48 protein-coding genes (2 of these 48 running past the window's edge) are annotated in these 57,671 nt (G+C 47.0%); 27 read left to right on the top strand and 21 right to left on the bottom strand.

From position 1 onward, the window contains the following. Window positions 1-206, bottom strand: partial view of a polysaccharide deacetylase family protein gene (locus QT996_RS01325; protein WP_333044090.1) — the start only. The gene continues 427 nt to the left of window position 1, outside the view; the window shows 206 of its 633 coding nt (coding positions 1-206); the start codon lies at window positions 204-206; its stop codon lies beyond the left edge, outside the window. A gap of 133 nt (window positions 207-339) precedes the next feature. On the opposite strand from QT996_RS01325, the gene QT996_RS01320 reads away from it, so the two are divergent. Continuing rightward, window positions 340-576 (top strand): hypothetical protein, encoded by a 237-nt coding sequence (locus tag QT996_RS01320; RefSeq protein ID WP_333044089.1) that lies wholly within the window; start codon window positions 340-342, stop codon window positions 574-576. A gap of 223 nt (window positions 577-799) precedes the next feature. On the opposite strand, the gene QT996_RS01315 is transcribed toward QT996_RS01320, so the two are convergent. From QT996_RS01315 to QT996_RS01305, 3 genes are all read right to left on the bottom strand, one after another. Next, window positions 800-982: an NfeD family protein gene (locus QT996_RS01315; RefSeq protein WP_333044088.1), complete on the bottom strand. Its 183-nt coding sequence runs from the start codon at window positions 980-982 to the stop codon at window positions 800-802. 79 nt (window positions 983-1,061) lie between these two features. Continuing rightward, complete coding sequence (locus QT996_RS01310; protein ID WP_333044087.1) at window positions 1,062-1,250, bottom strand: NfeD family protein; 189 nt, start codon at window positions 1,248-1,250, stop codon at window positions 1,062-1,064. 29 nt (window positions 1,251-1,279) lie between these two features. Next, the gene (locus QT996_RS01305; RefSeq protein ID WP_333044086.1) at window positions 1,280-1,486 is read right to left on the bottom strand and encodes an NfeD family protein; all 207 of its coding nucleotides are present in this window, start codon (window positions 1,484-1,486) and stop codon (window positions 1,280-1,282) included. A 214-nt stretch (window positions 1,487-1,700) separates the two neighbouring features. Between QT996_RS01305 and QT996_RS01300 the strand changes: the two genes are divergently transcribed. The 3 genes from QT996_RS01300 to rodA all read left to right on the top strand — a co-directional run bounded on the left by QT996_RS01300 (window position 1,701) and on the right by rodA (window position 6,115). Further along, window positions 1,701-4,112, top strand: coding sequence for a tetratricopeptide repeat protein (locus QT996_RS01300; RefSeq protein ID WP_333044085.1), 2,412 nt, complete (start codon window positions 1,701-1,703; stop codon window positions 4,110-4,112). A 61-nt stretch (window positions 4,113-4,173) separates the two neighbouring features. Next, window positions 4,174-4,521: a VOC family protein gene (locus tag QT996_RS01295; protein WP_333044084.1), complete on the top strand. Its 348-nt coding sequence runs from the start codon at window positions 4,174-4,176 to the stop codon at window positions 4,519-4,521. Between the two features lie 334 nt (window positions 4,522-4,855). Continuing rightward, window positions 4,856-6,115: a rod shape-determining protein RodA gene (gene rodA / locus QT996_RS01290; protein ID WP_333044083.1), complete on the top strand. Its 1,260-nt coding sequence runs from the start codon at window positions 4,856-4,858 to the stop codon at window positions 6,113-6,115. Window positions 6,116-6,539: 424 nt separating this feature from the next. Here rodA and QT996_RS01285 read toward each other — a convergent pair whose 3' ends face one another. Then, window positions 6,540-7,910 (bottom strand): proton extrusion protein PcxA, encoded by a 1,371-nt coding sequence (locus QT996_RS01285; protein ID WP_333044082.1) that lies wholly within the window; start codon window positions 7,908-7,910, stop codon window positions 6,540-6,542. A gap of 52 nt (window positions 7,911-7,962) precedes the next feature. Here QT996_RS01285 and QT996_RS01280 point away from each other — a divergent pair, with 52 nt between their 5' ends. The 3 genes from QT996_RS01280 (at window position 7,963) to QT996_RS01270 (ending at window position 16,986) form a co-directional block, all read left to right on the top strand. Further along, on the top strand, window positions 7,963-10,173 hold the full coding sequence (locus QT996_RS01280) for a recombinase family protein (RefSeq protein ID WP_333044081.1): 2,211 nt from the start codon (window positions 7,963-7,965) through the stop codon (window positions 10,171-10,173). A 380-nt stretch (window positions 10,174-10,553) separates the two neighbouring features. Next, the gene (locus tag QT996_RS01275; protein ID WP_333044080.1) at window positions 10,554-13,826 is read left to right on the top strand and encodes an Ig-like domain-containing protein; all 3,273 of its coding nucleotides are present in this window, start codon (window positions 10,554-10,556) and stop codon (window positions 13,824-13,826) included. A 34-nt stretch (window positions 13,827-13,860) separates the two neighbouring features. Next, a complete protein-coding gene (locus QT996_RS01270) occupies window positions 13,861-16,986 on the top strand; it encodes an Ig-like domain-containing protein (protein ID WP_333044079.1) in 3,126 nt (1,041 codons plus the stop codon). A 261-nt stretch (window positions 16,987-17,247) separates the two neighbouring features. Here QT996_RS01270 and QT996_RS01265 read toward each other — a convergent pair whose 3' ends face one another. The 3 genes from QT996_RS01265 to QT996_RS01255 form a co-directional block, all read right to left on the bottom strand. Beyond that, window positions 17,248-17,952 (bottom strand): rhomboid family intramembrane serine protease, encoded by a 705-nt coding sequence (locus QT996_RS01265; RefSeq protein WP_333044078.1) that lies wholly within the window; start codon window positions 17,950-17,952, stop codon window positions 17,248-17,250. Window positions 17,953-18,420: 468 nt separating this feature from the next. Beyond that, window positions 18,421-19,518, bottom strand: a complete 1,098-nt coding sequence (locus tag QT996_RS01260; RefSeq protein WP_333044077.1) for a DJ-1/PfpI/YhbO family deglycase/protease — start codon at window positions 19,516-19,518, stop codon at window positions 18,421-18,423. A 136-nt stretch (window positions 19,519-19,654) separates the two neighbouring features. Next, a complete protein-coding gene (locus tag QT996_RS01255; protein ID WP_333044076.1) occupies window positions 19,655-20,413 on the bottom strand; it encodes an SDR family oxidoreductase in 759 nt (252 codons plus the stop codon). Between the two features lie 163 nt (window positions 20,414-20,576). Between QT996_RS01255 and QT996_RS01250 the strand changes: the two genes are divergently transcribed. Continuing rightward, window positions 20,577-20,738: a hypothetical protein gene (locus QT996_RS01250; protein ID WP_333044075.1), complete on the top strand. Its 162-nt coding sequence runs from the start codon at window positions 20,577-20,579 to the stop codon at window positions 20,736-20,738. A gap of 24 nt (window positions 20,739-20,762) precedes the next feature. Here the strand turns inward: QT996_RS01250 and QT996_RS01245 are convergent, their stop codons facing one another. Beyond that, entirely contained in the window at window positions 20,763-24,623 is a 3,861-nt protein-coding gene (locus QT996_RS01245; protein WP_333044074.1) for a PAS domain S-box protein, read from the bottom strand. A 245-nt stretch (window positions 24,624-24,868) separates the two neighbouring features. Here QT996_RS01245 and QT996_RS01240 point away from each other — a divergent pair, with 245 nt between their 5' ends. From QT996_RS01240 to tatC, 3 genes are all read left to right on the top strand, one after another. Continuing rightward, the gene (locus tag QT996_RS01240; protein ID WP_333044073.1) at window positions 24,869-27,043 is read left to right on the top strand and encodes an EAL domain-containing protein; all 2,175 of its coding nucleotides are present in this window, start codon (window positions 24,869-24,871) and stop codon (window positions 27,041-27,043) included. Between the two features lie 177 nt (window positions 27,044-27,220). Beyond that, window positions 27,221-28,165 (top strand): NAD(P)-dependent alcohol dehydrogenase, encoded by a 945-nt coding sequence (locus tag QT996_RS01235; RefSeq protein WP_333044072.1) that lies wholly within the window; start codon window positions 27,221-27,223, stop codon window positions 28,163-28,165. Window positions 28,166-28,365: 200 nt separating this feature from the next. Continuing rightward, on the top strand, window positions 28,366-29,211 hold the full coding sequence (gene tatC, locus QT996_RS01230) for a twin-arginine translocase subunit TatC (RefSeq protein ID WP_333044071.1): 846 nt from the start codon (window positions 28,366-28,368) through the stop codon (window positions 29,209-29,211). 117 nt (window positions 29,212-29,328) lie between these two features. On the opposite strand, the gene QT996_RS01225 is transcribed toward tatC, so the two are convergent. Beyond that, window positions 29,329-29,637, bottom strand: coding sequence for a carbon dioxide-concentrating mechanism protein CcmK (locus QT996_RS01225; protein ID WP_333044070.1), 309 nt, complete (start codon window positions 29,635-29,637; stop codon window positions 29,329-29,331). A 46-nt stretch (window positions 29,638-29,683) separates the two neighbouring features. Between QT996_RS01225 and QT996_RS01220 the strand changes: the two genes are divergently transcribed. Further along, window positions 29,684-29,863: a hypothetical protein gene (locus tag QT996_RS01220; RefSeq protein ID WP_333044069.1), complete on the top strand. Its 180-nt coding sequence runs from the start codon at window positions 29,684-29,686 to the stop codon at window positions 29,861-29,863. Window positions 29,864-30,050: 187 nt separating this feature from the next. On the opposite strand, the gene QT996_RS01215 is transcribed toward QT996_RS01220, so the two are convergent. Beyond that, on the bottom strand, window positions 30,051-30,368 hold the full coding sequence (locus QT996_RS01215; protein WP_190661639.1) for a DUF3067 family protein: 318 nt from the start codon (window positions 30,366-30,368) through the stop codon (window positions 30,051-30,053). A gap of 214 nt (window positions 30,369-30,582) precedes the next feature. Between QT996_RS01215 and petC the strand changes: the two genes are divergently transcribed. The 6 genes from petC to QT996_RS01185 all read left to right on the top strand — a co-directional run bounded on the left by petC (window position 30,583) and on the right by QT996_RS01185 (window position 35,521). Next, on the top strand, window positions 30,583-31,125 hold the full coding sequence (gene petC / locus QT996_RS01210; RefSeq protein WP_333044068.1) for a cytochrome b6-f complex iron-sulfur subunit: 543 nt from the start codon (window positions 30,583-30,585) through the stop codon (window positions 31,123-31,125). A 165-nt stretch (window positions 31,126-31,290) separates the two neighbouring features. Further along, complete coding sequence (gene petA / locus QT996_RS01205) at window positions 31,291-32,280, top strand: cytochrome f (protein WP_333044067.1); 990 nt, start codon at window positions 31,291-31,293, stop codon at window positions 32,278-32,280. Between the two features lie 105 nt (window positions 32,281-32,385). Continuing rightward, window positions 32,386-33,237, top strand: a complete 852-nt coding sequence (locus tag QT996_RS01200; protein WP_333044066.1) for an alpha/beta fold hydrolase — start codon at window positions 32,386-32,388, stop codon at window positions 33,235-33,237. A gap of 111 nt (window positions 33,238-33,348) precedes the next feature. Next, on the top strand, window positions 33,349-33,792 hold the full coding sequence (gene psbQ, locus QT996_RS01195) for a photosystem II protein PsbQ (RefSeq protein WP_333044065.1): 444 nt from the start codon (window positions 33,349-33,351) through the stop codon (window positions 33,790-33,792). 142 nt (window positions 33,793-33,934) lie between these two features. Continuing rightward, the gene (locus tag QT996_RS01190; RefSeq protein ID WP_333044064.1) at window positions 33,935-34,987 is read left to right on the top strand and encodes an FAD-dependent oxidoreductase; all 1,053 of its coding nucleotides are present in this window, start codon (window positions 33,935-33,937) and stop codon (window positions 34,985-34,987) included. Window positions 34,988-35,038: 51 nt separating this feature from the next. Further along, complete coding sequence (locus QT996_RS01185; RefSeq protein WP_333044063.1) at window positions 35,039-35,521, top strand: hypothetical protein; 483 nt, start codon at window positions 35,039-35,041, stop codon at window positions 35,519-35,521. A gap of 191 nt (window positions 35,522-35,712) precedes the next feature. Here QT996_RS01185 and QT996_RS01180 read toward each other — a convergent pair whose 3' ends face one another. Next, window positions 35,713-36,129 (bottom strand): NUDIX hydrolase, encoded by a 417-nt coding sequence (locus QT996_RS01180; RefSeq protein ID WP_333044062.1) that lies wholly within the window; start codon window positions 36,127-36,129, stop codon window positions 35,713-35,715. A gap of 288 nt (window positions 36,130-36,417) precedes the next feature. Continuing rightward, window positions 36,418-39,048, bottom strand: a complete 2,631-nt coding sequence (locus QT996_RS01175; RefSeq protein WP_333044061.1) for a M1 family metallopeptidase — start codon at window positions 39,046-39,048, stop codon at window positions 36,418-36,420. A 224-nt stretch (window positions 39,049-39,272) separates the two neighbouring features. Between QT996_RS01175 and QT996_RS01170 the strand changes: the two genes are divergently transcribed. Both QT996_RS01170 and cas6 read left to right on the top strand, forming a co-directional pair. Next, entirely contained in the window at window positions 39,273-40,355 is a 1,083-nt protein-coding gene (locus QT996_RS01170; protein ID WP_333044060.1) for a class I fructose-bisphosphate aldolase, read from the top strand. Between the two features lie 191 nt (window positions 40,356-40,546). Next, window positions 40,547-41,428 carry a CRISPR-associated endoribonuclease Cas6 gene (gene cas6 / locus QT996_RS01165; protein ID WP_333044059.1) on the top strand — a complete coding sequence of 294 codons (882 nt, stop codon included), beginning with the start codon at window positions 40,547-40,549 and terminating at the stop codon, window positions 41,426-41,428. Here cas6 and QT996_RS01160 read toward each other — a convergent pair whose 3' ends face one another. Further along, on the bottom strand, window positions 41,429-41,755 hold the full coding sequence (locus QT996_RS01160) for an antibiotic biosynthesis monooxygenase (protein ID WP_190661662.1): 327 nt from the start codon (window positions 41,753-41,755) through the stop codon (window positions 41,429-41,431). 428 nt (window positions 41,756-42,183) lie between these two features. Here QT996_RS01160 and QT996_RS01155 point away from each other — a divergent pair, with 428 nt between their 5' ends. Together QT996_RS01155 and QT996_RS01150 are read left to right on the top strand one after the other, a co-directional pair. Then, on the top strand, window positions 42,184-42,651 hold the full coding sequence (locus QT996_RS01155; protein WP_333044058.1) for a response regulator: 468 nt from the start codon (window positions 42,184-42,186) through the stop codon (window positions 42,649-42,651). Between the two features lie 100 nt (window positions 42,652-42,751). Next, window positions 42,752-43,045 carry a DUF2103 domain-containing protein gene (locus tag QT996_RS01150; protein ID WP_333044057.1) on the top strand — a complete coding sequence of 98 codons (294 nt, stop codon included), beginning with the start codon at window positions 42,752-42,754 and terminating at the stop codon, window positions 43,043-43,045. Here QT996_RS01150 and QT996_RS01145 read toward each other — a convergent pair. The 7 genes from QT996_RS01145 to QT996_RS01115 form a co-directional block, all read right to left on the bottom strand. Then, complete coding sequence (locus QT996_RS01145) at window positions 43,034-43,660, bottom strand: HEAT repeat domain-containing protein (RefSeq protein WP_333044056.1); 627 nt, start codon at window positions 43,658-43,660, stop codon at window positions 43,034-43,036. The two genes, QT996_RS01150 and QT996_RS01145, sit on opposite strands and share 12 nt — an antisense overlap. Window positions 43,661-43,910: 250 nt before the next feature. Next, complete coding sequence (locus QT996_RS01140) at window positions 43,911-44,750, bottom strand: HEAT repeat domain-containing protein (RefSeq protein WP_333044055.1); 840 nt, start codon at window positions 44,748-44,750, stop codon at window positions 43,911-43,913. A 261-nt stretch (window positions 44,751-45,011) separates the two neighbouring features. Further along, a complete protein-coding gene (locus QT996_RS01135) occupies window positions 45,012-45,308 on the bottom strand; it encodes a phycobilisome linker polypeptide (RefSeq protein WP_333044054.1) in 297 nt (98 codons plus the stop codon). 115 nt (window positions 45,309-45,423) lie between these two features. Next, window positions 45,424-46,293: a phycobilisome linker polypeptide gene (locus QT996_RS01130; RefSeq protein WP_333044053.1), complete on the bottom strand. Its 870-nt coding sequence runs from the start codon at window positions 46,291-46,293 to the stop codon at window positions 45,424-45,426. Between the two features lie 191 nt (window positions 46,294-46,484). Continuing rightward, the gene (locus QT996_RS01125) at window positions 46,485-47,300 is read right to left on the bottom strand and encodes a phycobilisome linker polypeptide (RefSeq protein WP_333044052.1); all 816 of its coding nucleotides are present in this window, start codon (window positions 47,298-47,300) and stop codon (window positions 46,485-46,487) included. A 149-nt stretch (window positions 47,301-47,449) separates the two neighbouring features. After that, entirely contained in the window at window positions 47,450-47,938 is a 489-nt protein-coding gene (gene cpcA / locus QT996_RS01120) for a phycocyanin subunit alpha (RefSeq protein WP_172185445.1), read from the bottom strand. A 103-nt stretch (window positions 47,939-48,041) separates the two neighbouring features. Further along, complete coding sequence (locus tag QT996_RS01115; protein ID WP_333037001.1) at window positions 48,042-48,560, bottom strand: phycocyanin subunit beta; 519 nt, start codon at window positions 48,558-48,560, stop codon at window positions 48,042-48,044. A 1,186-nt stretch (window positions 48,561-49,746) separates the two neighbouring features. Here QT996_RS01115 and QT996_RS01110 point away from each other — a divergent pair. The 5 genes from QT996_RS01110 to QT996_RS01090 form a co-directional block, all read left to right on the top strand. Next, the gene (locus QT996_RS01110) at window positions 49,747-52,569 is read left to right on the top strand and encodes a cation-transporting P-type ATPase (protein ID WP_333044051.1); all 2,823 of its coding nucleotides are present in this window, start codon (window positions 49,747-49,749) and stop codon (window positions 52,567-52,569) included. A 286-nt stretch (window positions 52,570-52,855) separates the two neighbouring features. Then, on the top strand, window positions 52,856-54,088 hold the full coding sequence (locus tag QT996_RS01105) for an AAA family ATPase (RefSeq protein WP_333044050.1): 1,233 nt from the start codon (window positions 52,856-52,858) through the stop codon (window positions 54,086-54,088). Window positions 54,089-54,235: 147 nt separating this feature from the next. Then, window positions 54,236-54,634, top strand: a complete 399-nt coding sequence (psb27, locus tag QT996_RS01100) for a photosystem II protein Psb27 (RefSeq protein WP_006631261.1) — start codon at window positions 54,236-54,238, stop codon at window positions 54,632-54,634. Between the two features lie 474 nt (window positions 54,635-55,108). Continuing rightward, window positions 55,109-56,752, top strand: coding sequence for a family 10 glycosylhydrolase (locus QT996_RS01095; protein WP_333044049.1), 1,644 nt, complete (start codon window positions 55,109-55,111; stop codon window positions 56,750-56,752). 262 nt (window positions 56,753-57,014) lie between these two features. After that, window positions 57,015-57,671 carry the 5' portion of a polysaccharide deacetylase family protein gene (locus tag QT996_RS01090; protein ID WP_333044048.1) on the top strand. Its footprint extends 261 nt past the window's final position, so only the first 657 of its 918 coding nucleotides appear in the window; its start codon is at window positions 57,015-57,017; the stop codon falls past the right edge of the window.

Below are 57,671 nucleotides of genomic sequence, written 5' to 3'. Positions count from 1 at the left end.
ATCATTTTCACGATTTCTGGGTGTTTCTCAATATTGCTGCCGATTTCAAAAAAAGTTGCTTTAACTTGATAGCGGTCTAAGATATCTAAAAGCTGATTTGTATAGGGAGGATAGGGCCCGTCGTCGTAGGTGAGGGCCACAACTTTCACTTCGGTATCGGCGCGGTTGATGCCGAAATAATTGTGAAATTTAGTAACTTTAATCAACAGCGATACTGCGAAAAAGAACGCTATTGTGAAAAGCAGAAACTTTTGTAAATTTTTACTTATTCGCATAGCGGGACAAGGCTCCATCGAGCATGAAAGTGGATTGCTGTCAGATTACCACAATTTGTAGCGGATGGCACTAATATCGATCGCGCTTTTCCCGCCAAAAAATGCGGGCAATACGGCAGGCGGCAAGTTTTTGTTGAGGTTTCACGCTATAATACCGAACTCAATAGAGGAGAGAAGAGCGATCGCGCCTGTGAAGATATTTGAAGAGAAAGCCGCCGAAATGGCAGCGCGATCGCAAATTCCGACATTTCAAGCCGTACCCTCCAGCAGCAAGGTAATCATGTCAATTCCCACCACATAAACCAGATCCCCCGGTTTAAAAGTTATACCTTTATCGCACCGGAACAGGGTACCAACTGCTTTGGAAGCGGACGGAGCCGCATTTGTCAGACCGAATTTCTTCATCTACAATCGCTTTTTCCAAATAGCTGATACTCATGATTTTTGGCTCCTAATTCCAAGTTTGCCGGAATTTTGAGATGCGAGCAACTTATAGCTCGACTCGCTAACTCCTTACTCCCCAACTACGCTTCAACTATCAGAGTAATGTTTTCCAGTCTCACGACGCGAACAACTTCACCGGGTTGCAAAGTTATTTCTCGAACGCATTTGGCAGGCCACCAACTGCTTTGAAATCGCACACTGCCGCACTGATTTGGTTTAATTTCTTCTTCAACGATCGCTCTTTCCAAATGGCTGACAGTCATGATTACTTTCTCCTGCTTCTAGGTTGGCCTGAACGTTGGGATGCTATAAACATATAGCTCGACTCCCTAACCCATTGATTTATAACGACGCTTCAACTATTAAAGTAATATTGTCAATTCCGACTACGCGCACCACGTCACCAGGCTCAAAAGTCAGATCTAGATCGCACTTCGCCGGCCACCAACTGTTTTGGAAACGAACGCGACCGGACTCATTAGGTCGAATTTCTTCATCCACGATCGCTTTTTCGGAATTGTCAAAATTCATGATTGCTTACTCCCGATTGTAGATTTCCCTTAACTTCCAGAATTGATCGCAAACGACGCTGCAACGATCAAAGTAATATTTTCAATTCCGACTACGCGAACCACCTCACCGGGTTCAAAAGTCATGTCTCCATCGCACTTCGCCGGCCACCAACTGTTTTGGAAACGAACCCGGCCGCATTCTTGAGGGCGAATTGGTTCATCTACGATCGCGGTTTCAACATCGTTAATAGACATGGCTGCTTGCTCCTGAATATAAACTCGACTCGCTCTGTGTGGAAGTTAGAAGCTTGTCTGTCAACTTCCCCTCCACACTCAACAGTATCCCCGGCCAGCCTCGGCCGTGTCAGTCGGGAAAAGTCTATACAAGTCCACTGTTTGAGCGTGTAAGCGAGTCGGAAAAAGTCTGTTAAAGTTGTGTCAGATGGGTAACGCTAAACCTGGTGACTAAATGGAAGCCGATCGTGCACTGGATTTTACCAACTCGTTACTTGTGGCTCGAAACCTGAAAACTCTCGATAACCTTGACAGCGCGATCTTTCGCGAAGCTTGGCAAGGCGTGCAAGGCAGGACGTACCAACAGGTTGCAGATAGTGAAGGGTATGGAGTAGGGACTGTTAAGGATGCTGCTTCTAATTTGTGGAAGCGACTTTCAGCGCTGTTTGGAGAAGGCGAAAAAGTCAAAAGAGACAACCTTCAAGCGGTTGTAGAGCGGTATTGGCGCAGCTACTCGAAACTAGAACCGCAGTCGGGACAAACTGTTCCGGCCCAAGTATCTCTCGGACTTGATGCTGATTTGGAAATCGAAAACCCGAATTTTTTGGGTCGCTTCGGGGCGATCGAAGATCTCAATACTCTTGTCGCCCAAGGTGCAAAAGTGATTGTCATCCAAAGTGCCGGCGGTATCGGCAAAACAACTTTGGCCAGACAGTATCTCAAATCTCAAGGGTTCGATCGAACCATTGAACTGTTGATGGCAAAAGAGACAGAGAATATCACCGCCTTGGAAAGTGCGATCGAAGAATGGCTCAAGCAAGACTTTCAGGAAGAACCCGGGCCAGACTTTGGCGTCACCTTGGGGCGGTTGAAGCGGCAGCTTCAGACTCACAAAGTCGGCGTATTGATTGACAATTTGGAAGCAGCACTCGACGGACAAGGTAAGTTTATTGAACCCCACCGGCTTTACGTGGAACTGTTGCGAGTTTTGGCTGACGCAGCGGTGCAGTCGGTAACGCTGATTACCAGTCGCGATCGACTTTGCGATTCTGATGTCACCGTCGAACACTACCTGCTTCCGGGATTGGAAGTTGAAGTTTGGCAGCAATTTTTTAGCTGCCGCAACATCAATATAGATGATGTCGCCCTCAAGGAAATGCACAAAGTTTACGGCGGTAATGCCAAAGCAATGGGCATTATTTGCGGCACGATCCGAGAAGATTTTGACGGAGATATGGCGGCTTACTGGCTGGAAAACAGTGAAGATCCGCTCGTTGAAACTGACTTAAAAAATTTAGTCACCAGTCAATTTAACCGCCTCCTGGAACTCGATCCTGAAGCCTATCAACTCCTCTGTCGCTTGGGCTGTTATCGGTATCAAGACGTGCCGACAGTCCCTACTGACGGACTTTTGTGTTTGCTGTGGGACGTGCCCGAAGCCGGACGCCGACAAATCATTAAATCGCTGTTGCACCGATCGCTAGTCGAGTCTCAGAAGGGCGAATACTGGCTGCATCCAGCAATTCGCGAAGAAGCGGTCGATCGGCTCTCGCCCGGAGACTGGGAGACTGCCAACCGCAAAGCAGCCGAGTTCTGGACAGAGAGTGTCGAGATTATTGAAACTGTAGAAGATGCGCTGAAAGCTTTTGAAGCTTACTATCATTATGTGGCAATTAGCTGTTTCGATCAGGCCGCTAGCGTCATCCTCAAAAAAATAAATATCCAGTTTGCCAAAGATTACAAGCTCGGTCAAGCGCTCTACAAATTAGGTTTCTTGCAGCCAATAATTTCAGCAACTACTCGCATCGTCAACAATGTGACTTCTGATTATTATTTGAGCGGTCTATACAGTATTTTAGGAATTTGTTACCGGATTTTAGGCGAAATAAATCAAGCCATAGAATGCCATCAAATATCCGAAATAAAAGCCACTAAATCTTTGCAAATTATAGCGAGAAGTAGCGAACCGGACAACGGTAAACAAGCTGATCTAGAATTTTGGAAAGTTAACGCTGCAATTAATATAGGTTTTTGTCAAATAGAAATGTGGGAGTTAGAACCAGCTAGGGAGATATTTGTCAAGCTGAAAAATTCACGAGACGAAATCGGCGTTAACAGCTATTCGATCGATGTCGGGTTAGCATTCCTCAATTCCTGTGTCGGACCTAAAAAAGAGGCGAATGAACTCGCCGAAAAACTGTATGCCGATCGGGAAAACAGTCAGTTGGTGGGTACGGGATACAAGTTAGTTTTTCTCGCCGCCACCTATCAAAACCTGGGAGAGACAGAGAAAGCTTTGAGCTTGTACCGCCAAGCGATCGCCCAAACCGACCAAAACCATTACAGCACCATCAAAGCCAAAGCTCTCAGCGGTATCGCCGAACTGTACCGAGAACAGGGAGAATTTGACCAAGCCCTGCAGCACCATGCAGAGGCAATAGAAATACTCGATCGAGCTACCGCCAAATTAGACCGAGCCGAAGCTTGCTATCAACTAGCACTAACAGAACAAAAACTTGGTAACATCGAGAAAAGTCAAGAAAATTTTGAGCGCGCCATTCAACTGTTCAGCGAAATGGACGCTAGCAAAAAAGTAGAAAAAGTACAGTTAGCAACCACAAAAAAAATAGAAAAAATACCTAATTAATCGAGCAAAAAATCAGAAAATAGATACAATAAACGAAAGAACAACCATAAACTTTGTAGATATGAAACTAAAACGATTGGGACACGTAGCCGTCTGCGTGCAAGACATAGAGAAATCTGCTGAGTTCTACCTAAACTTGGGCATGGAGTTAGTCTGGAAAGATGCAGACTGGGCTTATTTGAAAGCAGGAGAGGACGGATTGGCGCTGTTGAGTCCGAGTTACGACCAAGCAGGGCCGCATTTTGGGTTTGTATTTGACGATCGTACCGAAATGGAATCCGCCTACGAACAACTCAAAGCCGATGGTGTTTCCGTCACCCACATCCACGAACACCGCGACGGTACTGCATCCTTCTACGGCAGAGATCCAGATGGGAACGGCTTCGAGTACCTTTACGAACCGGCCTGACGATTCTAGGGCTTACGAATCAAAACCCAAGAAACCGGGTTTTTAGCGGTTTCTGCGCGTTGTAACGCCTCTTCTCGACAAAAACCCGGTTTCTGACCACGTGCGATTGCAAACTAAATTAAGTAAGCGCAGAGAAAAAAATAGAATACCCAGATACCCGGCGCAAGCGTTCCTTCTTCCGTTCCCGGAACATCCCTACAACTCCCCGAATAATGTGAGGTACTCACACCGACGCTTCTAAAGTAAGGTGCAGACTCTGAATCCGAAATATATCCACAACTTCCGAAAATCGGCTCGATAATCTAAAATCTAAAATCTAAAATCTAAAATCCTCATGTTGCAGAGAATACAAGTCAGAAACCGCTGGAAATCAATCTTCAAACCCTGGGAAGAAGCAGACCCTTGGCTGTTCGCCGCTTGCATCGCCCTCACCCTCTTCGGCGGAATCATGATCCGCAGCGTCGAAATTAACCAGGGGCTGATCGACTGGTGGCGACACTGGGTAACTGGCGGAGTCGGTTTGTTCCTCGCCATCATCATTTCCCGCTGCCGCTACCAAATACTGCTTGAGTGGAAATGGCCGATTTACATATTAATCAATTTGTCGCTGATCGCAGTGCGGTTTATTGGTACTACAGGGCTCGGTGCCCAGCGGTGGATCAACATCGGCGGCTTCTACCTGCAACCGTCAGAATTTGCCAAAGTAGGCATGATTGTCACTTTAGCAGCTCTCCTGCACGACAAGACTGTCCCCACGGTGGGTAATATGTTGAGGATGCTGGCGATTATGGCTGTACCCTGGGGATTGATCTTTGCCGAACCAAATTTAGGTACTTCCTTGGTGTTCGGCGCGATCACAATGGGGATGTTTTACTGGGGTAATGTCAATCCCGGCTGGCTAATATTGCTATTCTCTCCTCTAATCTCAGTTCTCCTCAATAACCTCTCTACGCCGATTTGGATAGCCTGGGTAGTTATTGCGGGTATTATCGCTTGGCGATCGCTACCTTGGCCCTGGTTGGGGACTTTCGGTGCTGTGTTGGTGAACGTTGTTTCTGGACACGTCGGACATATTTTTTGGAATGTGCTTCAGGATTATCAAAAAATGCGTCTGACAGGGTTTTTAAACCCCGAGAAAGACCCTTTAGGCAGCGGATATCACTTGATTCAATCTCGGATTGCGATTGGGGCTGGGGAACTCAAAGGCAGAGGTTTGTTTCACGGAACGCAAACTCAGCTTAACTTTATTCCCGAACAGCATACGGACTTTATCTTTTCAGCTATTGGCGAAGAATTGGGCTTTATTGGCTGCATTTGCGTGCTGTTTGTGTTCTGGTTAATTTGTTTCCGGTTGGTGACGATCGCTCAAACTGCTAACGATAATTTTGGTTCTTTGCTGGCGATCGGCGTACTGTCAATGTTGATTTTTCAGGTGTTCGTAAATATTGGGATGAACATTGGCTTGGCTCCGGTTACGGGCATTCCGCTGCCTTTCCTGAGTTACGGGAATGCGTCGCTGCTGAGTAATTTTCTCGGCCTGGGACTGGTGGAGGCGGTGGCAAGCCAGCGACAGCGCAAGAAGCGTTGGAATTAGGTCATTGATAATTGGTAATGAGTTTTGGGAATGCGATCGCGCTTTTGATTTATTTCGAGAGATTCTGCGGGCGATCGCATTTTTTTGGATCGGCCTAGGCGCATCTAAATTTTACCCTTCCTGAGCGGAGCCTTTAGGACAGTCAAGTTTGATAAAATTATTATGGGGTGCGCCCGAGAACCCGCCCCTAAATAAAATTTAGAGATCCAACAGCTTAAGTTTATCTACTTAATTAAACCCCTCCTGACGCAAACAATAAATGGTTTTCTGCGCTATGAGTAAGCCACTCAGTTTGCGGCAGTGGACCCCCTAAAGAGGAAGTTATCAATACCTGAAGCCCTTGCCATTATTACATCTTTTTTTGTTCTTCCTTCTTCCTTCTTCCTTCTTCCTTCTTCCTTCTTCCTTCTTCCTTCGCCTCTGATTACTCGTTCATATTCTTGTACGTAGCAACAGCCGAAGGCGAACTCCGGTTTAAATAACGGAATATCCAATACTTAAATACCGTATCCAATATCACTGGAAACGTTGCAATGAACAAAAATATGAACTGCCTATTTTCTGGCAGTCCCAAATGCCTCGATACACCTTCGAGAACTACTTCCCAACCATGAGGCGAGTGGAATCCCACAAACACATCTGTAAACAAAATAATTACGAAAGCTTTCGCACTGTCGCTGAGGCCGTAAATCACATCGTCCATGAAAGACTTTAAAATCTCAATCTCTTTCTTGTTAGTGACGATAATCGCGGCAAAGGCCATGCAGGAAATCAAATCGGCAAAAATATTTTTAATAGCTCCACCACTTTCACCGCGGTATTCCTCCGCTAGCTCAACTGCTTTCTCGGCAATTTTCTTTTCCGTTTCCTCTAAAGAAAGCGACGGAGCAATGCCTATTAACTTTTCAAATTTGAGGTGTTGCTCAAATCTCTCCAGTTCTTGCAATGCTTCTTCTTCCAGGTTAATATTTAGGAAAACTGGGGCATTTTCTTGACCTCTAAAATGGTCAACTATCGGTCCGACTAGAAAGTTTTTGGAAATTTGATTCGTCAACAGCGGAACTAAAATCAAAAGTAAAATAAATCTCAGAGAAATAATTGTTTTTACTTTGGAATTGCGGAAATTTTTAACTACTTCTTTTTCCGCTTCCGGGTCTAAATCTTTAGTAATTCGATTCAAAGTTCCCAAAAGTGATCGCGGTAATAAATTCACTTCTTCATAGTTAGTGTCAACCTCACCATCGTGAATTTGAACCGACGAATTAGCTGAACCTTTATTTTTGGGGTCAGGTGGAGAACTGCTATTTGTTGTAGATTTTGCCTGCAGATTTACTGAACTGACAACCGGAACAATGGCCGTTGATCTACTATTATTAATATACTTGTCGATGACTCCATCAATAAACTCTAGCTTCTCAAATACAAGGGAGGCTCGATCTTTATTGTTTAGATGTAATCCGTGCTGGTGAGGCTCAGCGCTGGGCCCCGTTTTCGGTTTGGCCCCCACTCGCTCCGGCAGTTCCAAAAAAGAACGGCTAGCATTAAACTCAACGATTCTGGTTTGGATGACCTTGAGGTATTTTTGCAGTTCGGATTTAAAGTAAGACAGGGTGCTTTGTCCGTAATCTCCCGATCGCTCAGAGATTCCTTGACCGCCAAAATGCTCGTCTTCGATCGCCTTAATGGCTAACGCAGCATCGTAGGCCTGTTCTAGGGCCCTCTCAGGCGTTTCTCGATACCATTGGTTAGCGCTGTAGAGATATTTTACAATCCTGTGCCACGGAGAAGTATTCATAGCTAAAGCTTGTTAGTTGGCTGTAGACATTAGTGATTAAAGTATTCACAGTATGGTAACAAATTTACATAAATTGGGAACCGAGGTGTCGGATTCAATTTGGATTGTCGGATCTGCCCGCAGTGGCAAAACCACTCGGTTAGTCGAGCAGTTCTGCATTTGGAGCAAAACTGTCAAGCCTTTGCCCACAAAAGTTTCAGGGCCATCGAGTTCCGGGCGGCGGCGGGCTGGACAAACTGCCCCAGCCATTTTAGTCTTAGCGGCTAACGGAGACAACCGGCTAGAATTGGCCGATCGCATCGCCGTCGCTACCGAAGGAAAATATACCTTTCACTCCACAACGCCCTTCGGTTTTTTTGAGCAGGAGGTATTGCTATTTTGGCCCCTGCTAGTTCAGTCGCTGCATTTGAAGGCTCAATTTCCCCTACGGCTGCAACCTGAAACAGAACTGGAACTTGCCGCCAGACTCTGGCGTCGCGAACTAGACGAAGGCATTTTGCAACAAACAGGGGTAAGTCCAAACCGAATGGTGCGTCGAACACTAGACTTATTACAACTTGCTGCTGTCAGCGGTACGCCCAGAGAAGAGATTCCCAGCATTCTGGAACAGGGATTTGCTATCTCAGGCGGCTCGACCAACCTGTGGACTAGCATGGGAGAGTTGCTGGAAAGGTGGCGGGAATGGTGCTTGACGCGGGGGTTCCTGACTTACGGGATTGTTTGCGAACTCTACTGGCGCTATTTGTTGCCGGATGTCAGTTACCAGAAGCATTTGGCCTCTAGATACCAAGCTGTGATCGCAGACGATCTTGACGATTATCCCGCGATCAGCGGCCATTTGTTTGATCGAATGCTCGACCAAGGTGCAGTGGGGGCGTTTTCCTACAATCGGGATGGAGGAGTGCGTTTGGGCTTGGGGGCTGACACGGAATACCTAGCGCGACTCGAAAACCGCTGTCAAAGCGTGGAAAATTTGGACGCAAACGCCGGTTTAGCCCCAGAGATTGGAGATTTAGCGGTAAGTTTAGCAGTTAATTCTGAGGGTTTTTATCCTTTAGGCTTGAGTTTGCCCGGTAAAGTTCGATCACTCCAAACCACTTCCCGGGCTCAACTGCTGCGAGAAACAGCCGAAATCATCGTGGATGCGGTGAAGTCACAAGCCGTGGAACCGCAGGAAATCGCCGTAATTGCCCCTGGGATGGATGCGATCGCCCGTTACAGTTTAACGGAAATTCTGGCGCGAGATGGTATCGCCGCCGTATCTCTCAACGATCAGCGTCCCCTCTCGACTACCCCAGAGATTCGAGCTTTACTCACTTTGTTAGCCTTAGTTTATCCGGGACTCGGCCGTTTAGTTGATCGAGACGGCGCCGCCGAAATGCTGGTAGTGTTGGGCAGCCAGAAACACCGTTCATTGGAAACAGAAGATTCCAACTCGACTTTCAATCTAACATCTCAAATTCACAATCAAAAATCGATCGACCAAGTGAGAGCAGGTTTAATCGCCGATCACTGTTTTTGTCCAGATATCGATCGACCTCAATTGCTGCCAATTACAGCCTTTCCCCGGTGGGACAGACTGGGACACCGAGCAGCCCGGGCCTACGAGCAGATTGTCGAGTGGATCGAACAACAGCGGTCGCAACAGCAGGAGCGGCTGTTGCCGAGTCCAATTGCGCTGCTCGATCGAGCCATCCAGAAATTTCTCATGAACGATAGATACCTCCCCTACGATCGGCTAGCAGCCCTGCGTGAGTTAATGGAAACAGCCAGCCACTACTGGGAAATCAACGGGCGAATGCAGCGCGTAGAACCAACAAACGGCGGCGACTCAGAAACGATCGCGCGGTTCATCCAGTTGTTGCGCCAAGGAACCGTCACCGCCAACCCCTTTCCAGTCCGTCCAGAAGGCCCAGCAGCCAGAGCCGTCACCCTCGCCAACATCTTCCAGTACCGCAGCAGCCGCCGCGCCCACAAATGGCACTTTTGGCTGGATGCCGGATCGCCCCTGTGGCTGAGCGGCGGTGCGGCGACATTGTTTGGCGCCCCCTTATTTTTGCGATCCCAACAGGGGCGTCCCTGGGAAACCGAAGAGGAAACAGCGGCTGACCAACAGCGACTGCGGCGAATTCTGCTAGATTTGTTAAGTCGCTGTTCCCTGCTTTACCTTTGCCACAGCGAACTATCCGTCAGTGGACAAGAACAAACCGGGCCACTTCTGCCCCTAATTAACAGCTCTGTTTCTTGTCAGCAGTCAGCATAAGGCATTCACTTCTGCAGGCGAGAGGCACATCTGTATTCAGCATTCGACATTCGGAAAGAACCAATTATGACTGCAAAGATTTTTATTTTTTCTGGTTTTGGATAAATACACCAGGCTGACTCGAAGCCAGACTTCTAGACTGGATAAAAATGCACCGATATTAAAGTATACCCAAGATAGGCAGCAAAACGTGCAATCATTAATATTTTGATCTCAAAATATGCCCGGCTTAAAAAATATCTATAGCCGTTGCATTTCTGATTTAGTATGTTAGAAATGATCGGGATTATTAATCAATTTTAAGCCCTATTTGTGGCAACAAACTGATACTAATCAGTTTTTAAAGTTAATCGGGATCGTCGTTTAAAGGAGCCAAAATAATGCCCAGTGCAGTGCCAGTAGTAGTTATACCAACACCAACACCAGAACCAACACCAGAACCAACACCAGAACCAACACCAACTCCCACACCAACTCCCACTCCGACGCCGACGGGAACTCCAACTCCCTCCGGGGACGACACATTTGGCGGCATAGACGACACATTGCGCGGAGGCGGAAGTACCTCGCCCGCAGTCATCGGTGGCGTACTCCGCGGCACAGAAACCAACGACTCCTTAGTTGCAAGTCCCGGCCCCGACGTGATTTCCGGGCTGCAAGGCAACGACAACCTGCAAGGAGCCGACGGCGACGATTTAGTATTCGGGGGCGATGATGACGACGTGCTGTTCGGCGGGCCCGGCAACGACGTTCTCGATGGCGGTTTAGGACTCGATACCCTGTACGGAGGTAAAGGCAACGACTCCCTCGACGGGGGAAATAACCCCGACCTGCTGTATGGCAATGACGGCAACGACACGGTAATCGGAGGCGAAGGCAGAGACACGGCTTACGGCGGAAAAGGCAGCGACAGCTTGCGCGGGGGTTCTGGCGACGATAGCTTTTTGGGCGATCGAGGCGACGACATCCTCTGGGGCGACCAAGGTAACGACTCGCTCTTCGGCGGCGATGGCGAAGACTTGGTATTTGGCAACGAAGGAGGCGACTGGCTCTACGGAAACGCCGGGGGGGATACATTTTTTTCCGGCGACGGCGACGACATCGTATTCGGCGGCTCTGGCGACGACATCGTGGACAGCGGTGCTGGCAACGACGTTCTTTGGGGCGAAGCAGGCAAAGACGTAGTGGCAGGAGGCGAAGGCAGAGATGTCTTCGTCATCGGTGCCTTCAGTTCCCCCAGTGGCAGCAGCAGCGTCGGCACTAACGCGGGCTTTCTGACCACAGGCGGCCCCGACATCGCCGATGCCGACATTTTCACAGACTTTCGTCAAGGCGAAGATGCGATCGGGTTAAGTGGCGACCTCAAGTTTGAAGATTTGGTAATCTTCCAAAGCAGCGACACCAAAGCCGGCAGCACAATTATTCGCAACGGCGTCAGCGGCGACTTTTTAGCAGTATTGCCCGGAGTAGACAGCAGAACCCTAGGGCGAAGCTCATTTGTAATTGCCCCCACAGTTCCCGGCAGCGCAACTCCGCTTCCCCTACCGACGCCGACAGACAGTCCGACGCCGACACCGACAGCAAGTCCGACACCAACGCCGACAGCGACGCCGACGCCGACACCGACAGCCAGCCCAACGCCGACGCCGACACCGACGCCCACACCGACGCCAGACCAGCCGGTGCCGACATTCCCGACACCGACAGCAAATCCGACGCCGGCGTTCCCGACGCCGACAGCAAGTCCGACACCGACAGCAAGTCCGACGCCCATCCTTAACCAACCTCCAAAAGCAGTTAACGACAACTTCACCACGGTTGCGGGTCAACAACTCACTCTCAACGTTCTGTTGAACGACACTGACGCGGAACAAAGCGCTCTGACTGTCACGACTTTTGCTCCAGCAAGCAAAGGGAGCCTGGTTCCCGTGGGCGGCGGCGTATTCAAATACACCCCGAATCCGGGCTTCTCGGGTACTGACAGCTTCAGCTACTCGATCTCAGACGGTAACGGTGGCACAAGTCAGGCGGTAGCAAGCATCCGTGTCAGCAGCCCCCCGCAGCTAGTAATTAACGACGGTGTGGTGGTTGCCAAAAGTAATCCTACCCAGACAATCACCGCTGCCGATTTGTTAGTGACAGATCCCGACAACACGCCGTCGGAAATCTTTTACACGATTACCAAAGCCCCCGACGCTACCAGAGGTTTTGTCCAAAGGGGCACCACCTTTCTCAACGTCGGCGGCAAATTCACCCAAGACGATATCAACAACAACATCGTCAAATACAACTTGCTGGCGACAAGTGGCAGCGACAGTTTCACGTTTACCGCCTCCGATGGGTCTGCAACTGTTGGGCCGGTATCCTTCAGCATCACGGTGGTAGATAATATTGTCGATCGCAGCGCACTCCCGGCCAGCAGCTTTACAGGCAGCAACCTCAGCGACTTCATCCTCGGCGGGGCCGGCGACGATACCCTCTCTGGGGGCGACGCCAGCGACATCATGGATGGTAATGGCGGCAACGACCTCGTATTCGGTGAAGCAGGCAACGACTCGGTGGTAGGTGCGATCGGCAACGACACCGTTGACGGCGGACTGGGCAACGACACAGTTGACGGCGGCGACGGCATAGACTCGCTGATCGGCGGGCTGGGCAACGACCTGATGTTCGGCGGCAATGACAATGACAACCTCTTGGGCGGTGACAATAACGACAGCATTGACGGCGGAATAGGCAATGACTCGATATTGGGAGAGTCCGGCGACGACTCGATACTTGGTGGCACCGGGATTGACACCTTACTTGGTGGCATTGGCGACGACTCCCTCGACGGCGGTGCTGGCGACGACATCCTCGACGGTGGGCTGGGCAGAAACTTGCTTGACGGGGGTATCAATAACGATTCCATATCCGGCGGCGACAACGATGAAACGATTTTGGGTGGACAAGGCAACGACACGGGACTCGGAGGTTTGGGCAATGACTACGTGTTGGGCGAGGCCGGCACCGATTCCCTGTTAGGCCAAGCGGGCGACGACACTCTCGACGGCGGTGCCGGCAGCGACTGTCTCAGCGGCGCCTTCGGCAATGACTTGGTGTTGGGCGGCGATGACAACGACTCGCTTTCCGGCGGTGTCGGCAATGACATTTTGGGCGGTGGCAACGGTTCTGACTTGCTCACGGGCGATGCTGGCAATGATTTCTTCTACTACGAAACTCCCAGCGAAGGCGTGGACGTGATTGCTGACTTTAACCCTAACGGCAGCGAGACCGACAGATTTTTGTTCAGGTCGTCAAATTTCGCAGGTTTAACCAACTCAGGAACTACTCTCGATTTCACCAGTTTTATCGTCAGGAATATCGGGTCTAGCGGCGACGACATCAGCAAGCAATCAGTCATTTTGTTTGAATCTAAATTTGATAACGCTCAAGCAGTAAATGCAGTGTTGAAGAATCAAAAGGGTTCGAGCAAAACGGGAGCTTTCTTCGTTTACCTGAACAATACTTTTAACAAGTACGTTCTCGGCTTTGACCCGAATGTGGCAGATGACAGTCTCCCAGCTTTCGATTTGGGAGTGTTGAATTCTATTCCTACAGTGCCGGGAGCGCTCAGCACCGTCATTACTGCATCTGACTTTAAGTTTATTTAGTAGTTTTTGAGTAGCGTCGCAAGGAGTCGGAACAATGCCAAGTGCAGTATCAGTACCTTTTCTCGAAAATCGGCTACCCGATGAGAACGGGGATAGTTTGGATGGCGGCACGGCGCCGTCGCCTACGCCGTCGTCGGGGACTTCGACAACGATGACGGGGACTTCGACAACGATGACGGGGACTTCGACAACGATGACGGGGACTTCGACAACGATGACGGGGACTTCGACAACAATGACGGGGACTTCGACAACAATGACGGGGACTTCGACAACAATGACGGGGACGGGCCCGGATATTTCGATCACCCCGGTGCCCCGGCCACCTCTGACAGTTCCTACGCCTCCCCCACAGCCACTTTTTGTCGATGGCTTAGTTGTCGCAAATGACGGCAGTAACTATTTAATCGGCAGCTTGTTCAATGACACGATTTCCGGGGGTGGTGGCGACGACACGCTTGTGAGTCGGGACGGAGACGATCTACTCAGGGGCGAAGACGGTAACGATTCTCTCAACGGTGGCGCTGGTAAAGATATCGTTGAGGGCGGGCGCGGCAATGACACGGCGCGGGGTGGCAAAGGCGATGACTTGGTTTCTGGCGACCAAGGCGATGATGTAGCTTTTGGCGACCAGGGTAACGATCTTGTCTTGGGTTCTGAAGGCAACGACACGCTGTACGGCGGTAAAGGCAATGACTGTCTGCGCGGCGGTGGCGAGGACGACCTGATTTTTGGCGACAAGGGCAATGACACTGTTTTTGGCGACACGGGTAACGACTGCCTGATCGGCGCTGCAGGCAATGATATTTTGTTGGGCTCCGAGGGCGGGGATGTCATCACCGGCGGTGTTGGTAACGATACTGGTGACGGCGGCGAGGGTGATGACCTGATCTTCGGGGGCGACGGCAATGATTCTGTGTCTGGAGATGCTGGGGATGATATTCTTTCGGGCGATCGCGGATCGGATACTCTGACAGGAGGCGACGGATCGGATATCTTTGTTCTCGGTAGGGTGGGCACGTCGCCTGGTAGCAACGGGTTTCTCACTACTGGCGGCCGCGAAATCGGCGATGCTGATGTAATCAGAGATTTTAAGGCGGGAGATTCGATCGGTCTGGCTGGAGGTTTGAACTTTACAGAGTTAGAAATTTTCCAGGGCCAAGGCTCGAATTCTAGCAACACGATTATTAGGGACAGGCGAACTGGGGAATTTTTGGCGGTGTTGATTGATGTTCGATCGAACTCGCTAGATGAATCTCGGTTCACTACCGGTCAAATACCGCGCGTAAACGACAATCCCTTCACCATTGAGGGAACAACAACGAGTCCCACAACCGGAACCACAACGAGTCCCACAACCGGAACCACAACGAGTCCCACAACCGGAACCACAACGAGTCCCACAACCGGAACAACCACGAGTCCCACAACGGGAACAACCACGAGTCCCACAACGGGAACAACCACGAGTCCCACAAAGGGAACAACCACGAGTCCCACAACGGGAACCACAACGAGTCCCACAACGGGAACCACAACGAGTCCCACAACGGGGACCACAACTCCCACACCAGCGACCACAACGAGTCCAACACCAGCGACCACAACTCCCACACCAGCGACCACAACGAGTCCAACACCAGCGACCACAACGAGTCCAACACCAGCGACCACAACTCCCACACCAGCGACCACAACTCCCACACCAACCGGGACAACCACGAGTCCCACAACGGGGACAACCACGAGTCCCACAACGGGGACAACTGCGAGTCCCACACCAACAACAGGGACATTGCCGACACAGGTTCCCAGTCCGAGTCCGACTCCGACTGCAGGCGGGACAACTCCGAGCCCGAGTCCTTCGATCGTCCCGACTCCAACTGCGGCGCCCCCAACTCCTCCGCCTTTGGGCGGTGGGCCGACTCCGCCGAGTTTTACATCTCCGACTCCTAACCAGCCGCCGATCGTGGAAACTGGCAAGACACTGACTGGTTTGCAAAATTTGCCTCTGTCTCTGAGCATTTCGGCGCCCAGCGACCCGGAGGGCCAGCCACTGTCGATCGCGGTAGTCGGACTTCCCAATCCTACTTTTGGTCAGGTAATTACGGGTACAAACCCCCTCACCGTGAACCAAAAGTTAACGGTTCAGGATTTACTTGGACTGAAATTTCAACCTGGAACAAACGTGATCGGGCCAGCCGGTTCTTTCAGCTACAGCGTAGCTGACGACCAAGGCGGCACGGCAGCAGCGTCAGTGGCAATTAACATCAATTCTTTCAATACCTCCGTAACTGTTCCAACTACCCTGTCGCCGATTGCTGTCAATGACGGCATCGTATTTACGAGTACGAATAATTCGCAGCCCACTTTCATCGACGTGCTGGCCAACGATTCCAGCCCGCAACAAGGGCCGCTCAACATTATCAATGTCAGCACACCGCAACTGGGGATAGCTGTAAATCTTGTCTCTCAAGTGCAATTCATCCCCGGCAACGTAGCGGGTACAACTGCTTTTACCTACAGCGTCAGCGACGGATTCGGGACAATTCCCGGAACAGGTACTATCACCGTTCAAATCTTGCCGGCTGATAGCGGGCCTAACAATTTAGTTGGGGGTTCTTTGCCGGACAATTTGGACGGTTTGGCGGGCAGCGATACTATTGATGGTCAAGGCGGCAACGATACGATTAACGGCGGTGTGGATAACGACGTGCTCGTAGGGGGCCTCGGCGCAGATACCATGACGGGGGGCGGCGGCAGCAATCAATTCCGCTATACCAGCCCTGCACAAGGTGGGCCGGCTTTTGATGCGGCTTCTTCGGCTGCGATCGATGCTGCGATCGCAGCGGGCGGATACGATGTGATTACCGACTTTAACGGCCTCGGTGTGCCGATCGCCGATCAGTTTAATTTTGCCCCAGGATTCCCCAATCTCAGCAATGGCAGTCAAGTTCTGCTGAATGTGCAGACAACTGTTTCTGCAAATATTCTGGGAGGAACTGCTTTCTTGTTTGCTTACGATTCCGGCGGCAATACTTACATCATTTATGACGGCAATGGCAATAACGTCGCCGGTGCGGATTCTCGCATTTTGGCGAAGTTAAATGGTGTAACTGGGGTTTCTTCTCTTTCGGGATTTGACTTCACGTTTATCTAAAAAGAAAATATCAGAGGTTTGAAACCGCAGATTAACGCAGATTAACGCCGATTTAGTTGGCAGTTTATCTGCGTTAATTTGTGTTCATCTGTGGTGAAAAATTAAATCTCCTTCTACTCAGAAAACAATCCCAACAAAGAGCCAAGCATAGCACTGAACTTTGAGAAAAATCAGAGGTTGGAAACCGCAGATAAACACAGATAAACGCAGATTTTCTTGGCGGTTTATCTGCGTTGATTGGCGTTCATCTGCGGTTAAAAGTTAAATCTGATTTTCCTCAGAAAAAAGGCCCAACAAAGGGCCGAGAATAGCGCCGAAAACAAAGCCGCCAGCGTGGGCCCAGTAGGCAACTCCGCCGGATTCCATGCCGACACTTGCCGGGGCATTTAAGGAAGCCAAGCCACTCAATGCTTGCTGTGCAAACCAAAATCCTAGAAAGAAGAAAGCGGGGACTCTGACGGTGGTAATAAATATTCCCAACGGAAGCAGTGTCAGAACTTTGGCTTGGGGATATCTGAGAATGTAAGCTCCCATCACGCCTGCGATCGCGCCGCTAGCACCTAGGGACGGAATGGCAGATGCTGAGGAAAAATACCACTGAGTTAGTGATGCTAAAACGCCGCAAGTAAGGTAAAATATTATAAATTTGACGTGTCCTAAACGATCTTCTACGTTGTTGCCAAAAATCCACAGAAATAACATATTTCCGGCAATGTGGAGAAAGCCTGCGTGCAGGAATTGGGAGCTAATTAGTGTCGTCCATTCGGGAAATGGCGAAACTGGCAGAGCAACCCGACACATATTGCTTAACTGGCAAGGAACTACGGCCCAAGAGTAGAAGAATTGGGTTAATTGTCGATCGCCCAAACTGAGTTCGTACAAAAATACTAATATGTTTGCGGCAATCAGCCCGTAGGTGACGTAGGGAGTGATAGTAATGGGATTTTCATCGCGTAAGGGAACCACAGCCTTTTTTTCCTCATCAAAATATTGGCAACACAGTAGCGCATTTATTGCCCAGGTGTCTCCTGTCTAAAGGAAGAGGGAACAAGCCAATCGATTTTAGATTTTAGATTTTAGATTAAAGAATTGAATAATTAAAGAATTGAATAATTGAATAATTGAATAAAGCGACTTGACGGATGTATCCGGGGGGTGGTTATCGGATACTATATTTTTTATTTCTGCAGGGATGAATCCGGGGGCTTGTACTGCCCCCGGTTGCCGCAAGCTTCCTTCAAACCCGCCGTGTCGCGCTGAAACAAAAATAAAACCCTCCACCTTCGAGTTAGTTGAATATCTGCTTTTTAGTGTTGGGTTTTATTTTACCGCAAAGGGCTATATTGTAGGATTGCAGAGCAAGTTTGTAGTTGCGATATTGGTGCGGGTTTTCACCTATCAACAAAACTACAAACTTATTTATCACCTTAGTGATTACATTTTTACAGCGGGGCTAGTCGAAGGTTTAGGCGACTTAATTTCCTGGGAAACCGCACGGGCGCGGAAGAGTTTAGCAACGACTTGCTCACACTTCGACAAATCCGATTCTATCTCTGTCAAAATGGCCGTTGATACCGGATCGGTGAACTTCACCCGCAGGTTGTTGATATCGACAACACCGGTTTGCAACTCACCTAGAGTACTCCGCAGCAAGAACGTTTCGTCGGTTCCTTGCATCGAGGTTTTTAATTTAGCGTATTTGTCAGCAATTTGGGCAGGAATTGAGGGTTTTTCACCAAAATCGTTGAGGCGTTTTTCGAGAGCGAGGATGTGGTGCTGTTTGTTTTGAATCATTTCTGCAAGGAGCGATCGCAACTCGCTGTCTTGGGTTTTTTCCGCATAACTTTGAAAGGCTTCGCTAGAATAGCGTTCCCCTGCGAGGGCGGTATTCAAACCTTTAACAATGTCGCCTTGTGTAGAACCTCCCCAACCATTAGCTAATTTCCACCATTCTGCATTTGTGTCCGTTTCTTCTGGCAAACCGGCTTCTTTTCCGCCGTAACCGAGGCGAGCCATAATTGCGGTGGTAAATATTGCTAAATCTCCCGGTTGGCGGGAAGTGATTAAGTTACCGTCAACTACTAAAGCGTCGTTAATGTAGTTAGCTCCGGCATTAATCATGTCTGTTTTAATTGCCAAAAAACCAGTTGCTTTTTTGTCTTTTAACAAGTCGGCTTCAATCAAAACTTGCGGGCCGTGGCAAACAGCAGCCACGATTTTTCCTTGCTCAAATGCTTCTTTTACAAACCTTACTGTATTGGGATTAGTCCGCATTGTATCGGGAGCCATGCCGCCGGGAATTATCACTGCATCGAATTCTGCGGGTACTGCTTCTGTGGTAGTTCCGTCAGCCTGCTGGGCAACTTTTCCTTGTTTCCCTGCATACTTTTCGTTTGTGCGCGAACCGAGGACAACTACTTCAAATCCTGCTTGTTTTAAGGCGTTGTAAGGAACTAGAAATTCGGAATCTTCAACTCCATTTTCGATGAGTATGGCAACTCGTTTTGTGTTGCTACCTTTATCTGTTGTCATAATCAACTATCCTCAGACTATCTTTTATTTAACCCTAAATGATTTATGATGTTTTTAGCGTCTTGCTAAAGTGATAACTTAGTAAGTTTTAAAAAGTGTCAGCGTGAGCCTTGAGAGGTATTTTACAGTAATTGTCTCAATGCACGTAAGAGGCTCCATTAATGTCGATCGTAGTCCCGGTAGCGTGCGTAGCCAAACCCGACGCTAAAAACGCGATAACATTGGCAACATCTTGAGGAGGAGCGATTTTGCCGATCGGGATATCGCGAATAATATCAGCTTCACCGAACTCCTGAATAAACTGATTAGACATTTCCGTACTGACAAATCCCGGTGCAACTGTAAAAGCCAAAATATTCTCAGCCGCAAACCCTCTAGCAATGCTGCGAGTTAAAGCAACAATAGCACCTTTAGAAGCGGCGTAGTGCAGATAATTCGGGTCATCGCCGCGAAAAGCAGCGCGACTTGCTATATTAATAATTGTACCGACTCTGCGAGTTTTAAAATGAAGAATTGCTTCCCGGCACAAGTCGGCAGTGGCAATTAAATTAACTTGTAGAGTTTGCTGCCAAGCTGACGACCAAATATCGAATTTATCCTCGATACCCGCTGACTGCATAATTCCAGCGTTATTAACTAAAATATCAATATGACCCCGCCATTTTAAAGCATCTCGCCACAAAGTCGAGGCCGCGTTTTCCACCATCAAATCTGCGGCCAATAAATAACAGCGATCGCGCGCAACACTTGCTGCTACAGCTTCAGCTTCTTTCTGACTGCGAAAGTAATGCAAAATCACCTCAGCCCCAGCATTAACCAGAGTCCGCACGGTCACTGCACCAATCCCTTTCGAGCCACCAGTTACTAAAATTACCTTTCCGGTTAAATCAATCATTTCTGTCTCTCTTTTCTCTTTCTCTGCCCCTTCAACACCCTCTGCATTTAATAAAAAGAATAAATCCCCTTTACACCAAAAATATAATTGCTATATGATACAGCACATTCCATCTAATGTATATGCCATTGCCTCATGCTGATATAGCAAGTCTATTTGAGTCATGAATGTAGAACAACCTGAAACGCTTGTGATGATTGAATCGATTGTTTACAAATCAAATGGTTTTGCTATAGATATCTGCCACAAACATCTCCAAAAACTTCCCAATCTTTTCCCAGGTTGGTTTGTATGGGAAATAGAGGCACTGGTTACAGCACTATAGCTTCTTTCTCCTTAAACTCCATAACTACACTGGATTCGGCAGCAGAGGGCGAATTAACTCCATAATTCGGTCAGAATTAAAATTATTGATATAATCCGTTAGTGCGGTGGACAAACTTGCTTTGGATTTGGGAATTTGTACGATTAATTCGTTCATAACTTCGGTATCGAGATAGTAAGCGGCTTGATACATTTGTTCTAACCAGTGAGGGGGCATCATGGATAGAGCTTCTACAGACACCGTTTCAATCAATAGTTTTTGTGGAGTTTGTTCTAGGACTTCGTAGATATATTGCACTCCCAAATATTTAGCAAGTTTGTCAAAGATTTCTCTTTGCTGAAAGGGCTTGCTTATAAAGTCGTTACAGCCAGCCATAAGAACTTTCTCTCGATCTTCTTCAAAAACACTGGCAGTTAAAGCAATAATGACAGTTTCTTGGCTCTTAGGGCGTTCTCTAATATATTTAGTAGCTGTGTAGCCATCGACGATCGGCATTCGTAGATCCATCAGAATCAGGTGGGGCCGCCAACTCTCCCACAGTGAGAGTGCCTCCACTCCCTGTTTTGCTTCTCTCACCTCCAAACCAATCGAGGTAAGGATATCGACTAACAAGCGGCGATTTTCTTCTAAATCTTCAACAATTAGAATCCGGTAAGTTGGTTGTCCGGGAGCTAAACCAATTACTCTTTGATTACTTGATTCTGGGGGTACGGATTCTGCTTCAGGTAACTGTACAGGAATCTCAAAGGAGAAAGTGCTACCTTGTTGCAAAGTGCTTTTAACGCGAATTTGACCGCCCATGAGTTTGACGAGTTTTTGACTGATGGCTAAACCAAGTCCACTGCCTTGACTCAAATTATTCCCAGCTTGGGCTTGCACAAATACCTTAAATAGGCTATCAATTTCTGTGGGTGCAATTCCTACGCCTGTATCCTCAACTTCAAAACATAGGTGACAGGATGTTTTGTTTCTTTGCGTTGCTCTTACCCGTAGGGTGACGCTTCCTTGGTTGGTAAACTTAATCGCATTACCGAGCAGATTGACGAAGACTTGATAGAGTTTTTTCTCGTCGCTATGCACAAATTTAGGAAGGTCGGGAGCTAGCTCGCAAATTAGTTGCAATTCTTTAGATTGGACTTTAACTTGGAACATTTCTTCAATAGAAGCCAACAAATTTGTCAAATCAAAGTCAGAAAGATTGAGAGTCATCCGTCCACTCTCTATTTTGGATAAATCTAAAATCTCGTTAATCAAGTCCAATAAATGTCTACCGCTACGGTTGACAATCTGTAAACGTTCTTGGAGAGAAGGAGTCAGATTTCTCTCATAGCTCATCAATTGCGTGAATCCCAAAATTGAGTTCAGGGGGGTGCGGAGCTCGTGGCTCATGTTGGCGAGGAAGACAGTCTTGGCTTGGTTTGCTTCATTTGCTTGGTGAAATTCCAACTCAGCTTGTTTGCGATCGCTAATGTCAATTAAATATCCCAAGATTTCTACTGGTGTACCTAAACGATCTCGAATTAGCCTAAGCTGACTGAGCATCCAGCGATAAACCCCATCGGAGCGACGAAAACGGTATTCGTGGAAAGAAAAATCATTAACAAATACATTTGCTAAACCATTAAGCACTGGTTCTACATCATCTGGGTGTAAGTGATTCACCCAAAATTTAGAATCTTCTAAAAACTCGCGGCTTTCGTAGCCCAATATATCTTTGATATTTTCGCTGATGAACGTTGCGCCATAATCGCCAGCAGGTTTACTGCTAAAAATGACAACGGGGCTGTAGTTTAGAAGAAAGTGGAGGCGATTTGTCGTCGCTTGCAAGGCTTGCTCAGCCAGTTTTAGCTCTGTTGCGTCCTCCTGAACGGCAACATATACAGTTCCGTATTCAGGATGCTCAAACATGGATGTATGAACTCTGCACCAAAAGACAGTTCCATCTTTCTTTTTATTGTGGACTTCATATTTCGCTTGCCCCGTCTCTTCAATTTGAGTGACCATATCTAGAACGCTTACATCTGGTGTAACCTTTGTATCGACATAATTCAAGACACCAACGTATTGACCTGCGAGTTCGCCCTCTGTGTAGCCAAACAAAGCGTCAAAGGTAGGATTGGTGTAGACGATCATGAGGTCTGAGGCTTTAATCAAACACACTCCTCCTCCCATGTTATTCATGATAACGCTTTGGAGTTCTAGCGTTTTTTGAGCTTCTTTTCGAGCCGTAATTTCTTGGATCTGAGAAATAAAATGCAGTGAATTTCCCTCTTCATCTTGTACGAGGGAGCCGTTAAGAATAATCCAAATAATATGTCCTTGCTTATGGAAATACCGTTTTTCCATTTGGTAAGTGGAAATTGTTCCTGCTAATAGTTGATGTGCATAATTAAGATCCCCGTCTAAATCGTCAGGATGGGTGATGTCTTGGAAAGTTAACGCTAACAACTCTTCTGAGGAGTAGCCAAGAATCTGACATAAGGCCGGGTTGACTTTAATCCAGTGCCCATCAAGTGAAACGATCGCCATTCCGATAGAGGCATCTTCAAACGCATGGCGAAACTGCTCTTCACTGTTTCGTAAAGCCATCTCAATTTGTTTGCGATCGCTAATATCGCGCAGAATAACAGTAAATACCATTTCGTCTCCCATTTCCAGCCTAGAAATAGAGGCTTCAGCCGCAAACTGCGTTCCATCTCGACGACGACCCAAAATCTCGCCTCGTTCTCCCATCCTTCGCGCTCTGCTAGAAGAGTGTGCAAATTTTTTGATATGCTGCGGATGTGCATCTCTAAACTGTTCTGGCAGCAGTAAATTCAGTGGCTCCCCTAAAATATCCTCCATTTTATAGCCAAACATCTTTTCTGCCCCTTGATTAAACAGGGTAATGCGTTGAGTGCGATCGACTGAAATAATTGCATCATTGGCGATTTCTAGAATTCCCGCAAAACGAGCCTGCGATTTTTGTAAAGCATCTGTTCGTTCAGCCACAAGAACTTCTAAAGTTTCGTTAAGTTTTTTAATTTCTGCTTCGGCTTGCTGGCGCTTGTAATCTATCTGATCCAAAAATCGAGCTGTCCCCAAGATGAGAATTGAGAAGGTGAAAACCATAACTGTTGAACGCAATGTATAGCCAAAATTAGCGTTATACCAGCCTGAATTCTCTCCCTGAAGAGTGAACCAGTTCAGTGTCACTGGAAAGATTGTCCCCCAAGGCAGCAACCATCGAACCATTACTCCCCCGACCAGGGGACTGGTTACTACTTGCATTAATCCTTCATTAGGGCGGAGGAATAAAATTCCTCCATAGAGGATGAAAAAGGTGGCGATCGTGTTTAGGGGTTGAGTCGTCGTAATTGTGACCAACCGTTCAAAAATATCGACACTGAATATGTGTCCAAATAAAGCTAGTAGAGAAATTAAAGCTGCAACACTACTAAAAATCTGAGCCAACCAAGTGTGTCGTTGGGAATTTTGCCCTAACAGTAACAATGCTACTCCCATCAGCACAAAATTTAGGGCGGTATTGACTCCAATGCTTCCCGGATCAGGAGTCGCTGAAGAAACGAAATCTCGGAAAAGCCACTGATCAATACCCAGCTTCCAACCAAAAATATACTGGCTCAGCGTCAGCATACCGACGATGATTATGAATCTTGCCATCCCTTGAGCGATGCGATTGTGCAGTCGGGTTCTTGGGTACTGCAACAATCTCAAAGATACTCCAGCCAGCAAAAAGCAAATTGCCGTGTTTGCTTTCATGGTCGAAGCCATACCGGGAAAACCGCTTTTGAGTAGCGAGATGTCAAATTGCCAACCCAGCAGCACGAGACATCCGATCGCAATGACGAGTAGACTGGCCATGTGAGAAATGCGCTTGTTCATAAATCGGCTGTTTGAGTTGACACATTCTTCTTCTAATGTTATGTGCAGCTAAGAAGAGTAACCACGGGGGGACTGCCCCTACCCGAACAATTCAGATTTTGTATGGCTGCGCCCCCTTGCCAGTCGAATATCTCGGGGATCGCAAGATTTCTTTGTGTGTAAAGTGAGCTTTATAATCTAATAATTCAACTATACTATTGGTGCATAGGGTTATATTCCTCTAGCAGGAAACTCGGGAAATCAGTATGATTGTCGATAGAACTAGCGATAAGATTAGCGAGCAAGCTACAAACTACCGAGGCAATATTTTAATTGTTGACGATCTGCCTGATAACCTGCGTCTGCTCAGGGATACTTTGAGGGAAGAGGGTTATAAAGTTCGCAGTGCTATAACAGGGGCAATGGCTATCCGAGCCGCCCAATCGCCATCGACGGAGCTAATTTTACTAGATATTAAATTGCCAGATCTTGATGGCTATGAAGTTTGCCGACAATTAAAATCAGATGAGCGCACCGCAGACATTCCAATAATTTTTTTGAGTGCTCTCAATGAAACTTTCAATAAAGTGCAAGGGCTGGCTGCCGGAGGGGTAGATTATATTGCTAAGCCATTTCAAGTCGAAGAAGTATTAGCTCGTGTCGAAACCCACCTAACTATCCGACGGCTGCAACAAAGTCTCCAAGAGCAGAATTTACGTCTCTTGATAGAAATTGAACAACGGCAACGTCTCGAAGAGTCTCTCTTTTCCGAAAAGGAATTGGCTCAAGTGACACTACAATCCATTGGCGATGCGGTCATTACTACTGATGCCCAAGGTAAGGTGAGATATTTCAATCCTATAGCTGAGCGACTGACAGGCTGGAAAACTCATGAGGTTCAAGGAGTTCCTTTCTCTACAGTCTTCGTAATTGTTGATGCAGTAACGCGAGAGCCAGTAGAGAATCCTATAAACCAGGCTCTATTAGAGCAGCGAATTGTGACCTTAGCTAACAATACTATTCTGATTGCCGATGATGGAACCGAGTATCCCATTGCTGACTCGGCAGCACCTATTCGAGACCGCCAAGGTCAAATTATTGGGGCAGTAATAGTCTTTCATGATGTTACTGAATCGCGCTATCTCAGCCGTCAACTATCTTGGGAAGCCAGTCACGATGCCCTAACGGGGTTAATCAACCGTCGAAGATTTGAGCAGCACCTAGTTGAGGCGATCGCCTCTGTTGAAGATAGCAATCAGCAGCACGCTCTCTGTTATTTAGATTTAGATCAGTTCAAAGTCGTTAACGATACCGCCGGTCATATTGCTGGCGATGAGCTACTGCGCCAAATCACCGCACTTATTCAAGAGGGAGTCCGTGCTAATGATATGGTAGCTCGCTTGGGAGGTGATGAATTTGGTATTTTACTCACTCAATGTTCGCTCTCTCAAGCAACTCAGATTGCGGAAAACCTCAAAGACCTAGTGCATCAGTTTCGGTTTATTTGGAATGGCAAAACCTTTATTGTCGGAGTCAGCATTGGAGTTGTTGCTATTGACCAAACAAGCCAAGATTTGAGGGAGCTTCTGGGAGCGGCTGATGCAGCTTGTTATGCCGCCAAAGCCCGAGGGCGAAACTGTGTTCATATTTATCGTCTAGATGATGGCGAACTAATTAAACAACGTGGTGAGAGGCAGTTGGTTTCCAAAATCAGCCGAGCGCTGGAAACCAATAGTTTTTGTCTCTACTACCAAAAGATTGTCTCTATTACTTCTAAACCATTAGTAGAGCATTATGAGATTTTGCTCAGAATGCTCGACGAAAATGGACAATTAGTATCTCCAAATGAGTTTATTCCAGCCGCCGAGCGGTACGGGTTGATAACTGAGATCGATTGTTGGGTAATCGCAACTTTTTTCTCTAATTATCACAATTTGCCGGAGAGAGATGTTCAGAGTACAGGCTTGTATACGATAAATCTTTCTGGGGCTAGCATTAGTAACAATCAGTTTCTGAGGTTTTTAATCAAACAATTTTCTCGCTACCAAGTCCCACCCCAAAGCATTGGTTTTGAAATCACGGAAACCGCAGCAATCGCAAATTTTGAGCAAGCCAGATATTTCATAAGTGAACTCAAAAAAATTGGCTGTCGCTTTGCTTTAGATGATTTTGGCAGTGGATTGAGTTCGTTTGCCTATCTGATGAATTTACCAGTTGATTATTTAAAGATTGATGGTGCTTTTGTCAAGAATATTAGTCATAATTTGATTTCTCAAGCGCTCGTTGAAGGCTTTAATCGTATTGCCCATGCGATGAATCTGCAAACTATAGCTGAGTTTGTCGAAGACGAGACTATCTTAGAAAAATTGCGGGAGATTGGAGTAGATTATGCTCAGGGTTATGGGATCGCTCGCCCTGTTCCTATTAATTTTAATCGGTAGCCATCGCACTGGGCCAGCGGGCCCATTACCTCACGCCTGCCCCCTGTCAGGAGGCCTCTAAGAGTCGATCGCCCGCTGCTACAAGGCTGGCTGAATTTACTGTGTCACATTTAGATCCAATGTGCTGTAATTGTAAAGGATTGAGTGTTCTATTGGAAATAAACCGGAAAATTTGCCATGAAAGCAGTTGCGTTCGATCGCTACGGTTCAGCCGAGGAATTGCTGTACCGAGAATTGGAAAAGCCGATCGCCAAATCCAACGAATTGTTAGTGCGAGTTCGCGCTAGCAGCGTCAATCCCGTAGACTGGAAAATCCGGCAAGGACACCTGCAACTATTAACAGGATTTAACTTTCCTCGAATCGTCGGTTCTGACATATCGGGAGTTGTCGTGGAAGTCGGCCGGGAAGTCACCAAATTTCAACCCGGAGATGAAGTTTATACTTTCTTAAATCCCATCAGTGGGGGTGCTTGCGCCGAATACGCGGTCGTGCCAGAATCCGATGCAGCAATTAAACCGAAAAACATCACTCATGCAGAAGCAGCAGGAGTACCGATCGCAGGTTTAACTGCTTTGCAATCGCTCAGGGATTTGGGTCAAATCCAAGCAGGAAACCAAGTATTGATTAACGGTGCTTCCGGCGGAGTTGGCACTTTTGCCGTGCAAGTTGCGAAAGCAATGAACGCGGAAGTAACGGGAGTTTGCAGTGCTAAAAATAGAGAGTTTGTCAAGAGTTTGGGAGCGGATTTTGTCCGGGATTACGCAGAAATTGACTTTACTCAACAGCCCGAAAAATATGATATAATCTTGGATGCTGTCGGGACAAGAACATTTGCTGAATGCGAAAAAGTGCTGCAACCAGAGGGAGTTTATATCTCGACTTTGCAGAGTTTAGACAACCTCGCACCGATGTTAACAAGCTGGTTTATATCGGGTAAAAAAGCTAAATTCATTCTAGCCAATGCCAACACGAGCGATTTAGGGGCTTTGCGGGAGTTAATAGAATCCGAGAAAGTTGAGCCGATTGTCGATCGCACTTACAGCTTACAAGAAGTAGCAGCAGCCCACGCTTACAGCGAAACCGGCCGCGCGATCGGCAAAATTGCGATCGGGATTGAATAATGAAGGCAATACACGGATTTTGACACCCCTACACGGATTAATTATCGATCGTTCCTTCTGCTGCTGAAGTCAGAATGAAGAATGAAGAAGGAATTCGGAGCAATTATGAAATAACTATTCCAAATTACGAATTTCCAATTACCAATTTTCAATGACCCATTCCCTCTTCCCAATTATCCCTTACCAATTACCCATTTCCTATGACTGCTCCCTCAAACTTGGAGACACCCGAACAAGGTTCCGAGAACAACCTCGAAGCAATTAGCCAGGAAAACAGCATTGCACCAATCGCAGGCGGTGCGATGGGTTCTCGCAACTTAGAAAACGAATTTCTCGACGAACTTCCCGACGAAGTTGAGATGTCTTTGTTCGAGCATTTAGAAGAATTGCGTCTGCGACTTTTCTACTCGCTAATTGCAGTAGTAATCGCTGTAATCGGTTGCTTTTTAACAGTTAAACCCATCGTGCAACTGCTAGAAGTACCGGCCGGTCCCGTCAAGTTTCTGCAACTAGCTCCCGGCGAGTATTTCTTTGTTTCTATCGAAGTAGCCGGATACAGCGGCTTGCTCCTCGCCACTCCGTTTATTTTTTACCAGATAGCGCTGTTTGTTCTCCCCGGCTTGACTCGCAAAGAACGCAGGTTGCTGGGGCCTGTATTTTTCGGTTCAAGTTTCCTATTTTTGGGCGGGTTAGTCTTTGCTTACATCGCTCTGATTCCGGCGGCGCTCAACTTCTTTGTTACCTATGGAGCGGATGTTGTAGAGCAGTTGTGGTCTATCGACAAATACTTTAAATTTGTGCTGCTGTTAATGTTCAGCACCGGCTTAGCTTTTCAAATCCCGATCGTCCAAGTATTGCTCGGCGTTTTGGGCATAGTTTCTTCCAACCAAATGCTCTCCGGCTGGCGGTATGTAGTCTTGGGAGCGGCAGTTTTGGGAGCGGTGTTAACGCCTTCTACTGACCCTTTAACGCAAAGTCTTTTAGGAGGTGCGGTGCTGAGCTTGTATTTTGGAGGGGTTGGTTTGGTAAAGCTTTTAGGGCGCTAAAAACTCCACAGAACGATCGATCGACTGGCAGCAAAAAAAATATAGAGACCCGATCGCCCGCGCCTCTATAATTACTAAAAGTTAAAATTCAACACCAAAGTTTTGTCAAAACTTTGACTACATTCGGAACTGTTCGACTTCGGGAGTATAGCCGATCGGCAAAATGTAATCGAGATTCTCGTGGGGACGAGCAATTATGTGATACGATAGCAACTTTCCGCCATCGACCTTTTTAACTGATTCAATTCCAGCAGCAACGGCTGCTTGCACTTCAGAAACATCTCCTCGCACTATAATTGTCCAGTAGGCGCGGGTTATTTTCTCATAGCGAACTAAAGTAACACGGGCTGCTTTCACCATTGAGTCCGCAACTTCTACTGCAGCGGGAAATCCTAAGACTTCAACCATTCCCAGTGCAACACCCATTACAACATTCTCCTAAATTTCACAAGATATCTGACACTCATTGTATGTGAAATTGTTGACAGAAATTGGTTCCGATGATTTTGGTAAGCTAGAAGTCCGATCGCCCAAAATTAAAAAAGCCCCTAAAAAGCCCCAGAAACTGTTGCAGCATTTAAATCCCACAGTTGGCGGCGCGCAGGAAAGCCGGCCACACAAGACTTTGAATCAAAACACCCGTGCAAATTAGATGCGCCACAGCTTAGTTTCTCACCAGCGGCAAGTCGTATGACAAGCTCGCCGATCGATTTTCGGGACTTTGGGCTCAACTAATCCAGCCGCGGCGCGACACAAAACTTTAGGGAACTCCCCCAGATCCCGGATGTGGAGTCAATCTAAAAATCTAAAATCTAAAATCATAAAATCGACTGAGTGCTTCAAAACTCGTCTAGCAACCACTCCGAGGCTCTTTCACCCAAATCGAGGGGAACGCTAACAGCTTTACCCAAGCGCGGGCGATCGCGAGTAGTCACGATATATTCTCTCACCTGTTCTGTGCTCCCCCAGCCGTTGAGGTAATTGGCCACCGCATCCAAATGCTCGAAATAATCAGCCTCCGTCATGGGAAAAGATGCCTGTTCTAGATATTTCCACATAACTTGCACAAAAATCTTGCCCCGTGTTCGCCGCAATCTGATATCGTAAGACTTTCCCCATTTTTCTAGCAGTAGTTGGTGTAAATCCTTGCCCGTCATGGTTGCTCCTGAGTTAATCCATTAAACAATAAAAGACAAAGTTCAAAAAATGTAATAATACTCTAATAAAGGCTGGAAGGCGCATTCTTAAAAGGAATTTTCGCGGCCTAAAATTTGTGCGAGCAGATTAACGGCAATTATCCTCCTTCCTCTGCACGTACAGGTTCGCTAACAGCTAACAAACAAACGTAACTTAAAACCGTAAAGGCAGGTCATGGCTCAATCTTCTGCTGGAAATCCCGATGTTCCCGATATGGGGCGTCGCCAATTTATGAATTTGCTGACGTTCGGTACAGTCACAGGTGTGGCACTGGGCGCACTCTATCCCGTTGTCCAATATTTTGTTCCTCCGGCGAGTGGGGCAGTTGGCGGCGGAGTGACAGCTAAAGATGCTTTGGGTAACGACATCATCGTTAGCGAATATTTGGCTTCGCACCCTGCGGGCGATCGCACCTTAGCCCAAGGTCTCAAAGGCGACCCCACCTATGTTGTGGTGAAAGAAGATCAATCTATCGCCGACTACGGCATCAATGCAGTTTGCACTCACTTGGGTTGCGTCGTGCCTTGGAATGTTAGCGAAAACAAGTTTATCTGTCCTTGCCACGGTTCTCAATACAACAATGAGGGCAAAGTGGTGCGCGGCCCCGCGCCTTTGTCTCTGGCCCTGGCCCACGCCACTGTCGCAGATGACAAGATCGCTTTTACAACTTGGAAAGAAACAGATTTCCGCACCGGCGAAGCACCTTGGTGGTCTTAAACTATTTTGGATTTTAGATTTGAGATTTTAGATAGGGGGTGAATGGTGAAAACCACAGATAAGTGCATCCCTAAAGCAGTCTAATAATCCAAAATCCAAAATCCAAAATCCAAAATCCAAAATCCAAAATCCAAAATTGTCTGACCTTTGAGATTGAATACTCTAATGCCACAAACTAATTTATCTGCGATATTTCGCCGCAGTGCCAGGACGATCGCGAAAACTGCCTTAATTGCGATCGCAGCCGCAGCATTTTTTCTCACCAGCGACATCGCACTTCCCCAAGCAGCATTTGCTTACCCTTTCTGGGCTCAGCAAACAGCACCCGCTACTCCCCGCGAAGCCACAGGCCGCATTGTTTGCGCTAACTGTCACCTCGGTGCAAAACCGACTGAAGTTGAAGTACCGCAATCTGTTTTGCCCGATACGGTGTTTGAAGCTATTGTCAAGATTCCCTACGATACTAGCGTGCAGCAAGTTGTCGGCGATGGTAGCAAAGGTGGCTTGAATATCGGCGCAGTTGTGATGTTGCCCGAAGGTTTCAAGATTGCTCCCGCTGACAGAATTCCTGAAGAAATGAAGGAAAAAGTCGGCGATCTTTACTTCCAACCTTACAGCGAAACCCAAGAAAATGTTGTTTTAGTGGGCCCAGTACCGGGAGAACAATACAAAGAATTGGTATTCCCAGTTTTGTCGCCGAATCCGGAAACTGACAAGTCCGTTCACTACGGCAAATACCAAATTTATGTTGGTGGGAACCGCGGTCGTGGTCAGGTTTATCCTACTGGCGAAAAGAGCAATAATACTGTTTACAATGCTTCGGTAGCTGGCACCATTTCTAAGATTTCTCAACCGGAATCTGGCGGTTATGAAGTGAAAATTCAACCTGCAGAAGGTGCAGCAGTTGTTGATACGATTCCTGCAGGCCCCGAACTGATTGTTTCCGAAGGACAAACAGTTGTAGCAGGCGAACTTTTGACGAGCAATCCTAATGTGGGCGGCTTCGGTCAAAAAGATGTGGAGATTGTGCTGCAAAGTGCTGATCGAGTTAAAGGATTGATGGCTTTTGTGGCTATAACCATGCTGGCTCAAATCATGCTGGTTCTCAAGAAGAAACAGGTCGAAAAAGTTCAAGCTGCTGAAATGAATTTCTAAACGCGGCTGTAATTAGTTGGGTAAGGTGTTTTATGCACACCCAACTATTAGGTAAGTAGGGCGGGTATTCCCCGCCTTATTCTTTGATAAATACCCAGTAAAATAATGTTAATTGATGAGAAGATAGTTGAAGTAGGCTCGCTGAAATGGTTTTATCGGGAAACAAATCCGGTTAACGAAACTGGTAAACTGCCCGTACTGCTGCTGCACGGTTTGCCGTCCCAGAGTTTTACCTGGACTGTAATGATGCCGGATTTGGCTGCACAGGGATTTAGATCGATCGCCCCTGATTGGGTGGGTTACGGGCGATCGACCAAACCAGACAAACGCGACTTTGCCTACACTCCCGATGCTTTTGTTGATGCCCTCGCTGGCTTTATTCAAGCTATAGAATTAGACCGATTTTACCTCGTTGTCCAAGGATTTTTAGCTTCAGCCGGCATTCAATATGCTTTACGCAATCCCGATAAAATTGAGCGTCTAGCCATCATAAATACACCAGTTTCACCAGACATCAAGTTGCCTTGGAAAATGCAGCAGTTGGGGCTGCCTTTTATTGGCGACATGATGACGCAAGACCCGCTTTTGGTTGACAGGACTCTCGAAGGTGGCAGCCGCCAGACGATATCCGACAAGGATTTAGATGTTTACCGCCGCCCGTTTTTGAAGAGTTCGGATGCGGGTCGATCCCTGATGAATACTGTCCGCAATATTCAATTACCGCAGTCAATGGCAGAAATTGAATCCGGCTTGAAAGGATGGACTAGACCAACTTTATTTGTCTGGGGTTTGACCGATCCTTGGCTGAGTGTTGAACCAGTTCAAAAGCTAGTCGGTTCCCTGCAAAATGCAGAGTTAGTCACACTGGAACAAGCGGGGCATTATCCTCAAGAACATTGGTCCGAAAAAGTTGGCAATGCTGTGATCACTTTTCTGCGCCGCCAGGAGGTAAAATAATATTTTGTACATAACTCTCGGTGCTAGGTCAGTGAACCAGCTCCTCGCCGAGCTGCATTCCCAGGCAGAGCTTGAGAACGAGAAATCTAAAATCTAAAATCTAAAATCGATATGACTCGTCCCCGTTCAATTTTTGCCTTGATGATGGCGTTTTTGATGGCATTTCTGGTTAGTTGCAGCAGTGTCGAAGCAAAAGTTCCAACGACTTACACAGCAGCCCAGACCCAGCAAATTCAGCGCTATGTTCCTACCCTGACAGAGTTCCGATCGCGCATGGACAACCTGGGAACCCTAATTCAAAAACGGAATTGGATTGATACCAGAACTTACATTCACGGGCCTCTAGGCGACTTACGGAACACCATGAAAACCGTATCTTCGAGTTTGTTGCCTAGTTCTCAACAACAAGCTGTTGATTTAACTAAGAGTTTGTTTACCGAGTTGGTTAACATTGATCTTGCTGCTAAAGAGCTTGACTATGCAAAAGTCACGGCCAGCTATCAAAAAGCTGTCAATGATTTCGAGACCTTCTTGCAACTAATTCCTAAAGGTTAATAGCTTTAGGGCTTGGCATAGGGTACACACGGCTCACCGAGAAGATAATGTTCTCCGTGTGCACCCTACGAAAAACTACCAGAAACTTCTATAAAATCTAAAATCTAAAATCTAAAATCTAAAATCTAAAATCTAAAATTGAATGATTCGCGTTGCAATTATTGGTTGCGGTATTATTGGGGCTTCTATCGCCTTTGAACTAAGTCAATTTCCCGAACTGAAAGTTACTGTGTTCGACAAACAGCCGCCGGCACAAGGTTCGACTGGCGCTGCACTCGGTGTTTTGATGGGAGTTATCAGCCACAAAACTAAGGGTAGAAATTGGCAGTTGAGGGAAACCAGCCTTCAGCGCTACGAAACTTTGATTCCTGAATTGGAAGCAGTTACGGGGCGAAAAATTCCTTTTAACAAACAAGGAATTTTAATGCTTTGTTCGGAGGGAGAGGATTTAAGTAAATGGGAAAAGTTGATAGCAACTCGCCGTTCTCAAGGTTGGCAATTGGAACTTTGGGATGTGGAACGAGTGCGCGATCGCTGCCCTCACCTCTATTTAAATGATAAGATTATTGCTGCGATTTATTCGCCTCAAGACCGGCAAGTCGATCCGACGGCGCTAACTTTGGCTTTGGTTGATGCTGCGGAACGAAATGGGGCGATTTTTGAGTTTGGGGTGCCCGTTGAAGCAGCGGAGATTGCTGCTAGTTTGGAGTTCGATCGACTAATTGTGGCGGCTGGTTTGGGTTCTGCTGCTGTGACTGCATCGTTAAATCAGTTGGTTGACATTCGCCCGGTGTTGGGACAAGCGCTGCATTTGCGATCGCCCCATCCTTTAGGAAAGCCAGATTTTAGGCCAGTAATTACTTGCGATGACGTTCACATTGTGCCCTTGGGAAATCAGGAATTTTGGGTGGGGGCGACAGTGGAGTTTTCCGAAAATGGCGGGGAAATTCAGGCGAATGCTGATATGTTGGAGCAAGTGATGGCGAGGGCGATCGCACTTTGTCCGGCCTTAGCATTCGCCTCAATCATCAGGAAATGGTCTGGATTGCGCCCGCGGCCGGAAGGGCGGCCGGCCCCAATTATCGAGACGCTTCCCGGTAACAATCGTCTTCTCATCGCCAGCGGCCACTATCGCAATGGTGTTCTGCTGGCCCCTGCAACAGCGCGATCGATTCGAGAAATGATTTTGCAATAATTAACAAATGTTAATACAATCAAGATAGCCATTCATATCTTACATCTAAATATGTCCGACAAACCTTTAGGTAAACCCCGCTCTTTGTGGCGAGTAATTTTGCTGTCTGGAGTCAGCTTGCTGTTATATTACGGATGGTACAAATGGATTATTCAAGAAGAATTGCGTCGCTATAACGGCAGCGGTTGGTCGGGATCCCTGTGCTTGCTGCCCTTTGTTTTAGGAGTAGCCGTCCCCCAAGCTTTGCGGATATTTGACCCTGACGTTCCCGGATGGTTTGGTTGGTTTTCCCTCCTAGGTATTGCTTGGATTTACATCGTGCAGTTCAAACTTTACAACACCGTTAATGAATTGTACCGCCAAGAAGGAATCAAAGAACCGCTAACAGTTTGGTGGATTTTTGTACCAGGTTTAAATTTAGTGGTCGGCTTGCGACAAATTCACTTTTTGAGCCAGTTTTGGGCGAGGAAACAGGGAATTGAAGTTAAGGATAACTTAGCCGAAAGCATTCCTTTTCTGTCAGCTAACGCTTAAGGGGAAACTATTTCCATAGATATCATAAGTTTGTAGGGTGCGTCAGTAATCATAGCTCGATTTTCCAATAATTTAGCTGACGGACGCACCCTACATATACTAAGACCAAAAAGTGGTTGGACGGGCGAATTATGGCGCCAAGATGCGCCGAGGCGCAGATTAGATAATTAGGTGCTCCATCCAGGACTGAATTACCAGAACCGATTTGGCAAATCCGCAAGAATGAGTTTGAGTTCCGGTTCATTAACCCGCTTAATTGCTTTAGGAATACTTACCCACTGCCGCTTTCTCTTGCCAGCTTCCGGCCAAATTTCTAGAACTGCTTGCACTTGCATTAAAAATACTCCTACCAGCCAAGTACAGCCGGACTTTTGATACTCGTAAGTTCCTAGCAAATCCGGGAACACTTTACCCAACAAACCTGCTTCTTCCCAAGCTTCCTTGGCGGCCGAATCTTGGGGAGTCATGTCAGGTTCAATTAATCCTTTAGGAATCACCCAGCGCTTGCTAGCCGAAGAAGTAATCAGCATTACTTCAATTTGTCCGTCTTGAATGCGATAGGGAATTACCCCCGATTGCTCAATCAGTAAAGCGGTTTTTATACTCATGATTTATGCAATATGTCTGGGTGCAAAAGCTGCTGCAACCTCATGAACTGTTTACCACTACAAAATAAACCTTGCATCCTGATGCTAGATGAGTCCCGATTTGAGACCAGAACGAAATGGGGAATAGAGATATTTGGCTTTTTGACTGTGTGGAAAGTAGCAAATTTAAATGCACTCCCGCTGAACAATAATATTATTATAATAACCGCGCACAATCCTCTACCGACAAGCAGATAAAAGCCGATCGCCAATATCTGCCTTTATCTGCCCCTCTATGGGGTTTTACACCTAATCTTTCTTCGCCTTAGCCTCCAAATTTTCCATCCGACTCCTCAAATCTTGATTCTCCTTTTTCACCTGGTCTAATTCCTCCCGCAACTGCTTTACCGCTGCATCAGAACCAGCATTTTTCTGCACTCTTTGCACAGCTTCATCAGCCATGCGGCGAACGCGACCATCGGGAGTTTGGTCAGCTAAAGAACGCAAAATGCGAATGGCTTTGCGAGTTTGCATTTGTCCTAATCCCACTACTACAGAGACTTGAGTCAAGAAAAATGTCTCTTTAGATAATTCTGCCAATCGCTGCAAAATCCGTTCTAAATTTACCTTGGTTTGACCAGTCGAAATTGTGCCCAAAGATCGAATTGCAGCCAAGCGCAAAGCTTGCGGAGTACCGACGGCTGTGTATTTCAAAATTAGATTCAGCGCATCTTCAGAAGTTTTCATCTGCGCCAAACCGGAGATCGCACCCGATCGCACTACCTCATTCCAGCCCTGACGCTCTTTCAGGACCAATTTTAACTCTTTCAGTACCTGTTCGTCGGTCGGTTTTTCGTCGGGGTTAGCCGCGGCAATTCCGCCAATAGCAGTCGCTGCTGCTGCTTCTACATAATAGCTGTCGTCGCCTTTTTCTAAAATCGATCTTAGCGCCTTATAAGTTTCGTGAGTTTTGATTTTACCCAGCGCATTCACCACAGCACGGCGAACACGAGCATCTTTATCTTTTAAACCAGTTACTAAACCTTCAAAAACTTGGTCAAGTTTAATTTCAACTAACTGACCCGCGACTTCGGCGCGCACAGCCCAGAAAGGCTCTTTCTTGAGAACTTCTGACAGCGTTTTCACAGCTTCCAGTCCTCCTTTTTTCGCTAAAGCTTGGGCAGCGTAAATTCGGGAAACGGGGTCTGGATCTAATTGCAACTGAGCTTTTAGTTCCGCAACTCCATACTCTAACACAACAGTTTTTAAGTATTTATTACCTACATCAAAACTGATAAATGCAGGCTTGTCTTCAAGAGGAAAATAGAAGCTTTGCTCCCGTTCGTAGACTCGGACTGTAAAAGTTTTTAGGTTAGCAGTAGAACGTGCATAACTGTTATCTTCTGCATCTTTTTCCGGCTTGTAACCGAAGCCGATGGGAATTTTTAGGTCAAAGACATCTTTGCTGTTGCCGTTTTCATTTTTACTATCTTTTACCTGAGTTTGGGTGACAGTAACTTTTGCTAATTTGGTGTCGCCATCCCAGGAATAAGCCACCTTATAATCAGGATGACCGCCACGATAAACGTACTGGTCAAACAAAAACATTAGATTGCGACCGGTAGCCTTTTCTATCGCCCTGAGCAAATCGATCGTTTCTACAGTTTTATGAGCATTATCCCGCACAAAAGTGTGAATTGCTTTGTAAAATAATTCGTCGCCCAACTCGGCGCGAATCATGTGATAGACGCAAGCGCCTTTTTCGTACAAATGGCGATCGTACAATTCAATGGCTTCGCGGTAAACGTGAGTGACAATGGGGCGACGGTAGCGAGAACTGTCTTCTGCTAAATAATTGCGGGCTTCATTTAACATATAGTAAGCCGCGTCTTCTTTGCCATATTCTTTGTCAGTCCATAGCACCTCGGAATAAGAAGCCATGCCTTCTTTCAGCCAGGCATGAGACCAATGTTTAATTACTACTAAATCCCCGAACCACTGGTGAGCCAATTCGTGGGCAACTAAGCTTTCAGTACCTCGATTATCTAGGGTGGCACGTTCATCTAACAAGCACCTATCTGTTAGCAAAGTTGTCGAAGTATTTTCCATACCGCCGAAGATGAAATCATCGACGCAGACTTGAGCGTATTTGGGAAAAGGGTAAGGATAGCCAAATGCTTTAGAGAAGAATTCAATCATTTGAGGCGTTTTGCCCATGCTGCGCTTAGCGTCTGCTTCGCGGCTTTGTTCAACGTAATAATTAACGGGTTTGCCCTGCCATTCGTCTTTGATTTCGGCGAAATCTCCGACTGCTAAGGTCATTAAATACGTCGGGTGTACCTGGGTTTGCGACCAGTGATAAATCTTATCGTCGCCTTCGTTTTTTGTACTAATTAATTCGCCGTTGGAAATAGCCAATAATTGTCTGGGAACTTGCACTCTAATTTCGGAAGTTGCCAACTGTCCGGGATAGTCGAAACAGGGAAACCAGAAGCGGGAATCTTCGTCTTCGCCTTGAGTCCAAACTTGAGTGGGTTTGTCTGGATAGTGTTTGTCCGGGCCGACGAAATAAAGGCCACGTTGGGGTTTTTCGACCGAGTAGTCGATCGCAATTGTAATTGGTTGGTAAGCTTCTGTTGGTTCGTGCAGTTGAATTTGCAGCACTTCGCCGTCGCTGTCGAAATTTTGCTCGGTTTCGCCAATTTTTACCGATTTAATATTGAGGTTTACTGCATCTAAGGTTAATTTGTCAATGCCGCTGCGAACTGGATTGATGCGGATGCTACAAGTGCCACGAAAGCTTTGTTTGGGAATATCCAGCACTAAGTCGAGGAAAATGTGCTCTACTTGACCAGGGCGATCGGGGTTGTAGTGGGGCCTGGCACCGGGCATCTCGAAGGATTTGTTACCGTTTTCAGAATCAAAGTAAGTGTGTGACATTGTGATGGCAAAGTTGTGAGTCGATCGGCGATCGCTGGCAGCGCAGATCCGCCTGAAGTGCCAGCTTATTATAGAGTAGCGCGTCCTAGCTGCTGTTGTCGCTAACTTGTTAAAAACTGGGTCGATCGTTGAGTGAAGGGAAAATATGATTTTTTCGCTACAATATCAGCAAGGCTAATGTCTGGAATCATCAGTCTGCAATTGAAATTGAGAGGGAAATCTGTATGACAGCTACACTATCAGTTCCCAGTGCGATCGAATCTTGGCTTGGCGACGAAGCCGAAGACTTGCTCACCCATCAAGCGAAAGTTTCTAAAGATTTGTTGCACCTGCCGGGCCCGGATTGGGTCGATCGCATTTTTGCTCAAACAGATCGATCTCCTCAAGTTTTGCGATCGCTTCAGCAACTCTATTCTAGCGGACGCTTGGCCAATACCGGCTATTTATCCATCCTGCCCGTAGACCAAGGAATCGAACACTCAGCGGCCGCTTCTTTTGCACCAAATCCCATTTATTTTGATAGCGAAAACATCATCAAACTAGCAATCTCTGCTGGCTGCAATGCTGTCGCGACAACGCTGGGAGTTTTGGGAAGCGTATCTCGCAAGTACGCGCACAAAATCCCTTTTATTGTCAAGCTCAATCACAACGAATTGCTGACTTATCCCAATCAATACGACCAAATAATGTTTGCTTCTGTAGAACAAGCTTGGAATTTGGGAGCAGTTGCAGTGGGAGCCACAATTTATTTTGGTTCGCCGGAATCGACACGACAAATCCAAGAAGTCAGTCAAGCTTTTGCTCACGCTCACGAATACGGCATGGCAACAATTCTCTGGTGCTATCTCCGCAACGATATCTTTAAACAAGACAAAGATTATCACGTTGCAGCCGATTTAACCGGGCAAGCAAATCACTTGGGAGTGACAATTCAAGCTGACATTATCAAGCAGAAATTGCCAGAGTGCAATAACGGTTACGAAGCTGTGGCTAAAGCTAGCGGCCACAGTTACGGCAAAACAGACAAGCGCGTTTATTCGGATTTGACAACGGATCACCCGATCGATCTAACTCGCTATCAAGTGCTCAACTGTTATGCGGGAAGGATGGGTTTAATTAACTCCGGCGGTGCTTCCGGGAAAAGCGATTTTGCAGAAGCAATTCGCACAGCGGTAATCAACAAGCGTGCTGGCGGGTGCGGCTTAATTTCCGGCCGCAAAACTTTTCAACGTCCCTTTGAAGAAGGTGTAAAATTGTTCCACGCCATCCAAGACGTTTATTTGTCGCCCGAAATCTCGATAGCCTAAAAAATTAGCACACAGAGATTGACCTCAATATTACAGCCTAAACGTAGGTGTATACGACCCACAAATCGTCGTAAACGTAGGGTGCACACTGTGCACCTTACCTGATTAAAATTCCTTAATTTAAGTTGCAACTTAGCTGTAGTATTAATACTAGCTGAACATATATACAGACACAGTATATAAATTTTAAAATGCCCCACAGCCTTGTTTTAAACCTGCGGCCAGTTGCACCAATTCCATCCCAGTTTTTAACGGGGCGGCATCTCCACGCTTTGTTTTTGAACCTTGTGAGTGCTGTAGACAGCGATTTGAGCGCGTACCTGCACGACCAATCTCATGAAAAAGCTTTCACTTTAAGCCCTTTTCAAGTAAGCAGAAAAGAGGCTTATAAAAGCAGCACGCCCCACCTACAAAAGAGAGTTTTGCCTCCGGCTTCCCGCACAATTTCGCAGGCTGTACAGTGGGAACACAAGCAAGCAATTCAGGAAAATACACCGATTTGGTGGCGAATTTCTCTGCTGGATGACGGTTTGTTCGATCGCCTAACTCAACTTTGGCAGCAACTCAATTTCGAGAGCCCTTGGCATCTCGGCCCGACAAATATATACATTACTAATATTTTGAGCGAACCGCAATCAAACCAGCCTTGGGTAAACTTTTGTACTTACGCCGAATTGTTCGATAGAGCTTCGGAAACTGAGCGCCAAATTGCTTTTACTTTTTGCACTCCTACTAATTTTCGGCAAGGTGTATACGATAGTGCTATGCCGACTAGAGAAAGTATTTTCGGCAGTTTAGCGAATCGCTGGAACAAGTACAGCCGGATTGCGATCGAACCTACTTTCACGGAAGCTATTTTCCCCAATTTCTTCGATATCCGAACCGAAGTTAGTACGGATTCTCGCAGTAAATTTATTGGCTGCGTCGGCGATATTAGTTACCGAATTATGGGAGATATAGCTCCTGCTACTATCAAGCAAATTAACACTTTAGCCGATTTTGCGCTTTACAGCGGAGTCGGGCGAAAGACGCCGATGGGTATGGGAATGACTCGCCGATTGCAGGATTTTTAATCATTCACTTTTGGGCTGAATTTCACTGACGATTTCATAAACATCAGTGTCCGGAAGTTTCGCAAACAAAGGCGTCATCTGCTTTAATATTTCCTGATAAGCTTCGCTTTGATTGGCGGCCATCTCTTCTACGCTTTCCCAAAAAATGATGGCAATACCTTTGTCTGTATTGGGCAATTGCAGCAGGTATGCTCCCTTAAAACCTGTAGCATACGTTGCAACGGCTTTTTCAAAAAGTTCTTCTGCTTCTTTAAATTTTCCCGGTTTAAATTCGCCAATGGCAACGTAGGCAAACTGATGTCTGAGAAAGTCTAGAAATTCTGACATATCTTTTTCCTCACTCAATAGCGATACACCAAGTTATATTTTACCCGATCGCCCGAAATTTGTGAACTTCACAGGTTGCAGTTTCGCCCTCAGCTCATCGGCAGATTTATTAATTACACGTAACTGCGATCGCCACTCAAATAGAAACTTTTTGAGTCTGGCGGCTGGAATCTTTATTAAATAAACTATTGAATCGCTGATTTTATACGTTTACAATCCTAGGTATGCTGGAGCGACTTCTACCGCTAGTACACAAGGTAAAGCTGCTGATAACTCAAGTCTTGTGTGTAACTGCGAGCGTACACAAAGCCGTAACAAGTGGGTAGTCAAAAGCGGTTTTTTGCAATAACCCTATTGAATTCTTTAAAACTCACCTGTAACAATTATAACAAAGCCAGACAAACAAAGTAAAGAGCCAGCTCAAACCAATGAAAAAAATATTAGTAATTGAAGATAATGATTTAATCCGAGAAACGGTATTAGAACTTCTGGAATCGCACGGTTTTGAAGCTGTGGGTGCTGAAAACGGAAAAGTCGGTATCCAGTTAGCAGCCGAAATTCCCGATTTAATTTTGTCTGATGTCATGATGCCGGAAGCAGACGGTTTTGAAGTATTCGCAGCCGTGCGATCGCACCCTGCAACCGCCAGCATTCCGTTTATTTTTATGACGGGTTCCGAGATGGAAAAAGCCCTGGAACTCAAAGCAGACGGCTATCTCAACAAACCTTGCAGCGCCGCAAAAATGCTTGAGGCGATCGCCACTCAACTAGAAAAACCGACAGTTACCAACGCACAACATCAAAAAGTACAGGACAATTCTGCGCCATCGAATCTCTCTTTTCGCGCCAGGAATCAAAAATTTAGGTGTGAGATTGCGTCGGTTTGCTGGCAATGACACGCACAGTAACGTTATTGATACATAAGTTGAGGGAATTTCAAATTGCTTCCAGCCAGAGGTGGCTTAGACTGGGTATGTTGAATTTGGTTAAAAAATTATGAACGCACAACCCAAAGGCCGCCTAGTTTGGAATCACTCTACCCACCTTCCCGGTTTAATACCAATTTTAGAGCGCCTCACCCTAAAAATGGGCATTCAAACCGTTACTCCAGGCGTCATCAACAAAGTTAAAGGACACATCCCCCGCATGACATTAAGAGTGTCAGTACCCATCCGCGGGGGATTTAAAATCATCGCCAGACAAGGCAAAACCGTACAAGAAGTCTTTATATTAACCACTCTCAGTCAAGGGGACTTGGAAGAGACGATCGCCCTAACCCTAGCCAAGTGACAATCTTTGTTTGGCAAGCAAAGCCCGGGCTCTAACTGAAGCAGTTTCGTCGCGATCGATAATTTCGTCAAACCTGGCCGAAACGTCCGCTAACCAATCCGGTTTAACAGCCACACCACCCGCCAAAGCTTCCAAACCCCCCGCTGCTGCGTAGCGAACCACCCATTCCGGGTCTCGGGACGCTTGCAGCAGCGTTTTAACCGCGCTAATTTGAGCCTCTACAACTTGTTCTGCTGGCATAAGTTCCCAGCAAATCGTCCCCAAACCCCTAGCCGCCGCCCGCCGGACACTCAAAGCAAAGTCATTCGCCGCCGCATCGAGCAAAATCTCCAAACCCCTCGGATCGCCAATTGCGGCCAAAGCCCGAACAGCCCAAGCTCTCGCCCCGTAATTGTAGCCGTCAAGCTGTTCTAGAAGCGGTAGCACCGCAGGTTCTCCGAGTTTAATGAGCCCATCAACTGCGGCAACAGCAGCGCCTGGGTTGTTGTAGCCGAGCACTGTAATTAAGGTAGGAATTGCTTGTGTTGAGGAAGCTGCGGCCAGTGCTTTGACTGCGTTTAACAAGCCCTCGGAAGAATCTGCTTGTTCGACAGCCTGAATTAGTTCTAATGCCATTTATTTGTAAGCTTTACCGTGAGTATTGTAATTGTAAGTTGGGTCGATCGCGCGATCGAACTTTTTGCGACCTCACCCACCAACATTTTCATCAAAATAGGTAGGGAAACAGCAGTGCTGTGCCCTGCCTAAAATACAGATATGCCGTAGGGACACAGCACTGCTGTGTTCTGAATATAGTGTGTCCTAAATATAGGGGAGACAATTGAGAATCGCTACAGGAATCCTATTTTAGTTACGAACTAATTTTTTAAAGTAAACTATCCATTAAATCCATAACGCGGATAGCATCATCTGATAAAGATAGTGATTCTTGTTGATTGAGGTGATGCTCCAAAACTCCTTTGAGCGCTATCAATTTCAGGCTATTTTCTGCTAAAGTTTCAGAAATAGCTTGCGCTCCGGGCAAATAGCCGATCGCCCCCAAGTCCATCAAAGCCGATCGTCTCAACTGCAAATTATCCCCATTCAAAGCAGTTACCAAGCGCTCTCCGTAAACCCGCTCACCAGTTAACTGATACATCGCCCGCGCCGCAGCGTACTGCACCCGCTCCACAGAATGTTCTAAAAAAGGTGAAATTAGCGCTATTGCTTCTGTCGCTTCCAGCGTTCCCAAAGCTTCAATTACCGAGTCGTAAGGCTGCACTAGATGTGCTTTTCCAGGCACTCGCACGGCTGCGGAAATTCCCCCATCTAAGAGCTGCATTAACGGTGGAATAGCATCGCGATCGCCCAGCATTTCTAGAGCTTGAGCCGCCGCTTCCCGCACGTAATAATCGGCGCATTCCAAACAGCTAATCAGGGCCGGTAAGGCTTGTTTGTCCCCCAATTTACCCAGGGCCCGCGCCGCATTTCGCAATAGGGAATAGTCGCCGATTTTTGTTTGTTCTGATTCTTCTTGCAATGCGGCAATTAAACCTGCAATAGCTGCCGGTTCCTTGACTCGAAATCGACCAATCCACCAAGCAGCATAATACCGGAGACTGTAATCTTGGGAGTGGAGATTTGCGATCGCCTGTTCAACAGTTAAAGACTCGCCCTCAGCTACACCCGCCGGCGGTGAGTCGGATTCGTAATAATTCATAGTCATTAGTTATTAGTTATTAATTATTAGTTATTAGGCGATTGAAATCGCTGCTACACAAATAAATTTAGGGAAACTGGACGATTAAAATCGCTACTAAACAGACAAAACCCGCCTGGGCGGGTTGCATTAACTCTTAGTCCGCTTGGAGTGGACGAAAGTTTGTCTAGCAGCGATTTCAATCGCCCGTTCTAGCTTATCTAGGAGAGATTTTTATCGCCCCTTCTAGCTTGTGTCGGAGCGATTTTCATCGCCCCTCCCACCAAACTATTGGTGCTCACCCGATGATTCATGGGATGATTCATGGGATGACTCATGGGATGATTCTGCACCCGCGCTTAAAGGATGAATGCTGACAATTTTCCCGCCCATGCGAGTAATCCGCTGCATTTCTTGATTCATCCGATTGTAAGGCACGTTGATAAATGTACTCGCGCTCGATCGAATCGAATAATCCACATTATTTGTTTCATCGCTTTGGCGCAAGCCCACAACTTCATACCGAAAGCAGCGACCAGCCGAAGCTGTATTGCCACTTTTTCCACCTACAATTTGACCCAACATAAGCTTCTTGGTAATTGGTAATTCTGACGGTTGACGGTTGACTGTTGACTGTTGACTGTTGACTGTTGACTAAAAGCTACTAACTGCCAACTGCCAACTGCCAACTGCCAACTGACTAAATTGCAGTAATGCTGGCGATTTTCCCGCCCATGCGTTGAAATTTCTGCATTTGCGAGGACAAATCCTCAACAGGTACGATGAAAGCCTTGCTGCTGCGGCGCACGCTGGGATAGCCGCCCGTGCGAATTCCCGAAACTTCCACGCGCAACAGTCGCCCTTCTTTGCCGTAAGCTGCCGCGCCGCCGAAAGTGCTGCTGGGAGTTACGTTTCTGGCAGAAGGCCGATATGCCCAACCTTCGTTACCGCCGGAGGGACCGACTACAGGCGTAGCGGTGTTAGTGCCGAGTTCGACAGCTAAGCGAGAGTTGTTGCCTTCTAGTTGAGATGTATCGCTGTTTGCATAGCCACGATACAGGCGGAACATCCGGGTAAAACCGACGGTTTTTTGACCACGCTGGGTGTTAAAGCCGCGATAGTAAGGCACGATACTTTCGCCGAAGTTTTCTTGATACTCTACTGAATCGATGTAAGAATCAATATCAGCGTCGTAGCCTTGTGTTTGGTACAAATCTAAGTGCTCAACTACTTCAGATTCGTCGTAGGGAGCGCGACCGAGCAAGTGTTTGTAGTTTAGTTCGATCGTCCGAGTTTGGAAGCTGTTGTAGAAAAACTTAGTTTTGTACAGTTCTGACTTAGCTACAGCCCGTACAAATTCTCGTACCGTCAAACTGCCATCCCGCAGCAAAGACTCGGAACTTGTAAGTCGCTCGGATTTCATTAAATAGTCGTTGCCCAGCACCTGACGGTAAACCGCACGAATCACAGTTTCAACGTCGTCTTTGGTGTAGTTTGGGCGCAGTTCTACCTTCGGCGCATCGCTCAAGGCGGATGTTCCTAGTCTGGACGCTGCTGTTGTAATCGCCACCAGATTTTCTCCTAAATTATTAATGACAAAAGTTTAATGCTTGGGTGCACTTGAAATTTTTAGGACTAAGGATAATATGCCTCAAAGTAGGGTGTACACTGCACACCTTACATATACACATAAAATTGAAGAATTTTTTAGCCTTAGTCCTAATTTGCTAAAGACGTTTTTTTGAAACGTCTTTACAAACTTTAAGCTGTGGTAATACTTACCACTTTGCCGCCACATTTGTTGATTTGCTGCAAGCGGCTCGAAAGTTGCTCGTAAGGCACGAGATATTCCGTCGTAGTCCGCCGCACTTGAGGCGAAAACTTAGCCGAACCTTGCATTGCGGTGACTCGGTAGAGTTGGCCGCGAGAACCGCCGGAAGTCCCACCAAGGGCTTTTCCGGTGGAGGCCGTGTGTATCGGCGAAGCCATATTTCTCGCTACTTCCCAAGTCAGCCGGGCTTGAGTTTGGTTTTGCGATCGATCGCTCGAAGCAAAACCCCGGTACAGTTGAAACATCCGGTTAAAACCGACAGTTTTTTGACCTTTTTGGGTCGCGAAACCGCGATAGTAAGGCACTATACTTTCGCCAAAATTTTCTTCATACTCAACTGAGTCAATGTAAGAATTGATTTCAGCTTCGTAGCCTTCTGCATTGTACAAATCAACGTGGAAAGCAATTTCCGACTCGTCGTAAGGAGCGCGGCCCAACAAATGCTTGTAATTAAGCTCAATTAACCGCGTTTGCGAGTTCGGATAAAAAAACTTTTTCCGATAAGTTTCGGAATGTGCAATTGACCGCACAAAATCTTTCACTGAAATCTGCCCTTGCATCAGCAGAGATTCAGCACTGGTCAGTCGTTCGCTCGACATTAAATACTCGTTGCCGAAAACTTGGCTGTAAGCGGCGCGAATTACTGCTTTCGCATCGTCTTGCGTCCAGTGGGGACGCAGTTCTACCCGTCCCGCTTCTTCAAATGCTTTTATTCCCAACCGTTCTGCTGCACCTAATCCCGCCATCTTCGCTTCTCCCTTTTTTGCTTTAAAAACTGAAAAATGCTTAAAAAAAGTATTTGCAAAACTAGGCTTCGATCGCAGATGCCCGGAATTCTAAACAACCGCTAACACTTAAGCTAACAGCAGCTTACAATTCCGGGCATCACGCAAATCTAGCTCAGGGCATTGATTGCGTAGTCGATGTAGGAAGTCGCTTCAGTTGCAGCGTCGCCACTCAGACCGTGGTTGGCTTTGATGTACTTGAGAGCTTCAACGTACCAGCTAGGAGACAATTCAAATGTCCGGTTGATTTCGTCAACACCTGCAATCAGGTACTCATCCATCGGACCGGTGCCGCCTGCAACTAAGCAGTAGGTGACCATGCGGAGGTAGTAGCCGATGTCGCGAGCGCACTTAGCTTTACCGGTTGGGGTAGAAGCGTAGTTCGGGCCTTGCATTTGTTGGGTGTACGGGAATTTGTTGTACACAGCTTGAGCTGCACCGTCGATCAAGCGCTGAGAGTTAGCGGTCAACGCTTTGGCTGCTTCCAAACCTGCTGCTGCTTGGCGGAAACGTCCGAAGGCGACTTGTAGTTCAGTGCTGCTCAGGAAACGGCCTTGAGAATCGGCTGCTGTTACTGCTTCAGTCAAAGGGGTTTTCATTGTTCTGGTTTCTCCCTAATGTTGTGTTGTTTTTGTACAAAAATGATTGTTTGCAAAAATGCGATCGCTCGCTTCTTTACAAGAAAGGTTCGCTTGGCTATTTTTAGCCGACTGCATTGGCAGCGCGGTCGAAGTAGCTGCCGATTTCAGACATCAGCGAGCTGCAATCACCACGGGTAACGCCGTTGGGGTCGTTAGCGATCGCGATCGCTGCTTCCTTCATTTTTTGCACGCCGGCTGCAACTGAACCACCGGGAACTCCCAGAGCTTGGTATGTTTCACGCAGACCGTTCAAGCAGCGGTCGTCCAAAACGCTGGCGTCGCCTGCAAATGTTGCATAGGTGACGTAGCGCAAGATGATTTCCATATCGCGCAAGCAAGCTGCCATGCGGCGGTTGGTGTAAGCATTGCCACCAGGAGCGATCAGTTGTGGCTGTTCGGCAAACAGGGTGCGAGCTGCATTGGCTACGATGCTGGATGCGTTGCCGGTGATGCGGTTTACTGCGTCAATCCGCTTGTTAGCGTCGGAAACCATGCTGCTGAGAGCATCTAGTTGACCCTGAGCTAGAAATTCGCCCCGAGCGTCAGATTGGGAAACCACTTTTGTAAATGCGTCAAACATGAAAGAACTCTCCTATTTGAGTTAATTGAGTTTGGTTGCGGTATAAAACCGTTAAGTTAAATTTGTTCAGGCTACGAGTGCCTGCAAGGGTTGAAATTTGATGCCAGCTAATCTGCTGGTCTCATCGATCTCTCCCTTTCCGCTACCTGCACTATTGTTACATTGCAACGGAGGTTTAAGAAACCTTAGAAAATTTTACACCTTTTATGAGATGCGACAAACCTTGTCAATCAGTGTTTTTGTTAACTTTGGCCTGTCGTTTCAACCCTCTGATAACTTTATACAATGCTCGCCCGCGTTTGTTTATTACAAATTATTACAGGAACTTATCTCTCTTAGAAGGTAAATTCTGGTTCGGCGAGGGCTGGCAAATGTCCTCCCTGCGGTAGATGCGTCGGTGCAGCGGGAAACCCCGAGTTTGGTTCTTTGACCCATGCTGTGGGGGTAGGCTCGCCCCGTTGGTGTCAACTTAAGCCGGAAACCCCTGATAAATGTCGCTTTTAGGCAAAGTCTAGATCCCCCTAAATCCCCCTTAAGAAGGGGGACTTTGAGAAGACTCCTGTCCCCTCCTTATTAAGGGGGCTAGGGGGCTCTGGTCTTAATAGTCAAACATCTGTCTCTAACTGGGTTTGACGTTAAGTTGACACGAATGAACCTGCCCCAAACCCTCGCCTCAGCCGATCGCCTCTGTTGGCTTTCCTACGGAAAACCGAATGGTTAAGAAGAGTTAAGCAAATTAACGTTTGGCTAAAACAAGGAATGGGGAATAAGGAAAAAAGCAAAAATTCTGCCCCAGCCAGGATGCAGGCAGAATTCGGTAGGTAAAATCGAATCTTATTGTGACCCCGATCGCCACAGCCACAACTTTTGCCCGAAATATCACCATTTAAAGACTAAACTCAGCCGTTGGGCCGTGGGTAAAAGCCGAAGAAATTGCTAATTTTTAGTTAAGGTGGATAAGTGCTATGAGCGATAGGTCTACAAACGGCGCGATAGATCCGCCAGACGCAGTGAAGTTGAAAGCTTCCTGCCTTCCCGGCCTCGAACCGCCACATACGAGTCCCAAGTTAAACAGTTTTTTATGCAAAACTAAAAACTAAAAACTCTCTCAGTGCCATCAGCGACATCTATCGGCTGTATCTGTCCGGCCGCAGTCCCCTAATTGCCCTATGCTCGATCGTAATTTATGTCTTCAACTTCTCCCTCTTCTTGGCACACCGTAGCAATTGACCAAACTCTCAAGCAGCTAAGCAGCAACAAAGACGCTGGCTTGAGCAGCCAACAGGTATCAGAACGCTTGCAGCAATACGGCCCCAACGAACTAGAAGAAACAGGAGGCCGCAGTCCGTGGTCGATTTTTGTCGATCAGTTCACCAACATCATGTTGTTGATGCTGATAGGTGTGGCAGTGATTTCGGCTTTCTTGGACATCAAAAAAAATACTTTTCCCAAAGATGCGATCGCCATTTTTTTGATCGTCATACTCAACGGCATTCTCGGCTTTTTCCAAGAGCAAAGTGCTGAAAAAGCCCTCGCAGCCCTCAAAAACCTCGCTTCCCCCCTAGTCAGAGTCCTGCGGGGCGGCAAAACTTCGGAAATAGCCGCCAAGGAACTTGTACCCGGAGACGTGATGCTGTTGGAGGCTGGGGTAAAAATAGCAGCAGACGCACGCTTGATCGAAACATCAAATCTGCAAGTCAGAGAATCTGCTTTGACAGGGGAAGCTCTAGCAGTAACCAAGCAAGCCGATCTAGAACTTCCAGAAGATTCTTCGTTGGGCGATCGACTCAACCTAATTTTTCAAGGCACAGAAGTTGTTCAGGGACGAGCAAAGGCGATCGTCACCAACACCGGAATGGAAACTGAACTGGGCAAAATTGCCGCCATGCTTCAGTCAGTAGAAAACGAACCGACTCCCCTGCAACAGCGGATGAGCCAGTTGGGAAATGTTCTAGTCTCCGGTGCCCTAGCCTTAGTCGCAATTGTCGTCATCGGCGGCATGATTACCTTCCAAAACGGCGGCATCGGTTTCGATACCAGCAGGTTTGAAGAGTTGTTAGAAGTTTCTCTCAGCATGGCTGTGGCTGTGGTTCCCGAAGGACTCGCAGCAGTCGTGACAGTTACTCTGGCACTCGGAACTAGGCGGATGGTGAAGCGAAACGCCCTGATTCGCAAACTACCTGCGGTAGAAACTTTGGGTTCAGTAACAACCATTTGTTCCGACAAAACAGGTACTCTGACTCAAAATAAAATGGTAGTTCAGCTAGTCTCTACGGGCGACTGCACAGTCGCCGTCGCAGGCGACGGCTATGCCCCGATCGGAGATTTTACCGATCGCCATACATCGACCCAAATTAATAATTTAGAAGAATATCCAGAACTCGAATCTTTATTAATTGCCTGTGCAGTCTGCAACGACGCAGTATTGCAGCAAGAACAGCAAGAATGGAAGATTTTGGGAGATCCCACGGAGGGAGCTCTGCTGTGTGTAGCAGGAAAAGCAGGCATATATAAGGAAAAACAGTCTCAATTGCTGCCGCGGACGGCGGAATTTCCTTTTTCTTCCGAACGCAAGCGAATGAGCGTGATTTGCGAAGTGCCCGGCCGATCGGGAAATTCGGGATTTCCAGCAGTTGAAGGACAGCAGCCGAATTATTTGATGCTGACCAAAGGTTCTCCAGAGTTGACTTTGGAGCGCTGCAAAGGCATTATAGTCTGCGATCGAGTACAACCTTTAACTCAGGAAATGCGCGATCGCATCCTCGCCGAAAACAACAACATGGCAAGCGGCGGTTTGCGAGTCCTCGGTTTTGCGTACAAACTCTGGGAAAACGTGCCACCCGAAGGTTCTGAGGAAACCAGCGAACAAGACATGATTTGGCTGGGACTCGTCAGTATGCTGGACGCCCCACGCCCGGAAGTGCGAGAAGCAGTGGTGAAGTGCCGCGATGCAGGCATTCGGGTGGTGATGATTACAGGAGACCACCAGTTGACTGCAAAAGCGATCGCCTACGATTTAGGTATTGCAACAGAGGGCGATCGAGTTCTCACCGGTCAAGAATTAGAAAAACTCAGCCAAGAAGAACTCAAACAGCAAGTCGAACAGGTTAGCGTTTACGCCCGCGTCTCCCCAGAACACAAATTGCGAATAGTCCAAGCTTTGCAAAGTTGGGGCAAATTTGTCGCAATGACCGGCGACGGCGTTAACGACGCCCCCGCCTTGAAACAAGCCGATATCGGCATCGCAATGGGGATTACCGGCACCGATGTCAGCAAAGAAGCTAGCGATATGGTGCTCCTCGACGACAACTTCGCAACTATTGTCGCCGCCGCTGAAGAAGGGCGAGTGGTTTATAGCAATATTCGCCGCTTTATTAAGTACATTTTGGGCAGCAACATCGGCGAAGTTTTGACAATTGCGGCCGCACCTTTAATCGGTTTGGGAGGAGTGCCGCTGACGCCGCTGCAAATTTTGTGGATGAACTTAGTAACAGACGGCGTTCCCGCTTTGGCCTTGGCCGTGGAACCGGCGGAACCGAACGTGATGAAAAAGCCTCCTTTCAGTCCGCGAGAAAGTATTTTTGCGCGGGGTTTGGGTTCTTACATGATTCGGATCGGGATTATTTTTGCAATTTTGACGATCGCGATGATGTCCTGGGCTTACGGATATACCACCAACCCCAATCATGTCGGAGATCCAGATGCTTGGAAAACAATGGTGTTTACAACTCTTTGTTTGGCACAAATGGGTCACGCGATCGCAATTCGGTCTAACACTCAGCTAACTATCGAGTTAAATCCCTTGACTAACGTTTTTGTTTGGGGAGCTGTGATTGTTACTACTGCTTTGCAATTGATGCTGATTTACGTTCCGCCACTGAGAGCTTTTTTCGGTACTCACTATTTGTCGCCTTTTGAATTGATGGTTTGCTTCGGTTTCAGCGCCCTGATGTTTGTGTGGATTGAAATGGAAAAACTGTTCGTGCGCTTTTACAAATCTAGAAAATAGTGTTAACGGCTGACGGAGAAGGAGCGATGTTCCATTATTCGTTATACAGACCGCATGGGGCGCTATTCTAAATAACATCCGCCAGGGATTTTGACCCCTGGCTCACAGCGAAAGTCATCGCTCTAAAGACGAAATAGCTCGTGAGACGGAATTAAACATTTATTACTTCGCTATAATGTCATTGCAGGTGCAACGCAGTGAAGCGAGCCACTCCGAAAGAAATCGCAGATGTATTACTAATTATCAATTACCTATTACGAATTGCCGCTCACCGATTACTAATATTATGTATTTGAAAACGCTGCACTTACGGCAGTTTCGGAACTACTTCGATCAAAAGGTAGCGTTTGACGCTCCCAAAACCATTTTAGTAGGAAATAACGCTCAAGGAAAATCTAACTTGTTAGAAGCGGTAGAGTTGCTTTCTACATTAAAAAGCCACAGAGTATCGCGCGATCGCGATTTAATACTCGACTCAAAGCCGATCGGGCAAATTGATGCTACACTCGAACGTCAAACCGGAGCGATCGACTTAGCTTTAACTCTTCGCTCTGGGGCGCGTCGGACACTGAAGCTCAACGGTGAACCGCTGCGTCGCCATTTAGACTTTTTGAGTGTCTTAAATGTAGTGCAATTTTCTTGTTTGGATTTGGACTTAGTGCGCGGCGGGCCCGAAGGAAGGCGCAATTGGATCGATCGCTTAGTCATCCAGTTAGAACCGATTTACGCTCACATTTTGCAGCAGTACAACCAAATTTTGCGCCAGCGAAACGCTCTGTTGAAACGTTCTAAAGAAATCAGGAAAGCGGAATTTTCCGACAGTTTTGACAAAATGCGATTTATTGCACCCGAAAGTCCCGAACCGGAAAATACAGAAGACTTACCCATCCCCAATTCCCAATCCCCAATTCCCAGTTCAGAATTAGCTTTGTGGGACGCGCAGTTGGCGACAGCGGGCGCTCGGGTGATCCGCAGGCGCGATCGAATTTTGGAGCGATTGATGCCTTTAGCTCGAAATTGGCACCGTTCCATTAGTGGTTCTGCAGAAGTTTTAGATGTAAAATACGATGCTAATATTGAAGTAGGCGCGGAATTAATCGCTAAAGACAATCTCGAAGGAGTGCGGCAAGCATTTTTAGAGAAAATTCAAAGAAGGGCGATCGCCGAACAGTTTCAAGGAACCACTTTAGTCGGCCCCCACCGCGACGACATTACATTTACAATTAACAATACCCCAGCTCGTCAATACGCATCCCAAGGTCAGCAGCGAACTCTGGTATTAGCATTAAAATTAGCCGAATTGCAGCTTATTGAAGAAGTCGTCGGCGAAGCGCCTTTACTGTTGCTCGACGACGTACTTGCAGAACTCGATCTGAGCCGCCAAAATCAACTTTTAGAAACAATTCAAGAACGATTTCAAACTCTGATTACTACAACTCACCTAGGCGCTTTTGATGCTCAGTGGCTGCGACAAACCCAAATTCTCTCCGTCGTTGCTGGACAAATCAATCGATTTTAGATTTTAGATTTTAGATTTTAGATTGACAAATTATCTTTTTCATGGTATTGGCACAAAAAAAACTCGAAAGTGGCATTATTAGCTCAATTCGAGATAGGATAAAGGTTAATTTTGATTGCCGCTTTCGCTTCCATTTTTCTAAACCTTATGAAGCATTACATTTCCCGTCTGTTAGCCCTGGTATTAGTTGTTGTCATCGGCGTAGCGGGCTGTACGAATGTTCCCGCCACTCTGAGTGGAGATTATGGCCAAGACACATTAGCATTAGTGAAGAGCTTGAGAACAGCGCTCACTTTGCCCGAGGGCGCGCCCGAAAAAGCCGCCGCTCAAGCCGCTGCTCGCACCAGCATCAACGATTTTTTTGCTGCATATCGCCGCGATCCCGCTCTTACCAAGCTGGCCTCTTTCACGACAATGCGGACGGCATTAAACTCTTTGGCAGGACATTACAGTTCCTATCCCAACCGTCCCGTTCCTGAAAAATTGAAAAAGCGTCTTGAGTCAGAATTTCAGCAGATTGAAGCTGCTCTTAACAGAGGAGCTTAATCTCAAAATTTAGGATCAAGGATAAATTTTAACAATTCATCTTTCATCCTTGATATTTGAGTGTTAACAATTTTTAGTAGAAATATCAACTGCTTTTAGCGCCCACTGTATCCAGGCGCTTTTTTATGCAGCATTTAGTGAAAAAATACTAAAAAATCGAACTGGGTATGAGATCAAATCCGGGCTTTTTACCCCCTTTATTTTTGAGTCCGCGAAGGTGGGTGCCTGCGCGCCAACACTTAGGCAGAGGAAATTTTGTATAACCTAGCAGCGGTTTAATCGCCCAATCTTATCTTACGCGATCGCCCTTCTTGAATTTAAATAGCCGCCCGATAGAATTTGCATTGTGCGATCGACTTGTGCCATAACTAGGTCAACCGAAAAAAGTAGAAAATTTGTAGCTGCTTGTTGAGCGCGATCACAAAAAGGCGCTCGCCACCCAATTTAAACTAGAAAACCCCATTCAACTATCCCATGAAAATTGCACCAACTCGCATCGCGAATTTTCAACACCAGCGACGCTTTTTCAGTGCGGTAACTGCTGTTTTAACCAGTAGCTTCATCAGCCAGCTTGTTTGGCCGTTTATTGAAAATCAACCAGCTTTGGCCGAAACATCAGCCTATTGCCAATTATCCCAAGAACAAGTAAATCAAAAAGAAGACTTGCGCCGCGCCGCGCTGTCAGGAAAACCGGAATCTCAGCAAGCATATTTTGCTGTTTTGAGCAAAGACGCGCGGGAAATAGCAGAATGCCGCCAAAAAACTTGGCCCGAAACCCAAGCAGTTTGGCTGCGTTTGTATCCCTGCGATGTCAGACCCGGAGAACTCGATCGAGTATTAGACAAAGTTGTGAATAAAGGCTACAACCAAGTCTATATAGAAACATTTTATGACGGTCAAGTGCTGCTACCAGTCGCAGACAATCCTACGGCTTGGCCTTCTGTTTTGAGAAATCGTGGTTACGAGAAATACGATTTGTTAGAAAAGGCGATCGCCAAAGGGAAACAGCGAGGTTTAAAAGTATACGCCTGGTTGTTCACCATGAACTTTGGCTATACCTATTCTCAGCGTCCAGACAGACAGCAAGCCCTCGCTCTCAACGGTAAAAATCAGACAAGTTTAACAGCAAGTGAAGACGCAGCAATTAACGAGGACTTCGGAGAAGTTCCCGGTAATCAAGCCTTTATAGATCCGTACAACCCACAAGCACGGCAAGACTATACTTTGTTAGTAAATCAAATAGTCAAGCGCAAGCCGCAAGGAATGTTATTCGACTACATTCGCTATCTAAGGGGCGTCGGACCCGCTTCAGTTGCTACTAAAGTTCAAGACTTGTGGATTTACGGCCCAGCATCGCAGCAAGTTCTTTTGCAGCGGGCTAACAATCAGCAAGGGCGAGATTTAATTCAGCGATATTTGACTAGAGGATTTATCAATAGTAATGACGTTCAAGCAGTAGTCAAACAGTATCCAACGGAGCGAGAACCTCTTTGGCAGGGCCGAATTCCGCAGGCGATGTCAGTAGCAACTCCACCTTCTAGAAGAGAGAATGCCACATCAAGATCAGCCTCAACAAATCCCGCCGCTAACAAGCCAAACCCTGCAACTCCAACATCAAAAACGACACCGCCGCTGCCTGATATCGGCATTCTGCAAAAAGACCTGTGGAAACTAAGCGTTGCTCACGCAGTCCAAGGGATTTTAGATTTTTTGGGTATAGCAATTCAACCAGCTCAAAGGATCGGAATTCCTGTAGGAGCAGTATTTTTTCCCACTGCAAATCAAGCGATAAATCAAGGGGGATATGATTCGAGATTGCAGCCTTGGGATACATTTCCGGCTGCTGTAGAATTCCACGCCATGTCTTACGGAAATTGCGGGGATGTAAGCTGCATTGTGCCACAGGTGCAGCGAACAGTAAGTTTAGCGCCTGCGGGAGCAAAAATTATTCCTGCTATTGCTGGAGATTGGGGAAAACCTCTCCGAAATCGGCCGTCTTTGGAGATTCAAATGCGGGCAATTCGCTCGGCGACGCCACAAATTAATGCGGTGAGCCATTTTGCTTTTGGGTGGCAAGAACCGGAGGATGAAAGGGCGCGGCAAACTTGCAGATTGTAGATAGTCCTTGACAGATAGGGTGTCATCACGTCGTTTTATTGTCGCCGAAAGAGCCTGAAAGTGTAGATTTTTTATTAAGAAACCGGGTTTTGATAGCGGAAAGGGTGGCTAGCCACGATTGATTTGCCTAAAAAAACCCGGTTTCTGCCTAAGTCTAGCTTTAGTGCGATCGAGGTTTTGCAAAAAAAAATAATTTACCCAACTTTTAAGCTAGCAGAACAATCAGGCATAATGAGATTGTTCTAAATAAATTCTATACCTGATGAATCGCAAAGGCCATAAAAAACTGGTTATTAAAACAGTTATACTTATCGGATTGAGCATCACAATTTCTCTGGTGTCGGAAAACAGAAAAACCGCCAATTCAAATGCGCTAATACCGATCGCACCCGTTGAAAATTCCCCGCCCAACCTCCTGAAACCCCCAAAACTAAAAACACCCCCTTCTCCCCCCGCAACTCCCTCTCCCACACCTCCCGAACAACCTTTAATCTTCGCACCGCCCGTGCAATTTCGCAGCCAAATTGTTTATAAAGCCAGTATTAACAACTCAAAAGTTATCGCCCTGACATTTGACGATGGCCCAACGCCAGAAACTTTGAAAATATTAGAAGTTTTGCAGAAACACCAAGTTGTGGGCACATTTTTCTGCTTGGGTGCAAATTTGCGGGAGTATCCAGAAATTGCTAAAAGAGTTGTGCAAGTAGGAAATGCGATCGGCAATCATACTTGGCATCACTATTCTCACAATGTTACGGAAAAAACAGCATCGGATGAAATAGATAATACTGGCGTTCATATTTATCGATCGACAGGGGCAAAAAGTTTCTTGTTTCGCCCTCCCGGCGGCCGCTTAAATAACGGTTTGGCAGATTACGCTAAAAAGAAAAATTATGTAGTGGTGATGTGGTCGATCGAT

The sequence above is a fragment of the Microcoleus sp. S13C4 genome, assembly GCF_036700865.1.
Lineage (GTDB): Bacteria > Cyanobacteriota > Cyanobacteriia > Cyanobacteriales > Microcoleaceae > Microcoleus.
The sequence above is the reverse complement of the archived record's forward strand: the minus strand, read 5'-3'. Positions and strand labels throughout refer to the sequence as shown.

Bases quoted from the DNA above. Each gene is read 5' to 3' on its own strand.
- QT996_RS01320 (WP_333044089.1), top strand. From the start codon at position 340: ATGGCACTAATATCGATCGCGCTTTTCCCGCCAAAAAATGCGGGCAAT.
- QT996_RS01315 (WP_333044088.1), bottom strand. From the start codon at position 982: ATGACTGTCAGCCATTTGGAAAGAGCGATCGTTGAAGAAGAAATTAAA.
- QT996_RS01310 (WP_333044087.1), bottom strand. From the start codon at position 1,250: ATGAATTTTGACAATTCCGAAAAAGCGATCGTGGATGAAGAAATTCGA.
- QT996_RS01305 (WP_333044086.1), bottom strand. From the start codon at position 1,486: ATGTCTATTAACGATGTTGAAACCGCGATCGTAGATGAACCAATTCGC.
- QT996_RS01300 (WP_333044085.1), top strand. From the start codon at position 1,701: ATGGAAGCCGATCGTGCACTGGATTTTACCAACTCGTTACTTGTGGCT.
- QT996_RS01295 (WP_333044084.1), top strand. From the start codon at position 4,174: ATGAAACTAAAACGATTGGGACACGTAGCCGTCTGCGTGCAAGACATA.
- rodA (WP_333044083.1), top strand. From the start codon at position 4,856: ATGTTGCAGAGAATACAAGTCAGAAACCGCTGGAAATCAATCTTCAAA.
- QT996_RS01285 (WP_333044082.1), bottom strand. From the start codon at position 7,910: ATGAATACTTCTCCGTGGCACAGGATTGTAAAATATCTCTACAGCGCT.
- QT996_RS01280 (WP_333044081.1), top strand. From the start codon at position 7,963: ATGGTAACAAATTTACATAAATTGGGAACCGAGGTGTCGGATTCAATT.
- QT996_RS01275 (WP_333044080.1), top strand. From the start codon at position 10,554: ATGCCCAGTGCAGTGCCAGTAGTAGTTATACCAACACCAACACCAGAA.
- QT996_RS01270 (WP_333044079.1), top strand. From the start codon at position 13,861: ATGCCAAGTGCAGTATCAGTACCTTTTCTCGAAAATCGGCTACCCGAT.
- QT996_RS01260 (WP_333044077.1), bottom strand. From the start codon at position 19,518: ATGACAACAGATAAAGGTAGCAACACAAAACGAGTTGCCATACTCATC.
- QT996_RS01255 (WP_333044076.1), bottom strand. From the start codon at position 20,413: ATGATTGATTTAACCGGAAAGGTAATTTTAGTAACTGGTGGCTCGAAA.
- QT996_RS01250 (WP_333044075.1), top strand. From the start codon at position 20,577: ATGAATGTAGAACAACCTGAAACGCTTGTGATGATTGAATCGATTGTT.
- QT996_RS01245 (WP_333044074.1), bottom strand. From the start codon at position 24,623: ATGAACAAGCGCATTTCTCACATGGCCAGTCTACTCGTCATTGCGATC.
- QT996_RS01240 (WP_333044073.1), top strand. From the start codon at position 24,869: ATGATTGTCGATAGAACTAGCGATAAGATTAGCGAGCAAGCTACAAAC.
- QT996_RS01235 (WP_333044072.1), top strand. From the start codon at position 27,221: ATGAAAGCAGTTGCGTTCGATCGCTACGGTTCAGCCGAGGAATTGCTG.
- tatC (WP_333044071.1), top strand. From the start codon at position 28,366: ATGACTGCTCCCTCAAACTTGGAGACACCCGAACAAGGTTCCGAGAAC.
- QT996_RS01225 (WP_333044070.1), bottom strand. From the start codon at position 29,637: ATGGGTGTTGCACTGGGAATGGTTGAAGTCTTAGGATTTCCCGCTGCA.
- QT996_RS01215 (WP_190661639.1), bottom strand. From the start codon at position 30,368: ATGACGGGCAAGGATTTACACCAACTACTGCTAGAAAAATGGGGAAAG.
- petC (WP_333044068.1), top strand. From the start codon at position 30,583: ATGGCTCAATCTTCTGCTGGAAATCCCGATGTTCCCGATATGGGGCGT.
- petA (WP_333044067.1), top strand. From the start codon at position 31,291: ATGCCACAAACTAATTTATCTGCGATATTTCGCCGCAGTGCCAGGACG.
- QT996_RS01200 (WP_333044066.1), top strand. From the start codon at position 32,386: ATGTTAATTGATGAGAAGATAGTTGAAGTAGGCTCGCTGAAATGGTTT.
- psbQ (WP_333044065.1), top strand. From the start codon at position 33,349: ATGACTCGTCCCCGTTCAATTTTTGCCTTGATGATGGCGTTTTTGATG.
- QT996_RS01190 (WP_333044064.1), top strand. From the start codon at position 33,935: ATGATTCGCGTTGCAATTATTGGTTGCGGTATTATTGGGGCTTCTATC.
- QT996_RS01185 (WP_333044063.1), top strand. From the start codon at position 35,039: ATGTCCGACAAACCTTTAGGTAAACCCCGCTCTTTGTGGCGAGTAATT.
- QT996_RS01180 (WP_333044062.1), bottom strand. From the start codon at position 36,129: ATGAGTATAAAAACCGCTTTACTGATTGAGCAATCGGGGGTAATTCCC.
- QT996_RS01175 (WP_333044061.1), bottom strand. From the start codon at position 39,048: ATGTCACACACTTACTTTGATTCTGAAAACGGTAACAAATCCTTCGAG.
- QT996_RS01170 (WP_333044060.1), top strand. From the start codon at position 39,273: ATGACAGCTACACTATCAGTTCCCAGTGCGATCGAATCTTGGCTTGGC.
- cas6 (WP_333044059.1), top strand. From the start codon at position 40,547: ATGCCCCACAGCCTTGTTTTAAACCTGCGGCCAGTTGCACCAATTCCA.
- QT996_RS01160 (WP_190661662.1), bottom strand. From the start codon at position 41,755: ATGTCAGAATTTCTAGACTTTCTCAGACATCAGTTTGCCTACGTTGCC.
- QT996_RS01155 (WP_333044058.1), top strand. From the start codon at position 42,184: ATGAAAAAAATATTAGTAATTGAAGATAATGATTTAATCCGAGAAACG.
- QT996_RS01150 (WP_333044057.1), top strand. From the start codon at position 42,752: ATGAACGCACAACCCAAAGGCCGCCTAGTTTGGAATCACTCTACCCAC.
- QT996_RS01145 (WP_333044056.1), bottom strand. From the start codon at position 43,660: ATGGCATTAGAACTAATTCAGGCTGTCGAACAAGCAGATTCTTCCGAG.
- QT996_RS01140 (WP_333044055.1), bottom strand. From the start codon at position 44,750: ATGACTATGAATTATTACGAATCCGACTCACCGCCGGCGGGTGTAGCT.
- QT996_RS01135 (WP_333044054.1), bottom strand. From the start codon at position 45,308: ATGTTGGGTCAAATTGTAGGTGGAAAAAGTGGCAATACAGCTTCGGCT.
- QT996_RS01125 (WP_333044052.1), bottom strand. From the start codon at position 47,300: ATGGCGGGATTAGGTGCAGCAGAACGGTTGGGAATAAAAGCATTTGAA.
- cpcA (WP_172185445.1), bottom strand. From the start codon at position 47,938: ATGAAAACCCCTTTGACTGAAGCAGTAACAGCAGCCGATTCTCAAGGC.
- QT996_RS01115 (WP_333037001.1), bottom strand. From the start codon at position 48,560: ATGTTTGACGCATTTACAAAAGTGGTTTCCCAATCTGACGCTCGGGGC.
- QT996_RS01110 (WP_333044051.1), top strand. From the start codon at position 49,747: ATGTCTTCAACTTCTCCCTCTTCTTGGCACACCGTAGCAATTGACCAA.
- QT996_RS01105 (WP_333044050.1), top strand. From the start codon at position 52,856: ATGTATTTGAAAACGCTGCACTTACGGCAGTTTCGGAACTACTTCGAT.
- psb27 (WP_006631261.1), top strand. From the start codon at position 54,236: ATGAAGCATTACATTTCCCGTCTGTTAGCCCTGGTATTAGTTGTTGTC.
- QT996_RS01095 (WP_333044049.1), top strand. From the start codon at position 55,109: ATGAAAATTGCACCAACTCGCATCGCGAATTTTCAACACCAGCGACGC.